This window comes from Sphingomonas sp. (assembly GCF_026460985.1).
Taxonomy (GTDB): Bacteria; Pseudomonadota; Alphaproteobacteria; order Sphingomonadales; family Sphingomonadaceae; genus Sphingomonas.
Map to the genome: position 1 here is coordinate 1 of NZ_JAPKNM010000100.1, position 49,612 is coordinate 49,612.

55 protein-coding genes are annotated in these 49,612 nt (G+C 68.4%); 33 read left to right on the forward strand and 22 right to left on the reverse strand.

Features of this window, described 5'->3' with window-relative positions; translation table 11 throughout:
* From MT490_RS16415 to MT490_RS16425, 3 genes are all read right to left on the reverse strand, one after another.
* A partial coding sequence (locus MT490_RS16415; protein WP_297390139.1) for an OB-fold nucleic acid binding domain-containing protein occupies positions 1-505 on the reverse strand: 505 nt, incomplete at its 3' end.
* A gap of 85 nt (positions 506-590) precedes the next feature.
* On the reverse strand, positions 591-2,126 hold the full coding sequence (locus MT490_RS16420) for an FAD-binding oxidoreductase (RefSeq protein ID WP_297390142.1): 1,536 nt from the start codon (positions 2,124-2,126) through the stop codon (positions 591-593).
* Positions 2,126-2,452 (reverse strand): hypothetical protein, encoded by a 327-nt coding sequence (locus tag MT490_RS16425; RefSeq protein WP_297390145.1) that lies wholly within the window; start codon positions 2,450-2,452, stop codon positions 2,126-2,128. The genes MT490_RS16420 and MT490_RS16425 overlap by 1 nt, the downstream gene beginning before the upstream one ends.
* 271 nt (positions 2,453-2,723) lie before the next feature.
* Between MT490_RS16425 and rnd the strand changes: the two genes are divergently transcribed.
* Together rnd and MT490_RS16435 are read left to right on the forward strand one after the other, a co-directional pair.
* Positions 2,724-3,899 (forward strand): ribonuclease D, encoded by a 1,176-nt coding sequence (gene rnd, locus MT490_RS16430; RefSeq protein ID WP_297390148.1) that lies wholly within the window; start codon positions 2,724-2,726, stop codon positions 3,897-3,899.
* Positions 3,896-4,186: an I78 family peptidase inhibitor gene (locus MT490_RS16435; protein ID WP_297390150.1), complete on the forward strand. Its 291-nt coding sequence runs from the start codon at positions 3,896-3,898 to the stop codon at positions 4,184-4,186. The genes rnd and MT490_RS16435 overlap by 4 nt, the downstream gene beginning before the upstream one ends.
* 7 nt (positions 4,187-4,193) lie before the next feature.
* On the opposite strand, the gene MT490_RS16440 is transcribed toward MT490_RS16435, so the two are convergent.
* Genes MT490_RS16440 through MT490_RS16455 form a run of 4 tightly spaced genes read right to left on the reverse strand, consistent with a single transcriptional unit; the run spans position 4,194 to position 9,747 of the window.
* Positions 4,194-5,687 carry a Ppx/GppA family phosphatase gene (locus MT490_RS16440; RefSeq protein WP_297390154.1) on the reverse strand — a complete coding sequence of 498 codons (1,494 nt, stop codon included), beginning with the start codon at positions 5,685-5,687 and terminating at the stop codon, positions 4,194-4,196.
* A 4-nt stretch (positions 5,688-5,691) separates the two neighbouring features.
* Positions 5,692-7,833 (reverse strand): RNA degradosome polyphosphate kinase, encoded by a 2,142-nt coding sequence (locus MT490_RS16445; protein ID WP_297390156.1) that lies wholly within the window; start codon positions 7,831-7,833, stop codon positions 5,692-5,694.
* A 46-nt stretch (positions 7,834-7,879) separates the two neighbouring features.
* On the reverse strand, positions 7,880-8,485 hold the full coding sequence (locus MT490_RS16450) for a chromosomal replication initiator DnaA (protein WP_297390158.1): 606 nt from the start codon (positions 8,483-8,485) through the stop codon (positions 7,880-7,882).
* The gene (locus MT490_RS16455; RefSeq protein ID WP_297390162.1) at positions 8,482-9,747 is read right to left on the reverse strand and encodes a heavy-metal-associated domain-containing protein; all 1,266 of its coding nucleotides are present in this window, start codon (positions 9,745-9,747) and stop codon (positions 8,482-8,484) included. Before MT490_RS16455 ends, MT490_RS16450 begins: the two co-directional genes overlap by 4 nt.
* Before the next feature lie 188 nt (positions 9,748-9,935).
* Between MT490_RS16455 and purM the strand changes: the two genes are divergently transcribed.
* The 15 genes from purM to MT490_RS16530 all read left to right on the forward strand — a co-directional run bounded on the left by purM (position 9,936) and on the right by MT490_RS16530 (position 22,589).
* Positions 9,936-11,030 (forward strand): phosphoribosylformylglycinamidine cyclo-ligase, encoded by a 1,095-nt coding sequence (gene purM, locus MT490_RS16460; protein WP_297390164.1) that lies wholly within the window; start codon positions 9,936-9,938, stop codon positions 11,028-11,030.
* The gene (purN, locus tag MT490_RS16465; RefSeq protein WP_297390167.1) at positions 11,023-11,592 is read left to right on the forward strand and encodes a phosphoribosylglycinamide formyltransferase; all 570 of its coding nucleotides are present in this window, start codon (positions 11,023-11,025) and stop codon (positions 11,590-11,592) included. Before purM ends, purN begins: the two co-directional genes overlap by 8 nt.
* Positions 11,577-11,945 (forward strand): MmcQ/YjbR family DNA-binding protein, encoded by a 369-nt coding sequence (locus tag MT490_RS16470; protein WP_297390168.1) that lies wholly within the window; start codon positions 11,577-11,579, stop codon positions 11,943-11,945. Before purN ends, MT490_RS16470 begins: the two co-directional genes overlap by 16 nt.
* A gap of 76 nt (positions 11,946-12,021) precedes the next feature.
* Positions 12,022-12,219, forward strand: a complete 198-nt coding sequence (locus tag MT490_RS16475; protein ID WP_297390171.1) for a hypothetical protein — start codon at positions 12,022-12,024, stop codon at positions 12,217-12,219.
* 42 nt (positions 12,220-12,261) lie between these two features.
* Positions 12,262-12,957 (forward strand): endonuclease/exonuclease/phosphatase family protein, encoded by a 696-nt coding sequence (locus tag MT490_RS16480; protein ID WP_297390173.1) that lies wholly within the window; start codon positions 12,262-12,264, stop codon positions 12,955-12,957.
* Complete coding sequence (locus tag MT490_RS16485; protein ID WP_297390176.1) at positions 12,957-15,245, forward strand: patatin-like protein; 2,289 nt, start codon at positions 12,957-12,959, stop codon at positions 15,243-15,245. The genes MT490_RS16480 and MT490_RS16485 overlap by 1 nt, the downstream gene beginning before the upstream one ends.
* A 198-nt stretch (positions 15,246-15,443) precedes the next feature.
* Positions 15,444-15,767, forward strand: a complete 324-nt coding sequence (locus MT490_RS16490) for a LapA family protein (RefSeq protein WP_297390178.1) — start codon at positions 15,444-15,446, stop codon at positions 15,765-15,767.
* Positions 15,764-16,438 (forward strand): orotidine-5'-phosphate decarboxylase, encoded by a 675-nt coding sequence (pyrF, locus tag MT490_RS16495; protein ID WP_297390180.1) that lies wholly within the window; start codon positions 15,764-15,766, stop codon positions 16,436-16,438. Before MT490_RS16490 ends, pyrF begins: the two co-directional genes overlap by 4 nt.
* 5 nt (positions 16,439-16,443) lie before the next feature.
* Positions 16,444-16,950, forward strand: coding sequence for a GNAT family N-acetyltransferase (locus MT490_RS16500; protein ID WP_297390183.1), 507 nt, complete (start codon positions 16,444-16,446; stop codon positions 16,948-16,950).
* 17 nt (positions 16,951-16,967) lie between these two features.
* Positions 16,968-17,606: a phosphoribosylanthranilate isomerase gene (locus MT490_RS16505; RefSeq protein WP_297390185.1), complete on the forward strand. Its 639-nt coding sequence runs from the start codon at positions 16,968-16,970 to the stop codon at positions 17,604-17,606.
* A gap of 84 nt (positions 17,607-17,690) precedes the next feature.
* Positions 17,691-18,935, forward strand: a complete 1,245-nt coding sequence (gene trpB, locus MT490_RS16510) for a tryptophan synthase subunit beta (protein WP_297390187.1) — start codon at positions 17,691-17,693, stop codon at positions 18,933-18,935.
* Positions 18,932-19,738 (forward strand): tryptophan synthase subunit alpha, encoded by an 807-nt coding sequence (gene trpA / locus MT490_RS16515; protein WP_297390190.1) that lies wholly within the window; start codon positions 18,932-18,934, stop codon positions 19,736-19,738. Before trpB ends, trpA begins: the two co-directional genes overlap by 4 nt.
* Positions 19,735-20,595 carry an acetyl-CoA carboxylase, carboxyltransferase subunit beta gene (gene accD, locus MT490_RS16520; protein WP_297390192.1) on the forward strand — a complete coding sequence of 287 codons (861 nt, stop codon included), beginning with the start codon at positions 19,735-19,737 and terminating at the stop codon, positions 20,593-20,595. Before trpA ends, accD begins: the two co-directional genes overlap by 4 nt.
* Before the next feature lie 168 nt (positions 20,596-20,763).
* Positions 20,764-22,077, forward strand: a complete 1,314-nt coding sequence (locus MT490_RS16525) for a folylpolyglutamate synthase/dihydrofolate synthase family protein (RefSeq protein WP_297390194.1) — start codon at positions 20,764-20,766, stop codon at positions 22,075-22,077.
* Positions 22,078-22,148: 71 nt separating this feature from the next.
* The gene (locus tag MT490_RS16530; protein ID WP_297390198.1) at positions 22,149-22,589 is read left to right on the forward strand and encodes a DUF6628 family protein; all 441 of its coding nucleotides are present in this window, start codon (positions 22,149-22,151) and stop codon (positions 22,587-22,589) included.
* 182 nt (positions 22,590-22,771) lie between these two features.
* Here MT490_RS16530 and MT490_RS16535 read toward each other — a convergent pair whose 3' ends face one another.
* The 3 genes from MT490_RS16535 to MT490_RS16545 are packed head-to-tail and all read right to left on the reverse strand — an operon-like array spanning position 22,772 to position 25,676.
* Complete coding sequence (locus MT490_RS16535) at positions 22,772-23,272, reverse strand: DUF2939 domain-containing protein (protein WP_297390201.1); 501 nt, start codon at positions 23,270-23,272, stop codon at positions 22,772-22,774.
* A complete protein-coding gene (locus tag MT490_RS16540; protein ID WP_297390204.1) occupies positions 23,269-24,030 on the reverse strand; it encodes a tetratricopeptide repeat protein in 762 nt (253 codons plus the stop codon). Before MT490_RS16540 ends, MT490_RS16535 begins: the two co-directional genes overlap by 4 nt.
* Positions 24,030-25,676, reverse strand: a complete 1,647-nt coding sequence (locus tag MT490_RS16545) for an MFS transporter (RefSeq protein ID WP_363321761.1) — start codon at positions 25,674-25,676, stop codon at positions 24,030-24,032. Before MT490_RS16545 ends, MT490_RS16540 begins: the two co-directional genes overlap by 1 nt.
* Before the next feature lie 56 nt (positions 25,677-25,732).
* On the opposite strand from MT490_RS16545, the gene MT490_RS16550 reads away from it, so the two are divergent.
* The 3 genes from MT490_RS16550 to MT490_RS16560 all read left to right on the forward strand — a co-directional run bounded on the left by MT490_RS16550 (position 25,733) and on the right by MT490_RS16560 (position 27,287).
* Positions 25,733-26,872, forward strand: a complete 1,140-nt coding sequence (locus MT490_RS16550) for an SRPBCC family protein (protein ID WP_297390207.1) — start codon at positions 25,733-25,735, stop codon at positions 26,870-26,872.
* Positions 26,873-26,934: 62 nt separating this feature from the next.
* Complete coding sequence (locus MT490_RS16555; RefSeq protein WP_297390210.1) at positions 26,935-27,069, forward strand: hypothetical protein; 135 nt, start codon at positions 26,935-26,937, stop codon at positions 27,067-27,069.
* Between the two features lie 74 nt (positions 27,070-27,143).
* Positions 27,144-27,287 (forward strand): hypothetical protein, encoded by a 144-nt coding sequence (locus tag MT490_RS16560; protein ID WP_297390214.1) that lies wholly within the window; start codon positions 27,144-27,146, stop codon positions 27,285-27,287.
* 9 nt (positions 27,288-27,296) lie between these two features.
* Here the strand turns inward: MT490_RS16560 and MT490_RS16565 are convergent, their stop codons facing one another.
* The gene (locus MT490_RS16565) at positions 27,297-27,725 is read right to left on the reverse strand and encodes a response regulator (RefSeq protein ID WP_297390287.1); all 429 of its coding nucleotides are present in this window, start codon (positions 27,723-27,725) and stop codon (positions 27,297-27,299) included.
* Between the two features lie 117 nt (positions 27,726-27,842).
* Here MT490_RS16565 and MT490_RS16570 point away from each other — a divergent pair, with 117 nt between their 5' ends.
* Positions 27,843-28,991 (forward strand): pseudouridine synthase, encoded by a 1,149-nt coding sequence (locus MT490_RS16570; protein ID WP_297390217.1) that lies wholly within the window; start codon positions 27,843-27,845, stop codon positions 28,989-28,991.
* Positions 28,991-29,530, forward strand: coding sequence for a 16S rRNA (guanine(966)-N(2))-methyltransferase RsmD (gene rsmD, locus MT490_RS16575; RefSeq protein ID WP_297390220.1), 540 nt, complete (start codon positions 28,991-28,993; stop codon positions 29,528-29,530). The genes MT490_RS16570 and rsmD overlap by 1 nt, the downstream gene beginning before the upstream one ends.
* A 9-nt stretch (positions 29,531-29,539) precedes the next feature.
* On the opposite strand, the gene MT490_RS16580 is transcribed toward rsmD, so the two are convergent.
* A complete protein-coding gene (locus MT490_RS16580; RefSeq protein ID WP_297390223.1) occupies positions 29,540-30,811 on the reverse strand; it encodes an MFS transporter in 1,272 nt (423 codons plus the stop codon).
* A 132-nt stretch (positions 30,812-30,943) separates the two neighbouring features.
* Here MT490_RS16580 and MT490_RS16585 point away from each other — a divergent pair, with 132 nt between their 5' ends.
* Positions 30,944-31,129 (forward strand): hypothetical protein, encoded by a 186-nt coding sequence (locus tag MT490_RS16585; protein ID WP_297390226.1) that lies wholly within the window; start codon positions 30,944-30,946, stop codon positions 31,127-31,129.
* A 58-nt stretch (positions 31,130-31,187) separates the two neighbouring features.
* Here MT490_RS16585 and MT490_RS16590 read toward each other — a convergent pair whose 3' ends face one another.
* Together MT490_RS16590 and MT490_RS16595 are read right to left on the reverse strand one after the other, a co-directional pair.
* Positions 31,188-32,828, reverse strand: coding sequence for an inorganic phosphate transporter (locus MT490_RS16590; protein ID WP_297390229.1), 1,641 nt, complete (start codon positions 32,826-32,828; stop codon positions 31,188-31,190).
* 63 nt (positions 32,829-32,891) lie between these two features.
* Positions 32,892-33,074: a hypothetical protein gene (locus tag MT490_RS16595; protein ID WP_297390232.1), complete on the reverse strand. Its 183-nt coding sequence runs from the start codon at positions 33,072-33,074 to the stop codon at positions 32,892-32,894.
* Positions 33,075-33,146: 72 nt separating this feature from the next.
* Between MT490_RS16595 and MT490_RS16600 the strand changes: the two genes are divergently transcribed.
* Entirely contained in the window at positions 33,147-35,483 is a 2,337-nt protein-coding gene (locus tag MT490_RS16600) for a UvrD-helicase domain-containing protein (RefSeq protein WP_297390234.1), read from the forward strand.
* Positions 35,484-35,501: 18 nt separating this feature from the next.
* Here MT490_RS16600 and MT490_RS16605 read toward each other — a convergent pair whose 3' ends face one another.
* Entirely contained in the window at positions 35,502-36,254 is a 753-nt protein-coding gene (locus MT490_RS16605; protein ID WP_297390238.1) for a hypothetical protein, read from the reverse strand.
* 160 nt (positions 36,255-36,414) lie between these two features.
* On the opposite strand from MT490_RS16605, the gene MT490_RS16610 reads away from it, so the two are divergent.
* The 4 genes from MT490_RS16610 (at position 36,415) to MT490_RS16625 (ending at position 37,953) form a co-directional block, all read left to right on the forward strand.
* Positions 36,415-36,660 (forward strand): type II toxin-antitoxin system CcdA family antitoxin, encoded by a 246-nt coding sequence (locus tag MT490_RS16610; RefSeq protein ID WP_297390240.1) that lies wholly within the window; start codon positions 36,415-36,417, stop codon positions 36,658-36,660.
* Between the two features lie 5 nt (positions 36,661-36,665).
* Entirely contained in the window at positions 36,666-36,965 is a 300-nt protein-coding gene (locus tag MT490_RS16615) for a CcdB family protein (protein WP_297390242.1), read from the forward strand.
* A 56-nt stretch (positions 36,966-37,021) separates the two neighbouring features.
* Entirely contained in the window at positions 37,022-37,411 is a 390-nt protein-coding gene (locus tag MT490_RS16620; RefSeq protein WP_297390245.1) for an STAS/SEC14 domain-containing protein, read from the forward strand.
* Between the two features lie 77 nt (positions 37,412-37,488).
* A complete protein-coding gene (locus MT490_RS16625; protein WP_297390248.1) occupies positions 37,489-37,953 on the forward strand; it encodes a hypothetical protein in 465 nt (154 codons plus the stop codon).
* Between the two features lie 42 nt (positions 37,954-37,995).
* Here the strand turns inward: MT490_RS16625 and MT490_RS16630 are convergent, their stop codons facing one another.
* Positions 37,996-38,916, reverse strand: coding sequence for an L-lactate dehydrogenase (locus MT490_RS16630; RefSeq protein WP_297390251.1), 921 nt, complete (start codon positions 38,914-38,916; stop codon positions 37,996-37,998).
* A gap of 153 nt (positions 38,917-39,069) precedes the next feature.
* On the opposite strand from MT490_RS16630, the gene MT490_RS16635 reads away from it, so the two are divergent.
* Positions 39,070-39,594: a glycine zipper 2TM domain-containing protein gene (locus MT490_RS16635; protein ID WP_297390254.1), complete on the forward strand. Its 525-nt coding sequence runs from the start codon at positions 39,070-39,072 to the stop codon at positions 39,592-39,594.
* 44 nt (positions 39,595-39,638) lie between these two features.
* Here the strand turns inward: MT490_RS16635 and MT490_RS16640 are convergent, their stop codons facing one another.
* On the reverse strand, positions 39,639-39,986 hold the full coding sequence (locus MT490_RS16640) for a hypothetical protein (protein ID WP_297390257.1): 348 nt from the start codon (positions 39,984-39,986) through the stop codon (positions 39,639-39,641).
* 174 nt (positions 39,987-40,160) lie between these two features.
* Here MT490_RS16640 and MT490_RS16645 point away from each other — a divergent pair, with 174 nt between their 5' ends.
* The 4 genes from MT490_RS16645 to MT490_RS16660 all read left to right on the forward strand — a co-directional run bounded on the left by MT490_RS16645 (position 40,161) and on the right by MT490_RS16660 (position 44,583).
* Complete coding sequence (locus MT490_RS16645; RefSeq protein ID WP_297390260.1) at positions 40,161-40,670, forward strand: hypothetical protein; 510 nt, start codon at positions 40,161-40,163, stop codon at positions 40,668-40,670.
* Between the two features lie 69 nt (positions 40,671-40,739).
* Positions 40,740-42,062: an MFS transporter gene (locus MT490_RS16650; RefSeq protein ID WP_297390262.1), complete on the forward strand. Its 1,323-nt coding sequence runs from the start codon at positions 40,740-40,742 to the stop codon at positions 42,060-42,062.
* Positions 42,059-42,979, forward strand: coding sequence for a cysteine synthase A (cysK, locus tag MT490_RS16655; RefSeq protein WP_297390266.1), 921 nt, complete (start codon positions 42,059-42,061; stop codon positions 42,977-42,979). Before MT490_RS16650 ends, cysK begins: the two co-directional genes overlap by 4 nt.
* Positions 42,980-43,164: 185 nt before the next feature.
* Positions 43,165-44,583, forward strand: coding sequence for a cell wall hydrolase (locus MT490_RS16660; RefSeq protein WP_297390268.1), 1,419 nt, complete (start codon positions 43,165-43,167; stop codon positions 44,581-44,583).
* A gap of 147 nt (positions 44,584-44,730) precedes the next feature.
* Here the strand turns inward: MT490_RS16660 and MT490_RS16665 are convergent, their stop codons facing one another.
* The 5 genes from MT490_RS16665 to MT490_RS16685 form a co-directional block, all read right to left on the reverse strand.
* Positions 44,731-46,152: a PH domain-containing protein gene (locus MT490_RS16665; protein WP_297390271.1), complete on the reverse strand. Its 1,422-nt coding sequence runs from the start codon at positions 46,150-46,152 to the stop codon at positions 44,731-44,733.
* On the reverse strand, positions 46,149-46,625 hold the full coding sequence (locus MT490_RS16670) for a PH domain-containing protein (RefSeq protein WP_297390273.1): 477 nt from the start codon (positions 46,623-46,625) through the stop codon (positions 46,149-46,151). Before MT490_RS16670 ends, MT490_RS16665 begins: the two co-directional genes overlap by 4 nt.
* Before the next feature lie 41 nt (positions 46,626-46,666).
* Positions 46,667-48,469, reverse strand: coding sequence for an acyl-CoA dehydrogenase C-terminal domain-containing protein (locus MT490_RS16675; protein ID WP_297390276.1), 1,803 nt, complete (start codon positions 48,467-48,469; stop codon positions 46,667-46,669).
* 10 nt (positions 48,470-48,479) lie between these two features.
* Complete coding sequence (locus MT490_RS16680) at positions 48,480-48,905, reverse strand: MerR family DNA-binding transcriptional regulator (protein WP_297390278.1); 426 nt, start codon at positions 48,903-48,905, stop codon at positions 48,480-48,482.
* A 31-nt stretch (positions 48,906-48,936) separates the two neighbouring features.
* Positions 48,937-49,612: DNA polymerase III subunit delta' (locus tag MT490_RS16685; protein WP_297390281.1), on the reverse strand; the 676-nt coding region annotated here is incomplete at its 5' end.

A 49,612-nucleotide genomic window follows, 5' to 3' on the forward strand; every position in this document is an offset into this window, starting at 1 on the left:
GGATCGGCGTCTGGAACTCGGTGAAGCCCTGATCGATCATCCGGCGGCGCAGCGACGCGATGACGTTCGAGCGGAGCAGGATGTTCTTGTGGAGCCGCTCGCGGCGCAGGTCGAGGAAGCGATAGCGCAGGCGGATGTCCTCGGGATATTCGGCCTCGCCGAACACCGGGAGCGGCAGCTCCTGCGCGGGGCTCTGGACGGTCACCTCGGCGGCGCGGACCTCGATCTCGCCGGTCGGTAGGTTCGGGTTCACGACGCTGGCGTCGCGCGCGATGACCTTGCCTGTCACGGTCACGACCGATTCACTGCGCAACGATTCGATCACTGCGAAGGCCGGGCCGCTGACGTCGGTGACGATCTGGGTGATGCCGTAGTGGTCGCGCAGGTCGATGAAGACCAGGTCGCCATGGTCGCGCTTGCGGTGCACCCAGCCCGAGAGGCGGACTTCCTCACCGACATTGGCGGCGCGGAGCTGGGCGCAGGTATGCGAGCGGTAGGCGTGCATGATTTTCAACTTTTGCGTGAGGGATCGACAGTCGCGTGCGCTTCTCGTCAGCGCAGGCGCTTTGTCAAGCTTCGCGCCGCCGGGCTCAGATGGTCAGGCCGAGATGATCGAGCGTGGCGCAGGCGAACAGCCGCCGATGCGCGAACTGGGGCAGCAGCTGGTCACGCACCGCCTTCCAGCGGACGAGATCGTCGCCGAAGTCGTGCGCGACGCGCGCGGCATCGAGCTTGTTGAACTTGCCCCAATGGCGCGTGAACGGGATATGCTTCGCTTCGAGCGTCTCGAGCATGGTGACGAAGGCGCGCTCGGTGCCGCTGCCGCCCGGCCCGTCGCAATCGATTCCCGCGACATGCTCCCAGCGCGCCGGCGAGAGCAGCCCCGGCCCGCCCTTGAGGAAGCGCAGCGTCATCACGGTCGATCCGCCGGCGCCGCTGAAGCCCTTGCGCATGACGTCGAACACTTCCGGAAGCCTCGAGCGCTCGCAGAACACCGATCCGGTGAACAGTTCGGCGAGCGGCCGGTGCGTCTCGGTGGTCTCGCCCCAGGTTCCGTAGACCTTGGGATCGCTGGCGGACGTCCCCTTCCCCACCCCCAGCTTCATGATCGTCTGCAGGATCCACCCGCGCGCCCAGGGGAAATTGCGCAGCAGCCAGCCGAGCATCGAGAAGGCGTCATAGGCCGCGCCAAGCTGGGCGTGCGTCGCTGCCGGATAGCCTTGGTGCCAATCCTCTCGAAACAGCAGCCGCACCACCGCCTTGCGCTTGAACGGCGCGATCGGGTTGGTGATCACCATCACGAAATAGGGCTCCTCGTCGACGCCGTGCTTGGCGGCGAAGGCGCGGAACTCGCCGCGCGCCAGCTTGCCGAGATCCTCCTCGCTGAAATCGACCACCTGGAAAATCGGCCGCACGAGGTAGCGCGGCACGGTCTCGATCACCATCGCGGTGACCACGCCCAGCGAGCCCATCGCGACCTGCGCGGCGGCGAATGCCGCGTCGTCGCGCAGTGGCGTCGAGCCCGTGGCGGCGATGAAAGCGTCGCGCATCAGCCCGGCTGCGGGCTCGATCCAGTGGATGCCGTCGGGCGTGACGATCTGGACGGCGCGAACATGGTCCTGGATGCCGCCCGCTTCGATCACCGAGCCGTGCGTGCCGGTCGCACAGGCCCCCGCCAGCGTCTGGCCGTTGCTCGCGCCGGTCGAACGCAGGCTGCGCTGTATGTCGCATTCGAGTCGGTCGTTGATCTCGTCGATCTGCGTGCCGGCTTCCACGAGGAGCAGCGCCCCGGGATCGATCGTTGCAGTGGGCGCGAGATGCTCCGCGGCGATCCGGAAGCAGCGGTTGAAGCGCCGCGTATTGAGCATCCAGCCCTGCTGGACGATCTGGATGTTCGAAGGCGACCAGGCGCCGCCGACGGGCCGCACAGGGACCTGCTCCGCGAGTGCCTTGCGCAGCCAAAGCTGGACCGCCAGTGCTCCTTCCGCGAGGTCCTCGCGGCCGGTGGGCGCGCCGGCGCTGCGCAGCGCCCAGCGCTTGCGCAAATGCGCGCAGTCGGTCCGGTGATAGTTCCACCAGACATCGTCCTTGCCGACCTCGTTGATCGGGATCTCGATGATCGGCATCACGCGTCTCCCAGCGGATGCTGGCCGGCATTGCCGCGCCACGAGACGCTGACGCGCCGCACGAAGCCGAAGGTGACGATCGACAGCAGCATCTGCGCGCGCGTCGCGTAGAGGCGTATGTCGGCGAAGCCTTCCCCCGCCACTTCGGCCTTGAAGCTGCGGCTGCTCTCGCTTGCGAAGCCCCAGCCGAGGATGGTGATCACCACGGTCTGGTCATCGAGCGGGCGCGGGTTTTCAATCGACAGGTAATAATCGGCCGTGCCGGCGAGAAACTGTCCCACGACGACGAGCGCCGCGGCAATAGCGATGACGCACGCGATAGACATGGATCGGCCCTCCCCTCGAACGATATGCTCGCACCTGAGTCAGAACCTTGCTGATATTCGGGCGTCAGCGGCGCCCCACCTTGATATCAGCAAGCGGCGTCTTTGTCATCGTGAACCGATGGACCCGCACGCTCCAATCTTCGCTTTAAATCCAATGTTCTGGCTTCGCTTTGCCGAAGATGCGATCGGGAATGCAGAAAAACGCACCGATATTCGCACGAGGCCGCACGCCCTCTTTGTCAACGCGCTCTGGTGGCGCTATGGGCCCCCGATGCATATCCATGGCCTGATCGAGGACTCCGCCGCCCTCGCCAATCTCTGCTCCCGCTTCGCGAACAAGCCGTACATCTGCGTGGACACCGAGTTCATGCGCGAGAACAGCTATTGGCCCGAGCTCTGCCTGATCCAGATCGCCGACGACGAGGAAGCCGCGGCGATCGATCCGATGGGTGGAATCGACATGCAGCCCTTGCTCGACCTGCTCGTCGACAATGAGGACGTGCTCAAGGTCTTCCACGCCGGCGGCCAGGACATCGAGATCGTCTACAACCTCACCGGCAAGACGCCCCACCCGCTGTTCGACACCCAAGTCGCGGCGATGGCGCTCGGCCAGGGCGAACAGATCGGCTATTCTAACCTCGTCGACACCTATCTCGGCATCACCGTCGACAAGGGCGCGCGTTTCACCGACTGGAGCCGCCGCCCGCTCGACAAGCGCCAGATCGATTACGCGATCTGCGACGTCACCTATCTCTCGCAGATATTCCCCAAGATGCTCGACAAGCTGCGCAAGACCGGGCGCGGCGCCTGGCTCGACCAGGAGATGGAGCGGCTCGCCGATCCCGAGAACTACCGCAACGATCCCGATCAGGCATGGCAGCGCGTCCGCGTCTCCAGCCGCAAGCCCGAGGTGCTCGGGCGCCTGAAGGCGCTGGGGCGGTGGCGCGAGCTCGAGGCGCAGGGCAAGGACCTGCCGCGCGGCCGCATCATCAAGGACGAGACGCTTGCCGACCTCGCCGGCAACCCGCCGCGCAAGCAGGCCGATCTCGCCCGGGTCCGCGGCCTCTCCCCAGCCTGGGGCGGCAACGATATCGGCGGGCGACTGATGGCGGCGATCGAGGGCGCCAAGCCGATGTCCGCCGCCGAGCTGCCCCCGCGCGACGATCGCAAGCCTGCGCTGGGCAAGGACGGCGCGCTCGTCGCCGACCTGCTCAAGCTGCTGCTCAAGATCCGCGCCAAGGAGATCAACGTCGCCGCGCGGCTGCTCGCCCGCTCGGACGATCTCGAAGCCCTCGCGGCCGGCGTGCGCGAGGATCTTTCGATCCTCGAGGGCTGGCGCTTCGAGCAGTTCGGCCGCGACGCGCTGCAGTTGGTCGAGGGTCAGCTTGGGTTCACCGTCCGAAATGGTAAGCTCAAGATGACCCGAACCGAGGAGCCGTCGTCATGATCCGCCTCGCTTTTCCGCTAGCCTTGCTCGCCACCGGCGGGTGCCAGCAGCCTTCCGCGCCCGAACCCACGCCGCCCCCACCGGGCAAGTGCGTCGCCGACGGCCTAGCCGGCCTGACCGGCAAGACCAAAAGCGAAGCCGTGACCAAGGAGGCGCTGCGGCTGTCCGGCGCCAAGACGATCCGCTGGATCGCGCCGGGGATGGCGGTGACGATGGACTATCGCGAGGACCGGCTGAACCTCGACACCGACGAAAAGGGCAAGATCGTCCGCGCGCATTGCGGGTGAGCCGCCGCTAGACTTCCAGCACCGGCTCCCTGCCGAACGCTACCGCCAACGCCTTGTGGCGCTTCTCGACCGCCTCGCCGTAGAGCGCCTCGTCGTGCGGCTGGAGCGAGAGCGCCAGCGTTCCGTCCTCGAGCGCCACGTGCGAGCGCCGGAGCGGTGCCGCAACGCCGCCGCTCAGCCGCTGCCCGAGCCGGATCGCGAGCCCCCAGCGCCGCGCATGCGCCAGCGCTTCGGCATCCGCGAGGCTCTCCAGCGGCTCGGGGCAGCCGAGCCCGCCGCCGAGTGCAGTGTACAGCGCCTGGGCGAGCACCGCCCGTCCCGCCGAGTCGATCGCCACCCAATTGCCGTGCAGCGCGATCTCCATGCCGCGCTCAGCGCGGAACTCCGGGTTGGCACGCCAGCCGACATCGGCGAGCAGGCAGGCGGTGTGGCGCAGCCGGGCAAGCTCGGGCGCGTCGTTGAACAGGGGGGCGATCCAGGCGTCGATCACGTCGCCATGCTCGGGGAAGCGGCCCGAGCGTTCGCCCTCGTCGCGCGCCGCGGCGATGAGCGGGTCCTCGCGCCGCTGCTCGGCGCTGAGCCGCTGGTAGAGCAACCCTTCGCGCAGCCCATAGGCCGAGACCACGCCGCCGCTGCTCCCTAGATGCTTGAGCACGCTGAGCAGCAGCGCGGTCGCATCGGGCAGCGTCGGGATGCGCGCGCCCGAAATGTCCGGGATCGCCTTCAACTCGGCGCGGGGCATATCGGCGAGGAGCCGCTGGAGCTCGCCGATATGATCGAGTGGGATCGGATATTGCTGCACCACCGGCAGCGGATAGCCGGTGCGGTGCATGTCGAGCCGCGCGAGCGCGCGCCAGGAGCCGCCGACCAGATAGAGCGGTAGTCCTTTGCCGCGCCCGCTCCAGCCCGATTCGGCGAACAGCTTTGCCACGCGCCGGTCGAGCGCCCCCTTGCCCTCGGCACGGATCACGCCGAGCCGCAGCACGCCGAGCGGGAAGGACACGCGATCGGTGACCGTGCCCGCGACGACGCGCACCAGTTCCAGGCTGCCGCCGCCCAGGTCGCCGACGACGCCGTCCGCCTCGGGAATGCCCGAAAGCACGCCCAGGCCCGAAGCGGTCGCCTCCTCCATGCCGGAGAGCAGCTCGACCTCGAGCCCGAGCGCTTCGGCCGCGCGGATCAGCTCGCCGCCATTGGACGCGTCGCGCACCGCCGCGGTCGCCACAGTGCGGAGTTCGGTGACCCGCATCTCGCGCGCGAGCGCGCCGAACCGCGCCAGCGCCGAACGCGCCCGTGCCAGCCCGGCCTTGTCGATCGCGCCTGTCTCGCTCAGCGAGCGCCCCAGCCCCGCCATCACCTTTTCGTTGAACAGCACCGCGGGCAGCCGCGCCGCGCCCTCATAGACCACGAGACGCACCGAGTTCGATCCGATGTCGATGATCGCGGTGCGCGCCTTGGCCGGCGCGGCCCGTTGCTCCGACTTGCGGAGGAGCGTCGCCATGGGCTCAGCTCTCCTTCTTCGGCGCGCGCCGCCGCTTGAGCGACAGCTTGGGTACCGGCTTGCGCTTGGCGAGCGCGGCGCCGCGCCCGGAAAGCGACGGGTTGGTCATGAAATAGCGGTGCAGGTTGAACGGTTCGGCCCCGGGCTCGGCGCGGATATAGCGACCGTCGGGCTGGAGTTGCCAGCTCTGCTCGTCATCGAGCAGGTTCGCCACCATCACCTGGTCGAGCACCTGGTCGTGCACCGTCTTGTTGAGGATCGGTAGCATGAACTCGACGCGACGATCGAAGTTGCGCGGCATCCAGTCGGCCGAGGAGATGAACAGCTTGGCGCCGTCGCTCGGCAGCCCCTTGCCGTTGCCGAAGGCCCAGATGCGGCTGTGCTCGAGGAAGCGCCCGACGATCGACTTGACGCGGATATTCTCGGAAAGCCCGGGCACGCCGGGGCGCAGGCAGCAGATGCCGCGAATGATCAGGTCGATCTCCACCCCGGCGGCGCTCGCTTCGTAGAGCTTCTCGATCACCGCCGGATCGACGATCGAGTTCATCTTCGCCCAGATCGCGCCGGGCCGCCCCGCGCTCGCATGGCCGATCTCTGCATCGATCAGCGCTACCAGCTGGTTGCGCAGGTCGCGCGGGCTGATGGCGAGCAGCTCGAGCCCCGCCGGCTCGACATAGCCGGTGACGTAGTTGAAGATCTGCGCCGCATCGCGCCCCACGCGCGGATCGGCGGTGAAGAAGCTGAGGTCGGTGTAGATGCGCGCGGTGATCGGGTGGTAGTTGCCCGTCCCGAAGTGGCAATAGGTGCGATAGGCATTGCCCTCGCGCCGCACGACCATCGATACCTTGGCGTGCGTCTTCCAGTCGATGAAGCCGTAGACGACCTGCACCCCGGCGCGCTCGAGCGCGGTCGCCCAATAGAGGTTCTGCTCTTCGTCGAAGCGTGCCTTCAATTCGACGACAGCGGTCACCGACTTGCCCGCCTCCGCTGCCGCGATCAGCGCGTTGATCACCGCGGGCTGCTTGCCTGCGCGGTAGAGCGTCTGCTTGATCGCGACGACGTCGGGGTCGCTCGCCGCCTGCCCCAGGAAGGATAGCACGACGTCGAACGTCTCGTATGGGTGGTGGACGACGATGTCCTTGGCGCGGATCGCGGCGAAGCAATCGCCGCCATATTCGCGGATCCGCTCCGGGAAGCGCGGCGAATAGGGCGTGAACTTGAGGTCAGGCCGGTCCTCGTCGACCAGCTTCGAAAGATCGCCGATGCCGATGAATCCGCCGGTCTCGGTGAGCAGCGCCTCGGAGCCGCCGAGCTCTTCCTTGAGCACCGCTTCGAGGTCTGGGGCGATGCCCTCTTCCATCTCGAGACGGATCACGCGCCCCCGGCGGCGGCGCTTGATCGCCGAGCGGAAGGTGAGGACGAGATCCTCGGCCTCTTCCTCGATCTCGATGTCGCTGTCGCGCAGCACCCGGAACGCCGCCGATCCGAGTACGTCGTAACCGGGGAAGAGCAGATGCGTGAAGCGCTTGAGCAGCACCTCCACCGCCACGTAGCGCGCCGGATTGCCGGGCAGGCGGACGAAGCGCGGCATCGTCGTCGGCAGCAGCACGAGCTCGCGGATCGGCTCGCGGTCCGATCGCCGGACGAGATCGAAGATCACGCTCGATCCCTGGTTCGGGATGAACGGGAACGGGTGCGCCGGATCGAGCGCCTGCGGGGTGAGGATCGGGAAGATCTGCTCGCGGAAATGGTTCTCGAGCCAGGCCTCGGTCTTGCCTTCGATCTCGCCGGATTCGAGGACGTGGATGCCCACCTCCCCCAATTGAACGCGGATGTCGTGCCACACGCTCTGCTGGCTGTCGGCGAGGATCTCGGCCTCGTCGGAGATCGCGGCGAGCTGCTGGCCGGGGGTGAGACCGTCGGCCGAATGCGCCTCGATGCGCTGGAGCTGCTGGCCCATCAGGCCGGCGACGCGCACCATGAAGAACTCGTCGAAGTTCGAGCCTGAGATCGAGAGGAAGCGCAGCCGCTCGAGCAGCGGATGCGCGGGGTTGCACGCCTCCTCCATCACGCGGCGGTTGAAGGCGAGCCAGCTCAGCTCGCGATTGAAATAACGCTTATCCGGCCCGGCCGGTTGATCGGTCATCGAAACGCCCTCTGCGACCTGTTCTACTGCTGTCTTGGTCATCGCCCTAGGGTTCGTCCGTTTCGGTTATGAGACCATTTGCCGCGAGCACGGCGCGCACCGCCGGGATCGACAACCGGTCGCCCGCTTCCGATTCGAGCGCATCGGCAACGCGCAGGATGGCCACATGGCTGCGCTCGATCCTTTTTGCCAGCCAGGCGACCAGATCGGGCCTGGCATGGAGCAGATGCCGTTCGAAGGCGTGTTCGATCAGCTGTGGCATCAGCACGTCGTCGGGAGGTCCGATCTCGAGCAGCGGAGAAGCGGCCAGCCGCGAGCGCAGGTCGGGCAGCTTGACGTCCCAGGCCGGCGGCGCGGCCTCGGCGACGATCAGCAGCGGGCGGCGTTCCTGCTGCGCCTGGTTCCAGGCGTGGAAGACGTCGGCCTCGCGCGCGCGATCGGCATCGTCGAAGATGCGCCCGCCGCTCTTCGCGGCGAACACCCGCGCGAGCAGGCTGCGGCCCGATTTGCGCGGGCCCGTCAGCAGCGCCGACATCACCGGCCAGGTCGCCCAATGCTCGAGCTGGTGCACCGCGCGCGCGTTCGATTCGCCGACAAGGAACTCCGTCTCGCACGCGTCGGGCAGGCCGAGCGGCAGGCGCAGCTGGCTCATTTTGCCGCCGGACTGCTCGTCGCCTGAGGCGCTGGCGAGGCGGCGGGCGCCCTTGCGCCGCGGCGGATGAGGAGCACGCCCGGCCCCTCCTGCACCTGCCAGCCGCGGCCCTCGAGCGCGGCGCGCAGGCTCGATTGCGATCCGTCATAAGTGACGCGCATCACCGAGATGCCGCCCAGCGCGAGACTGGTGGTCGCCGCCGAGCGTACGCCCGGCACGCCGCGCACCGCCGCCTCGGACGCCGTGAGCGCGGCTGCGCTCGGCGTCTCGACCTGCACGGTGTAGCTCGCGGTCGCCGCGCTGCTGGCGGTGGGCGTCGGCGTGGGCGTCTCCAGGGCTGCGGCCTCCGCGGCGAGCTCCTCGGCGGTCTTGACCCGTGGCGGCCGTGTCGCGAGCAGCGCGTCGGTGCGCAGCAGCCCCGATGCGAGCGCCTTCTGATAGGCCTGGTCGAGCCGCTGGATGCCCGCGTCGAGCAGCGCGTCGAGCGAATCGCCATTGTCGACGCGCAACGCGAAGCTGGTGATGGGGCGGCGGTCGGGCCCATGGTTGGCGGCGAACACCCCGACGATCGGCCCACCCGGATATTCGCGGCGGAGTTGCACCTCGGCGACGAGCACGTCGGAGGCGCCGTACTGGTCGAGCACCGTCCGCCACCAGTTGCGCCCGCGCCGCAGCGTCTGCCCGGCATTGATCAGCATCGCGTCGGGTCCGGTGCCGCGCAGCCGGACATAGTCGATCGTGCTGCCGCCGCTCCTGAAGCGGTTCCACGCGCGCGACCAGGCCGTCTCGCGTTCGAACACTCGGCCGACTCCGCCCGAGAATTCGAGCGGCACCAGCAGCATCGGCGGCGAGCGCGTCACCACGGTCGAGACGCCGAGGATGCCCCCGGCCTTGGCGCGGTCGAACAAGACGCCGAGCCGTGCGATGTAGCGCGTCGGGCCGATCTGCTCGCGCTCGACGACGATTCCCGTCACCAGCGCGTCGAGCGCCGAATCGCCGAGCGTCGATTTCTTGCCCGTGAGCCGTTCGGAGAGCATCTCCCAGCCCTTGCGCTGGGCGAGCCGCCACCCGCCCTGCCGTGCGGCATCGGCATCCTTGCCCTTCACGTCGACCTGGACGCCCGAGACCTCGAAGCTGCCCGAGGCGTCGATCGGCACCGCGCTGGCGCCCCCGCCCTGCCCTTGCGCGACGACTACGCCCGCCCCCGCAAGTGCGAGCGCGCCGGCCAGACCGATGGTGAGCGAAAAGCGGGACAGCTGCATGCGGCCGCCCTTTTGGCGAAGCGGGCGGGGAAATCCAAGTGGCGATTGAGCAATGTCCCTGCCCCGTTCGTGCTGAGCTTGTCGAAGCACCGTTCTTCGCCTTCGTTTCAAGAAAGAACTGCCCTTCGACAGGCTCAGGGCGAACGGGGATGTTTCCGTTTTGGCAAGTCGGCGCTAAGCGGCTGCGCATGAGCGAACCCAAAGGTTACACCTACGCCCAGGCGGGCGTCTCGATCGCGGCCGGAAACGCGCTGGTGCGCGCCATTGGCCCGCTGGCCAAATCCACCCGACGGCCCGGCGCCGATGCCGCGCTCGGCGGCTTTGGCGGGGTGTTCGACCTCAAGGCTGCGGGATTCAGCGATCCGCTGCTCGTCGCCGCCAATGACGGCGTCGGCACCAAGCTCAAGCTTGCGATCGAGCATGATGCGCATGACGGCGTCGGCGTGGATCTCGTCGCGATGTGCGCCAACGATCTGATCGTCCAGGGCGCCGAGCCCTTGTTCTTTCTCGATTATTACGCCAGCGGGAAGCTCGTCCCCGAGACCGCCGAGCGCGTCATCGCCTCGATCGCCGAGGGCTGCCGCCAGGCCGGCTGTGCGCTGATCGGCGGCGAGACCGCCGAGATGCCGGGCATGTATGCCGAAGGCGATTACGACCTCGCCGGCTTCTGCGTCGGCGCGGTCGAGCGCGAGCAGTTGCTCGACGGCAGCGCGATCCGCCCGGGCAACGTGCTGCTCGGCCTCGCCTCGACCGGCGTCCACTCCAACGGCTTCTCGCTCGTCCGCCGACTCGCCGCCGACAAGGGCTGGAAGCTCGACCGGCCGGCGCTGTTCGACCAGGATGTGCGGATGATCGACGCGCTGATGGCGCCGACGCGCATCTATGTCGCGAGCCTGCTCCCCCAGCTCCGCAAGCGCGTGATTCGTGGGCTCGCGCACATCACCGGCGGCGGGCTGCTCGAGAATGTGCCCCGCGTGCTCCCCGAGAATTGCCATGCCCGTATCGACGCCGTCGCCTGGCCGCTGCCGCGACTGATGGCGTTCCTCCAGGCGCAGGGCAATATCGAGCCGGAGGAGATGGCGCGTACCTTCAATTGCGGGATCGGCATGGTCGCCGCGGTGGCGGCGGAGGACGCCGAAAGGGTGGCCGCCGAGCTGACCGCCGCGGGCGAGACCGTATTCCGCATCGGCACGGTCGAGGAAGGCCGGCGCGGCTGCACCGTGTTCGGCCCCGCCGAGACGTGGAGCGCCCGCGCGCCCTGGTCCGCCACGCACAATGACTAGGCGCAAGCTCGGGATCCTCATCTCCGGCCGCGGTTCGAACATGGCCTCGCTGGTCGAGGCCGCCCGCGCCGAAGATTGCCCCTACGAAGTCGCCCTCGTCGCGAGCGACAAGCCCGAGGCGCCGGGCCTCGCCTGGGCGGACACGCAGGGGATCGCCACCTTCGCCCAATCGCCCAAGGGCATGCCCAAGGCCGAGTACGAAGCGAGGATCGACGCCGCGCTCCGCGAAGCCGGCGTCGAGGCGATCGCCCTTGCCGGCTATATGCGCCTCCTCTCGGATGATTTCGTGCACGCCTGGCGGGGCCGGATCGTCAACATCCACCCGTCGCTGCTCCCCAAATACAAGGGCCTCGACACCCACCAGCGCGCGCTCGACGCGGGCGACGCGCTCGCAGGCTGCTCGGTGCACATCGTCACCGAGGAGCTCGACGGCGGCGAACTGCTCGGCCAGGTCGAGGTGCCCGTGCTCCCCGGCGACACCGCCGACAGCCTCGCCACGCGCGTGCTCGCGGAGGAACATCGCCTCTATCCCCGGGTTGTCGCCGAATGGCTGAACCGCTGAGCCCGCTCGACCAGGTCCGCAGCCTCGCGCTCGACCTCCCCGAAGCCGAGGAGCGCCCCAGCCACGGCCAGCCGACCTTCTTCGTCGCCGGCAAGATGTTCGCCCAGTTCCGCCACGACCATCATGGCGACGGCCGCACCATCGTCGCGGTCAAGACCGCCGATGCCGAGGAAGCGCGCATGCTGATCGAGGCGGCGCCGGACAATTATTCGCGCGTCGCCTATTTCCGCGCCGAATGGGTCGGCCTCGCGATCGGCGGCGAGGATGTCGACTGGGCGCATATCGGCGACCGCATCGCACGGAGCTGGGAGCTTGCAGCACCACGCCGCCTGCTCGAGGCCGGCGGGCGCTGACGGAACGGGCGCCCCGCTGCCGAGTTTCTCCCGCACGATCGCGCCAGCGCAACCAGCGCGAAAGGGAGAGTGCCAGATGCCCGAGCCCGCACCGCATCAGCCCGCAGGTGGAGCAGGAATCGCCACCGCCGAGGAAGGCCTGGTCTTGCTCGACGGTCCGAATGGCGTCGCGGTCGCGATGACGCCCGAAGCTGCCGAGCAGACCGGCCGCAGCCTGATCGCCGCCGCCGAGGAAGCCGCCAGCCAGCGCGGCAGCGAGGCGCATCCGAGCTAGCCCCTTGCCCATCCCCCATCGGCCCCGCGATAAGGGGCGCACATGATCAAGGTCGCCAGCTACAATATGCGCAAGTCGATCGGCACCGATCGGCGGCGCAGGCCCGAGCGCACGCTGCAGGTGCTGTGCGAAGTCGATGCCGACGTCATCGCGTTGCAGGAGGCCGACCGCCGCTTCGGCACGCGCGAGGCGGTACTCACCGGGCATTTGCTCGCCGAGCATGGCGACTGGAAGCCGATTCCCTTCGGGATGCGCGCGCGCTCGATGGGCTGGCACGGCAACGCATTGCTCGTCCGCAGGGATGCGCAGGTCCTCGATTGCGAGGCGATCCACTTGCCCGCGCTCGAGCCGCGCGGCGCGGTGATGGCCGATGTCCGCGTGCATGGGCAGATGCTCCGCGTGGTCGGCATGCATCTCGACCTGTCCGGCCTGTGGCGCCGCCGCCAAGCCCATGCGATCATCGCGCACCTCCAGGCGAGCGCGCGCCAATATCCGACGGTGCTGATGGGCGACCTCAACGAATGGACTCCGCAGAGCGGCTGCCTGCGCGATTTCGCCCAGCATTATCAGTTCGCCGCCACCGGCAAGAGCTTCCATGCCCGCCGCCCGATGGCGCGGCTCGACCGGATCATGGTCAGCCGCGATCTCGAGATCCAGGGCGCGGGCGTGCATGAGAGCCTGAACTCGCGCACCGCGTCGGATCATTTGCCCATCTGGGCCGAGGTCCGGCCGGCCTGATGTCCGAGATCCGCGACAAGGAGCTGCGGCTCGCGCTCGTCTGCTATGGCGGCATCAGCCTCGCCGTCTACATGCACGGCATCACCAAGGAGATCTGGCGACTCGCCCGCGCCAGCTGCGCCGCGCGCGAGGGCGAGGAAGGCAATGGCGTCTATCGCCTGCTGCTCGACGAGATCCGTGAGGCTTCGGGGGTCAATTTACGCGTGCTGGTCGACATCCTGTCGGGCGCCAGCGCGGGCGGGATCAACGCGGTGTTCCTCGCGCAGGCCATTTCCACCGGCCAGTCGCTCGATCCACTCACCGATCTGTGGATCGAGCATGCCGATGTCGAGGCGCTGCTCGAGCCGCGCCAGGCGCCGGCGCACCGCTTCGCCAAGATCTGGGCGACGCCGATCGCGTGGATCGTCGCCAATCGCAGCAAGACGATCGACGCGACGGTCGCCCCCGCGGCCCGCGAGGAGGTTCGCCTCAAGCTCGAGCGCTTCGTGCGCTCGCGCTGGTTCGAGCCGCCCTTCGGGGGCAAGCGACTGCTCGGCATGCTGCTCGACGCCTTCGATGCAATGGCGCAGGGGCCGCGCTACAAACGCCTGCTCCCGCATGGCCAGCCGCTCGACCTGTTCGTCACCGTCACCGATTTCCGCGGCCATGCCGAGGAGCTCCGCCTCAATTCGCCGCCGCACGTGATCGAGACCGAGCACCGGCTGGTCTTTCACTTCGCCGATCACGGCGCCGAGGACGCGGCATTTGCCAACCCGGCCGGGCTGGCCTTCGCGGCGCGTGCGACGTCGAGCTTCCCCGGCGCCTTCCCACCTGCGACGGTCGAGGAGATGGATGGCTTCCTCGCCGAACGCGGCACCGCCTGGCCCGATCGCGACGAATTCCTCGAGTGCATGCTGCCCCAGCAATGGTCGGACAATCGCGCCGAGAAGGCGATCCTGATCGACGGCTCGGTGCTCGCCAACGCGCCCTTCCGTCCCGCGATCGACGCCCTTCGCGAACGCCCCGCACGCCGCCAGATCGATCGCCGCTTCGTGTTCATCGATCCCGCGCCGGGAATGCGCTTCGACTTCTACGGTACGCCACAGGAGAAGCCCGGCTTCTTCCAGACGATCATCGGCGCCCTCTCCGAGCTACCCCGCGAGCAGCCGATCCGCGACAATCTCGAAGCGATCTCGGCGCGTTCGGACCGGATCGAGCGCATGCTCGCCATGATCACCGAAATCCGCGCCGAAGTGGAAACGCAAGTCGAGTCGCTGTTCGGCTATACGCTGTGGCTCGACTTCCCGACCTCCAAGCGCCTTTCAGCGTGGCGCCGCCGCGCGCAGGTCGCCGCGGCCGCCAAGGCGGGATACGGCCACACCGCCTACGGGCTTCTCAAGGTCGACGGGGCGATCGACCGGATAACGCGGCTGCTCTACACGATCGGCGATCGCCACGGCCCCGAGCGGCTGCGCGAGATCCGCGAGGCGGTCGCCCACGCGGTCCAGGCGCGCGGCGCCGACCGCTTCGGCGCGACGCTCTCGAACGGCGCGAGCCCGCAGACGCTCGATTTCCTCCGCGCGCACGACCTCGGCTTCCGTATCCGCCGGCTGCGGCTGCTCGCCAGGCGGCTGAGCGAGATCGACCTGCCAAGCTCGCACGCCGAGCTGCCGCCGATGCGCGAGGCGATCTACGAATCGCTCGCCGCCTATCTCGAGCTCAAGCGCACGGACAATTTCGCCGATCTGCGCGGCGCGGTGCGCGACATGACCGACGATGCCGGGCCGATCCTCGACCTGCTCGCCGAGCGCATGCAGCTCCGCGCGCTCGACGGCGAGACCGATGCCCGCCTCTCGGCCGGTTTCAGCGCGCTGTCGAAGGAACTGCGCCGGCCGATGCTGCTCGCGCATCTCGGCTTCCCCTTCTTCGACATCGCCACTTTGCCTCTGCTCCAGGGCGAGGGCATGGACGAGTTCGATCCGATCCGCGTCGATCGCATCTCGCCGGACGACGCCTGCGCGATCCGCTCGGGCGGCGCGGCGGCGACGCTCAAGGGCATCCAGTTCAACAGCTTCGGCGCCTTCTTCAGCCGTGCCTATCGCGAGAACGACTATCTTTGGGGCCGCCTCCACGGTGCCGACCGGCTGATCGACATCGTCCTCTCCACGCTCCGCTTCGAGGACCGGCTCGCCGAGGACCGCGTAGCCGCGATCAAGCGCAGCGCCTTCCACGCGATCCTCGACGAGGAGGAGGCGCGGCTGACGGCGATCCCGGGGCTTTTCGCGGAGCTCCGCGCGGAAATTGGGTAACTCCTTCTCCCCTTGTGGGAGAAGGAAGGGGCCCGCTCGCGAAGCGAGTGGGAAGGATGAGGGGGACATGAGTCCCACTCCCCCTCACCCTTCCGCCGACTAAAGTCGGCTCCCTCCCTCTCCCACAAGGGGAGAGGGAGTTGGCAAACCGATCGCGGTGCGACTATCGTCCTCCCACCCAATTCGGAAAGGAAAGGCATGCGGTTTCTGAAGGTGCTGTTCTGGCTGTTGCTGGGCGGCCTCGTCGCGGCCTTCGTGATCTATAACGGCGACGAGCGCGTCGACATCCGCCTGTGGGGCGGCCTCGTCGCCGATTTCAGCCTGCCGCTGCTGCTGATCATCGTCTTCCTGCTCGGGCTGCTCCCCTCGCTGGTCGCCTATCAGACGCTGCGCTGGCGTTCGCGCCAGCGGCTCGCGGGGCTCGAACGCGCGCTCGCCGATCTCCGCGCCGTCACGCCCGCCCCCGAGGCGACCGTAGCCACCTCCCCTGCCCCGCCGCTGATCGGGGATGCCCAGGCATGAGCTCGCCGATCTACGTCGCGCTCGACACCCCGGACCTCGAGCGCGCACGCGGCATCGCGCAGCGCGTCCACAACCATGTCGGCGGGATCAAGCTCGGGCTCGAATTCTTCATGGCCAATGGCCGCCAGGGCGTGCGCGAGATGGCCGAGATCGGGTTGCCGATCTTCCTCGATCTCAAGTTCCACGACATCCCCAACACCGTCGCCAAGGCGATCCAGGCGTTGCGCCCGCTCGAGCCGTCGATCCTCACCGTCCACGCCGCTGGCGGGCGCTCGATGCTCGAGGATGCCAAGGCCGCCGCGCCGAGCGGCACCAAGGTCGTCGCGGTGACGATGCTCACCAGCCTAGACGATCGCGACCTCGTCTCGATCGGGCTCAGCCCCGACCCGCACGAGCAGGTCGTACGCCTTGCCGAGCTCGCCAGGTCGGCGGGCGTCGACGGGATCGTCTGCTCGGGCGAGGAAGTCGCGGCGGCAAAGAAGGCCTGGCCGCACGGCTTCTTCGTCGTCCCCGGCGTCCGCCCCGCCAACGGCCAGGTCGGCGACCAGAAGCGCGTCGTCACGCCGCGCGCCGCGCTCGACGCCGGCGCCTCGATCCTGGTCGTCGGCCGCCCCATCACCCAGGCCGAGGATCCCGACCTCGCCGCCCGCGAGATCGAAGCAACGCTTTGACGCCGATGCCATTGCTGATTCACCCCGCCTCGCGCGACGATCTGCCGCGCCTCCATCCCGTGATCGAGCGCGCCTATCGCGGCGAGACCGCGCGGCAGGGATGGACGCACGAGGCGGACTTGATCGAGGGCCAGCGCACCAATCTCGATACGCTCCAGGGAATCGTCGACGACGCCGCGCAGCGGCTGCTCGTCGCCGAGCGCGACGGGGAGATCATCGGCTGCGTCCAGGTGAGCGACCGCGGCAACGGCCTCGCCTATCTCGGCCTGCTCTGCGTCGATCCGACATTGCAGGCGGCCGGGCTCGGCAAGCAGCTCGTCGCGGCGGCCGAGACGACCGCGCGCGACACTTTCGGCGCGGACAGGATGGAGATGACCGTCATCGATTCGCGTCGCAAGCTGATCGAGTTCTACGAGCGCCGCGGCTACGCGATCTCCGGCGAGAAGCGCGATTTCCCGATCCCGCTCGATCCGCCCTTGTTCATGGATGTGCTGGTCAAGCCGCTCGCCTGAGGCCTATGGCGTCGCTCATGCCCGTCACAGCCAAGATCTGCGGCCTCTCGACGCCCGATACCCTTGATGCGGCTGTGCGCCACGGCGCCGCGCAGGTCGGCTTCGTGTTCTTCCCGCCCTCGCCGCGCTCGCTCACCTTCGACCAGGCGGCGGGGCTCGCCGGCCGGGTGCCGTCGCACGTGCGCAAGGTCGGCGTGTTCGTCGATCCCGAGGATGGGCTGCTCGACGCGACGATCGCGGCCGCTCGCCTGGACGCCGTGCAGCTCCACAAGACCGCGCCCGATCGCGTCGCCGCGATCCGCGCGCGCACCGGCCGCGAGGTCTGGGCGGCGGTGGCGGTGAAGACGAGCGCCGATCTCTCCGTCGCCGCAAGCTTCGCAGGGGCGGCGGATCGCATCCTCTACGACGCCAAGACGCCCGATTCGGCCGCGCTTCCGGGGGGCATGGGCCTGCGCTTCGATTGGACCCTGCTCCAGGGACACGCCCATCCCTTGCCCTGGGCGCTCTCGGGCGGGCTCGATCCCGCCAATGTCGCCGAGGCGATCCGCGTCACCGGCGCGCGGGCGGTCGACGTCTCCTCGGGCGTCGAGAGCGCACCGGGCGTCAAGGATGTTGCCAAGATCGCCGCATTCCTCCAAGCGGTGGCGCAATGTTGAGGCCCTGCCCTGTCCGCATCGGATTTCGATGGCGTTGATCGCTCGCCCCTAGCCAGCGACCGCCCTCGAACCTCTGAGAGACACATGACCGATACCGTCACCCTGCCCAATTCGCTGCGCAACCTGCCCGACGAGCGCGGGCATTTCGGCCAGTTCGGCGGCCGCTTCGTCGCCGAGACGCTGATGCCGCTGATCCTCGACCTCGAGCGCGAATATCGCGCCGCGAAGGCCGATCCCGCCTTCCAGGCCGAGTTCGACGATCTGCTCGAACATTATGTCGGCCGCCCCAGCCCGCTTTATTATGCCGAGCGGCTGACCGAGGCACTGCGCGAGTCTGCCCCCGAGGGGCACGGCGCGAAGATCTATTTCAAGCGCGAGGAACTCAACCACACCGGCGCGCACAAGATCAACAACTGCATCGGCCAGATCCTGCTCGCGATCCGCATGGGCAAGACCCGGATCATCGCCGAGACCGGCGCGGGCCAGCACGGCGTCGCCACCGCCACGGTTGCTGCAAGGTTCGGCCTGCCCTGCACGATCTTCATGGGCGCCAAGGACGTCGAGCGGCAGAAGCCCAACGTCTTCCGTATGAAGCTGCTCGGCGCCGAGGTCCATCCGGTCACTTCGGGCGCGCAGACGCTCAAGGACGCGATGAACGAGGCGCTGCGCGACTGGGTCGCGAACGTCCACGACACCTTCTACATCATCGGCACTGCCGCGGGCCCGCACCCTTATCCCGAGCTGGTCCGCGACTTCCAGTCGGTGATCGGCACCGAGACCAGGGCGCAGATCCTCAAGGCTGAGGGACGCCTTCCCGACCTGCTGATCGCCGCGGTCGGTGGGGGCTCGAACGCAATCGGGCTGTTCCACCCCTTCCTCGACGATGCGGGCGTCGCGATGATCGGCGTCGAGGCCGCGGGCAAGGGTATCGAGACCGGCGAGCACGCCGCGAGCCTCACCGGCGGCAGCCCCGGCATCCTCCACGGCAACCGCACCTATCTGCTCCAGGACGAGGACGGCCAGATCACCGAGGCGCATTCGATCAGCGCCGGGCTCGACTATCCCGGCATCGGCCCCGAGCATAGCTGGCTCCACGAGAGCGGCCGGGTCGACTATGTACCGATCACCGACGCGAAGGCGCTCGAGGCCTTCCAGCTTTGCTGCAAGCTCGAAGGCATCATCCCCGCGCTCGAAAGCTCGCACGCGCTTGCAGCCGTGCCCGCCAAGGCACGGGAAATGAAGCGCGATCAGATCATCGTGGTCAACGTCTCGGGCCGCGGCGACAAGGACATCTTCACCGTCGCCGATGCACTGGGGGTGGAGTTGTGAGCCGTCTCTCCACAGCTTTCGACGCCGCCCGCGAGCAGGGCCGCGCCGCTTTGGTGACCTTCGTCACCGCGGGCGATCCGTCGCGCGACGCCACCATCGAGATCCTCGACGCCTTGGTCGCCGGCGGCGCCGACGTGATCGAGCTCGGCATGCCCTTCACCGATCCGATGGCCGACGGTCCCGCGATCCAGGCCGCCAATCTACGCAGCCTCGGCGCGGGCACGCGCACCGCCGATGTGCTCGCGATCGCCGGCGAGTTCCGCAACCGGCATCCCGAAGTGCCCCTGGTGCTGATGGGCTATGCCAACACGATGACCCGCCCCGACCCCGCCAAGTTCGCGGCGATGGCGGAGAATGCAGGGGTCGACGGGATCATCTGCGTCGATATCCCGCCCGAAGAAGCCGACACGCTCGCGCCCTTCGGCGAATACGGACTCGACGTCATCCGCCTCGCCACCCCCACCACCGACGCTGCGCGCCTGCCTGCGGTGCTCTCCGGCGCATCGGGCTTCGTCTATTACGTCTCGGTCGCCGGTATCACCGGGCTCCAGCAGGCCGCGCAGGCCTCGATCGAGGACGCCGTCGCGAAGCTCAAGGCCGCCACCGACCTGCCGATCGCGGTCGGCTTCGGCGTTCGTACCCCCGAACAGGCCGCGGCGATCGGCCGTGTCGCCGACGGCGTGGTGGTCGGCTCTGCGATCGTCGATCTGGTCGGCAAGCACGGGCCGGATGCGCCCGCGCATGTCCGCGCCTATATCCAATCCCTCTCGGCGGCGCTGGCCGCACCCAAGGAAGTCGCATGAGCTGGATCAGCCGCGTCCGCAACGCGCTCGCCTATGTCACCACCAAGACGAGCGAGACCCCCGACAATCTCTGGCACAAGTGCAAGGGATGCGGGACGATGGTCTTCTCCAAGGAGCTGGAGGAGAATCTCTTCGTCTGCCCGACCTGCGATCATCACGAGCGCATCGGGCCGGCGCGGCGCTTCGAATATCTGTTCGACGCGGGCAGCTACACCGTGCTGCCCAGCCCCCGGGTCGCCGAGGACCCGCTCAAGTTCCGCGACCAGAAGCCCTATCCCGCGCGCCTCAAGGCCGCGCGCGCCGCGACCGGCGAGCCCGATGCCTTCCTCAACGCGAGCGGCACGATCCTCGGCCGCAAGGCGGTGATCGGGGTCCAGGACTTCGCCTTCATGGGCGGATCGATGGGCCAGGCGGTCGGCGAGGCGTTCATCGCCGGTGTGGAGGCGGCGATCGCGGCCAAGGCGCCGTACATCGTCTTCACCGCCTCGGGCGGCGCGCGCATGCAGGAGGGCATCCTCAGCCTGATGCAGATGCCGCGCACCACCGTCGCGATCGAGATGCTCCACGATGCCGGGCTGCCCTATATCGTCGTGCTCACCGATCCCACCTCGGGCGGCGTGATGGCGGCCTATGCGATGCTCGGCGACGTCCAGATCGCCGAGCCGCGCGCCACGCTCGCCTTCACCGGCCGCCGCGTGATCGAGAATACGATCCGAGAGAAGCTGCCCGACGATTTCCAGACCTCGGAATATTATCGCGACCACGGTCTGGTCGACATGGTCGAGCATCGGAAAGACCTGCGCGAAGTCCTCGGCCGCCTGATCGGCCTGCTCACCGACGCGAAAGCGGCGGCGTGATCTCCAATTCACCCCTCCCTTTCAAGGGAGGGGCAAGGGGTGGGTAAGCGGTGGGCGAGGCTCGATGCCTCGACCGCCGCTCTTTTGGGATGAAGGTGATGAGTCTTTTGAGCGCGCAGACGCGCGCACCCACCCCCATCCCCTCCCTTGAAAGGGAGGGGCTTTGAGTTGCCCGACCACGCCATCTCCGCGAACCCCGCCGTCCAGCGCCAGCTCGACCGCCTGACCGCGCTCTCCCCCGGTGCCGACATCCTCGGCCTCGAGCGTATCACCCGGCTGCTCGATCGCGTCGGCAATCCCCACCTGCGCCTGCCCCCGGTGCTCCACGTCGCCGGCACCAACGGCAAGGGTTCGACCTGCGCCTTCCTGCGCGCCGCGATCGAGGCCGCCGGCCTTTCTGTCCATGTCTATTCGAGCCCGCACCTCGTCCGCTTCAACGAACGCATCCGCCTCGCCGGCAAGCTTATCTCCGACGAAACGCTCGCTCCGCTGCTGGAAGAGGTTCTCGATGCCGGCGGCGATATCGGCGCGAGCTTCTTCGAGGTCACTACTGCCGCCGCCTTCCTCGCCTTCGCGCGCACGTCCGCCCATGCGTGCATCGTCGAAGTGGGCCTGGGCGGCCGGCTCGACGCGACCAACGTCATCCCGGAGCCTGCGGTCACCGCCATCGCGCAGCTCGGCATCGATCATCAGGCGTTCCTGGGCGACACGCTCGCGCAGATCGCCGCCGAGAAGGCCGGAATCGCCAAACCCGGCGTGCCCCTGGTGACCATGGCCTATCCGCGCGGCATCGCCGATATCGTCGATCGCTGCGCCGAGACCGTCGCCGCGCCGGTATTCGCCGAGGGGCAGGCATGGTCGTTCGAGGCGCGCGGCGACGCGCTGCATTACAGCGACGCGGCAGGCGAGCTGACCACGCCCCTCCCCGCGCTTGCCGGTCCCCACCAGCCCGCCAACCTGGCGCTCGCCATCGCGGTCCTGCGCCACCAGCGCGCGCTGGCCATTCCGGACGAGGCCCTCGCCGCCGCAGCGCTGCGGGCTCGCTGGCCCGCCCGCATGCAGCGCCTTTCGCACGGACCGCTCACCGCCTTATTGCCGGCGGGCGCCGAATTGTGGCTCGACGGCGGCCACAATGCCAATGCCGCCGAAGCGGTGAGCCGTGCCGCCGCCCGCGTGGCCGACGGACGCCCGATCGACCTCGTCCTCGGCATGCTCGAGAACAAGGACGCCGAGGCTATGATCGCCCGCTTCGCGCCGATCGCCCGCTCGCTCACCGCCGTGCCGGTTCCTGGCCACCCGCATCACGCGCCGGCGCATCTCGCCGATCTCGCCCAGCGCGCAGGTCTCGCCGGCGACGAAGCGACCGACCTCCCCGCGGCCCTGGCGACCATCCCGCACGAAGGCACGCCGGTCGTGCTGATCCTCGGCTCGCTCTATCTCGCGGGCACCGCGCTCGAAGCGAACGACGAGCTGCCCGACTGAGGCGACTTATTGCGATTGACTTGCAATAGCGAACTGGCAACAATCCCCGCATCGTCCACGCGGGAGTCGTTATGTCCGCCACCAAGACCCTTGCCGCTACCCTGCCCGCGCTCCAGCCCGAGGATGCCGGCGCCCGCCTCCTGCTCTTCGGCATCCGCCAAATGGGGGCGCACGGCCTCAACGACGCCTGCACGGCGCACGCCTTCGTCACGGCGTTCGGCAAGGGTTTCCAGCGCCCCCTGGTGCTGCTCCGCGCGCTGATGGCGGAAATGTCGGCGGCCTCGGCCGGCCCGATCCAGATCGCGCCCTGGTGCTGCGCGCGCATGACTGGCCCCGAGGCGACCCTGCTCGAAGTGATCGGGCGTATCCGCGCCCAGCCGGCGCGCGCGCAGATGCTGCTCGCCGACCTTCTCGGCGTCCGCGACGCGGCGAGCATCGCGTGCACCGCGCATGCGCTCGCCAACGCTTTTGCGGACCTGGCGCTGCCGCTGGACGAGGGGGCGACGGCGTGAGGTGAAGCTATCGGCAGGAAGGGAGTCCGTCATGCTGAACTTGTTTCAGCATCCACTGGGCCGCCAGCAACTGACCTGCCTGTGGAGACATGGACCCTGAAACAAGTTCAGGGTGACGGAAGAACAAAGTGCAGGAACGTCCCCAACCGGGTCGTCAGTAGCGCTGATATCGCCCCCAGCAGCTAGAGCAGCCGCTTCCCGGGCAACCGCACCGCCACCACCCGCCAGGTCAGCCCCTGCAGCGCGAACACCACCTCCGGCCCCGACCCGTTCGCCGATGCCAGCGTGAAGCGGCCCAGCGAATCCCGACGCACGCGCATGTCCTCCGCTTTCACGTCGCCCAGGCTCGGCCGCGCCGCCTTCGCCACCGCCGCGCTCGCGAAGAGGGCGCGCATCCCCTCGGGCGTTATCGCCGCGTCGACCAGCGGATCGGCGAGCCGCTCTGCCAGCGCCGCCCCCAGCCTGTCGAGCTCCGACCCACCGGCGCGGTCCAGCCGGTCGCGCACTTGCGTCTTCAGGTTCGCGCGCACCGCCGGATAGTCGATCCGCGCCGAGATCGCAGTCAGGTCGCGCGCATCCGCGGCCTTCTTGAGCTGGAGCAGCGTCAGATAGGGCGAGCCCCACAGCCATCCTCCCCCCGCCAGCACGAGCAGCACGACAAGCGCGATGATCCAGCGCCTCATTGCCCCAGTCCCTTCGCGCGCAGGCCCGCAAGCGCTTCGCCGGCCCAGCGATACATGCCCGCATCGGCCGCGCGCTGGTGCCGGTTGAGCCGCCGCATCCGTCCCTCGACTTCCTCGAGCACAACCAGCGCCTTGCGTTCCCAGCCCTGCTCGAGCAGCAAGGCCGCGTAGCGGCAGCGCGCTTCCTCGCCGGGCATGCGGGTGACGATGTCGGCATAGAGATCGAGCGCCTCGTGCTTGCGTCCGAGATGATCGAGCACCCGCGCGCGCAGTAGCGCCTGCCGGTCGCGCTCGCTCTGCCCCAGGGGCTCGGGGATCGCGTCGAGCAGCGCCAGCGTCTCCGCGGCCTGCCCCGTTTCGAACAGCGAGAGCGCGAGCTTGCCCTGGCTCCGCACATCGGGCTCGCCGGGCGTCATCGCAATGCTCTCGCGGTAGAGCGGCACCGCCTCGCCATGCCGCCCCAGCGCCGCCAGCGCATCGGCGACGCGCAGCCGGTTCCCCGCGGTGTCGGCGAGCCCCAGCGCGTCGCGTGCCGCGCGCAACTCGCGCTCGGGATCGATCGTCTCGATCGCCTTGGCGCGCGCGGTGCGCACGTGCCGATTGGTGCCGAGCCCCGGCAGCACCTCGACGATCAGATAGGCGATCGCGCTCACCACCGGCAGGAAGATCAGCGCGGTCAGCCAGAGCGGGTTGCGCCCGGTGCGCATCAGATGGACGATGCAGAGCACCTGCAGCCCGATGACGACGAGGAACGGCATCAGGCGCTTGCCTCGGTCGTTACCGCCGGCGCGCGCGGCGCCCCGCGCCACCATTCGGCGAGCACCAGCAGCACGGCCACGCCGCCCAGCCCCGCGGTCAGGAAGAAGATGCTGGCATAGCCGTATATCTCGATCGCCTCCCCCGTCGCGGCACGGCCGAGCGCGCCGACGAGGAAGGTCATCGAGGAGAGCAACGCGTATTGCACCGCGCTATAGTCGCGCGAAGTGATCGACGAAATGTACGCGACGAACGCCGTGCCCGCGAGCCCGCCAGCGATGTTCTCGCCCGAGATCGCGATCATCAGCCGGAGCATCCGCGGCTCTATCCCGCTATGGTCGAGGAAGAGCAGCCGCGCGAAGCCGTCGATCCATGCCCCGCCCAGCGCGAGGTCGGCATAGAGCAGGTTCGATACCGCGGCGACGATACCGCCGGCGAGCAGGGTCGGCATCCGTCCCCAGGCCGCGAGCATCACCCCGCCCAGCGCGACGCCGATGATCGTCATCACCACGCCGAACAGCTTGGAGGCGAAGGCGACCTCGTCGTTGGTATATTGCAGCTCGCCCAGATAGAAGGGGAAGGCGAACGGCGCCCAGATCGAGTCCGCGATCCGATAGAGCAGGATCAGCGCGAGCACGAGGAATGCGCCCCAGCGCAGCCGCTCGACGATCTCGGCGAGCGGCAGGATCAGCGCGCGGTAGCTGTGATTGGCGAAGGCCTGGAGCGCGCCCGGCGTTGGCTCCGCGGCGCCTTGGACTTTGGGCAGCCGGTTGGTCCAGCCCGAGATCAAAGCGGGCAGGATGACGGTGGCGACGATGATCCACGGCCCCCAGGTCTGGGTGAACACGCCGGCCGAGGGGGCGGTCGCACCCGGCGCAGGCGGGGTCAGCGCGGCAACCATGAAGCTGCCGAGCATGAAGATCGCCCAGCCCCAGCAAACCGCCACGATCGCCAGCACGATGCCGCGCTGTTTGCGATCGGGCACCCTGTGCGCGGCGAGCGGCGAGGCTTCGTCGGCGGGGTCGCGCTTCACCTCGGGCGTGAACAGCGTCATCACCAATGCGGCGAGCATCACGAAGCCGAAGCCGACATAGACCGTCGGCCAGCTCAGCCGCGCGGCGAGCACCAGCGCCAGCGCGCCGCCCGCCAGCGCCGCGAAGCGGTTGCCCAGCTGGTAGATCGCCGACAGCAGGTCGACCGTCGCCGCCTCGTCGGCCACTTCGATGCGCCACGCGTCGATCACCACGTCCTGTGTCGCCGAAAGGAAAGCCGCGATCACCGCGATCACCGCGAAGCTGCCGATCGCGGTGACCGGATCGGTCGCCGCGAGCATCCACAGCAGCACGGCAAGCGCAGCCTGGCACAGGACCAGCCACGATCGCCGCCGGCCGAGCCGCGAGAGCAAGGGCAGCCGCGCGCGGTCCACCACCGGCGACCACAGGAACTTGAAGGCGTAGGCGAGCCCGATCCACGAGAGCACGCCGATCGTCGCAAGGCTCACCTTGAGCTCGCCCAGCCACGCATTGAGCGTCCCGATCAGCAGCACGAAGGGGATCCCGGAGGCGAATCCCAGCACCAGCATCGCCGCCGTCTTGCGGTTGCGCACCGCCGCGCGCATCAGCGCCCAACCCTTCAGTTTCTCGCTCACCTTGCACCCTCGCTTCGTTGGGTGGAAACTAGCGAAAACGCCGGAGAAGGATAGCCATGAACGCGCCGACCCAGGGCCAGCTCGCGCTCGCCGCCCAGCTCGCGGGCGGCGGCCGGCGCGGCGAGGGCGCCATCGCTCATGTCGATGCCGTCGCCTATACCAGCGATGCCCGCCACGCGGCCGAGCAGGTGCGGATCTTCGCCCGCGCACCTTTGGTCATCGCGCCCTCGGCGCTGCTGCCCGAACGCAACATGGCGGTGCCGCATGACGGCTTCGGCAAGCCGCTTCTCGTCGCGCGCGACAAGCAGGGCCAGGCGCACGTCTTCCTCAATGTCTGCCGCCATCGCGGCACTCGCCTCGTCGAGGGCTGCGAGGCGGTGCGTACGCCGCGGCTCGTCTGCCCCTATCATGCCTGGAGCTATGCGCTCGACGGCAGCCTGGTCGGCCTGCCCCGCGCCGACACCTTCCCCGGGCTCGACAAGGCCGCGCACGGCCTCCGCCGCCTCCCCACGCACGAGGCCGGCGGGCTGATCTGGTTCAGCTTCAACGAGGGCGCCGATTTCGGCGAGGCGGAGACGCTCGCGCGCGATTTCGAGGCCTTCGACCTCGCCGGCCAATATCTCTTCCGCCGCCGCACGCATGACGTCCGTGCCAATTGGAAGCTGATCATGGACGCCTTTCTCGAAGGCTATCACATCCAGCGCCTCCACGCCGGCACGATCGCCCCCTTCTTCAGGGACGGCGTCTCGACCGCGGACAGCATCGGCCCGCACCAGCGCTCGGCGGTGGGCCGTGAGGCCGCGCTCGCGGCGCTCTCGTCGAACGACTGGGCGACGCTCCGCGCGGCGATCACCTACACCTACCAGATGTTCCCCGGCACGGTGCTCGTCGTCAGCCCCGATTACATCAATCTGATGGTGCTGATGCCGCAGGCCCCCGATCGCGTGCTGGTCGAGGATTTCATGCTCATCCCCGAGCCGCCCGCCACCGACAAGGCGCAGGCGCATTGGGAGAAGAGCTGGGAACTGCTCGACGGCGGGGTCTTCGCGGCCGAGGATTTCCGCGCCTGCGAGCTCGGCCAGCAGGGCCTTGCCTCGGGCGCGATCGACCGGCTCACGCTCGGCACGCTTGAGCTCGGCATCCGCCAGTTCCACGATGCCGTCGAGGCGCGACTGGCCGCTACGCAAGACCCCTGAGGGGCGGCCAGGGGCCGGCGAGCGACGCTATAATGGATCCGAGCCATCGCAGGATCCATGAAATGCCCGCCATTGCAACCAGCCGCACCTTCGCGCCTTATGCCGGCCAGGGCCCCGCCGATCTGGTAACGCGCGTCGCCGTATCTCTGTCCATCCTGTCGTGGCTCGGCGTCGGCATCGCCTTGTTCTGGCGGTGACGTCCTCCGGAAGAACCCCGGCTCGGGGAGTTCCCGGCTCGCGGACACACAGCCCTTCGCATAGGTCGGCCACCATGCTGCACACTCCCATCCCCGATCGCCTCGCCGAGACCGAGGACGAGAAGCGCCTCCCGCCCGCGGCCGGCATCCTCATCGCCATGGCCGCTTCGGCCGCGATGTGGGGCGCGATCTACGCGGCCTTCGCTCTGAGCTTCTGAAGCCCGGGCTCAACGCTCGCCGAACAGGCTGAAGCTGGTCGGCAGCTTCCGCGGCTTCCTGCCGGCCATCATCGCCTCGACGGCGCCGATCGCAGCCAGCAGGTCGCGCTGCGGATAAGGCTTGGAAAGGCAGCCTGCGGCCAGCCTGCGTGCCTCTCCCGGGCAATTGCCCGTCACGAACAGCACCTGCACGCCGCGCTCCGCCGCCGCCTGCGCCACGGCGATGCCGCTGCCGTCCGACAGTTGCACGTCCAGCAGCACCAGGTCGATCGCCGCTTCGCCCTCGATCGCGGCCAGCGCATCGGCGACCGAATCGACTGTCGCGACAATCTCGAATCCCTCGACGATCAGGAAATGCTCGGTATCGAACGCCACCAGCGGCTCGTCCTCGACCAGCAGGACTCGCTCGATCAGCCGCTTCTTCTTGACGAACAACATCACACCGCTTTCATCCGCGGCGAGGCCCCGTGCCCCCGCAAGTCGCTCCTGGCGCGCCAGAATTTTTCATCGCCGCAATGATTTTGCCGCGCGGAGCATAATCGCTATATCGCCGCCGTGCCCCCATCCAAGTCCCCCGAAACGCAGCGCATCGCCAAGCTGCTCGCCCGTGCAGGAATCGCGTCGCGTCGCGAGATCGAGCGCATGATCGCCGAAGGACGCATCGCGCTCGACGGCAAGGTGCTCGATACCCCCGCGACCCTGCTCACCTCGCTCCACGGCGTGACCGTCGACGGCAATCCCGTCGCCGAGCCCGCCCCTGCGCGCCTGTTCCGCTATCACAAGCCCGCCGGCCTGCTCACCACCGAGCGCGATCCCGCGGGACGCGCGACGATCTACGATCGCCTTCCGCAAGGCCTGCCCCGCGTGATGCCCGTGGGCCGGCTCGACCTGAACACCGAGGGGCTCCTCCTCCTCACCACCGACGGCGAGTTGAAGCGCGAGCTCGAACTGCCCGCCACGGGCGTCGAGCGCAGCTATCGCGCCCGCGCTTATGGCCAGGTCAGCCAGCCGCAGCTCGAGGGCCTCATGCTCGGGGTCGAGATCGAGGGCGTCCGCTACGGTCCGATCGACGCCAATATCGAGCGCCGCACCGGCGCCAATGTCTGGATCGAGATGACCCTTACCGAGGGAAAGAACCGCGAGGTCCGCCGCGTCCTCGAGCATCTCGGGCTCGAGGTCAGCCGGTTGATCCGCACGCGCTACGGCCCCTTCTGGCTCGGCGACCTGCCTTCCGGCGACGTCGACGAGATCCGCCAGAACGACTTGACCACCTTCCGCACCGTGCTGTCCAGGCCCGGCGGCGGCAAGGCGGCGTCGAACCTGCAATTCTCGGTGCGTGAGCGCGTGCCGGAGCCGTTGCCCAAAGCGAAGCCCGTGACCGAGCCCGATCGCCGCCTGCGCCGCGCGCCGCCAAAGGCCGCGCCGGCCGAGCCCAAGGGCCCACGCTTCACCCCGCGCGCCACGCCGGCGCCGAAGCGCCCTGCCCCCGCCCCGGCCGAGAGCGAAGGACGCAGGGCCGCACGCGGCACGCTCAAGCCCGTAAACCCAGCCCGCGCCGCTCGTGCCAAGGCGCACCGCGACGCGCAGGGTCCGCGCGAGGGCGATTTCGTCGATCGGCCGCGGGGCCCTCGTCCCGCCAAGGGACCGGCGGGCGGTCGCGGCAAGCCCTCCAGGCCTGCCCGTCCGCCGAGGACGCGCAAGTAATGCGCATCATCGCCGGCGAATGGCGCGGCCGCCCATTGGTCGCGCCCAAGGGCGACACCACGCGTCCCACCGCCGATCGCACCCGCGAGGCCCTGTTCTCGATGCTCGCCAGCCGCCTCGGCAGCTTTGAAGGGCTCGCGGTCGCCGACCTCTTCGCCGGATCGGGCGCACTGGGGCTCGAGGCGCTGTCGCGCGGCGCCGCCTCGTGCCTGTTCGTCGAGCAGGACAAGACCGCGCTCGACGCGCTCAAGGCCAATATCGCCAAGCTGGGGGCCAAGGGCGCCGAAGTCCGCGCCACATCCGCTCTCGCGCTCGGCCCCGCGGTCAAGCCGCTCGACCTGATTCTGATGGACCCGCCCTACGCCACCGGCGCGGGCGCGGTCGCACTCGACAAACTCGGCCGTCTCGGCTGGGCCGGCCCGGCGACCTGGATCAGCATCGAGACCGCGAAGGCGGAGGAGATCGCAGTCGCCGGCTTCGCGATCGACACCAGCCGCGTCCACGGCAAGGCCCGCCTCACGCTGCTGCGGACGGCCTGACCCGTCGAGTCACGCCAGCGCGTTCCTACGCGAAACCAGCGCCAGCCCCACCAGGCTCAGCAGCGCCGCCCCGGCGAGGTAATAGCCGACCCACATCAGCCCGCCCTGCACCACCAGCGCCGCCGCGATCAGTGGTGTGAGCCCGCCGCCGATGATCCCGCCGATGTTGAAGGTCACCGACACGCCGGTATAGCGCACCCGCGCCGGGAACAGGCTCGGCAGCCAGCCGCCGAGCGGCCCGTAGACGAACCCCATCACGAACAGTCCGCCCGCGAGCCAGACGAACAGACTCCCTAGCGCTCCCGCGGTGACGAACAGCCCGATCGTCAGTCCCGCGCCCACAGTCGCGAGGCATCCGATCGCGAGCACCCGCGTGGCACTGCTGCGGTCCGCGAGGCTCGAGGCGATCCAGATCCCCGCGGCCATGAACAGGATCGCCGCCAGCTCGACCGCCAGGAAGGTCTCGCGATCATAGCCGAGCCCCTTGGTCGCATAGCCGATGATGAACACGGTCGAGATGTAGAAGAGCGCGAAGCAGGCGACGGTGCCCACCGTCCCCGCCAGCGTCGGCAGCCAATGGTCGCGGAACAGCTCGCCCACCGGGATACGCGGCGGCGGCGCGCTTTCCTGCGCGGCGACGAAGGCCGGGGTCTCGGTCAGCTTGACGCGCACCCACAGTCCCAGTGCGACCAGCGCGGCGCTGGCGAGGAAGGGCAATCGCCAGCCCCATTCCCGGAACTGGTCGTCGCTGAGCAGTGCCCCCAGCAATAGGAAGAAGCCGTTGGCGAAGATGAACCCCACCGGCGCGCCCAGCGGCGGAAACGCGCCATAGCGATTGGCCCAGCCCGGCGGCGCATTCTCCACCGCGAGCAGCGAGGCCCCGCCCCACTCCCCGCCCAGCCCCAGCCCCTGTCCGAAGCGCAGCAGGCAGAGCAGGGCCGGCGCGACCCAGCCGATCATCGCATAGGTCGGCAGGAAGGCGATCAGCACGGTCGAGATGCCCATCAGCATCAGCGACGCGACCAGCGTCGACTTGCGTCCCATCCGGTCGCCGAAATGCCCGAAGACGAGCCCGCCCAGCGGCCGCGCAAAGAAGGCGACGCTGAAGCTCGCATAGGAAGCGAACTGCGCGAGCGCGGGATCGGTCGCGGGGAAGAACAGCGCCGGGAAGACGAGCGCCGCCGCGGTCGCGTAGATGTAGAAATCGTAGAATTCGACCGACGTGCCGACGAGACTCGCGAACAAGATGCGGCGGTGCGATGCGAGCGGTGTGACGGCCATGTCTTCTCCTTCCGGCCCACCTAGAGCGAAAAGCCCGAGCCTCGCAATCCGAAGCCGCGCCCGTTCATCCGCCCGACAGTTTCGCCGGTGTATCGACTGTCAACCTCGCAGCACCGGATAAGGGAGTCGGCAATGCGTGTATCGTCGGGACGCAGGCTGCTCCTCGCGGCGCTCTTCGCGCTGGCCGCGGGCGTGCTGGTGCATTTCTACAACCCGGTCGATCATATCCGCGCCGATCTCCATGCCGATGCGGGCGGCCTGAAGCTCAGCCTCGAGATCGCCGCGCATGCGGTCGAACGAGTCTGCGAGAAGGCCTAGGTTCACGGGACGTGTTTATCGGGGAGCGAAATCGCCCTCGAGGTTGCCGACTGTAGACTCAGTTCAACCCGTAGGCCTTCACGGCGGTCAGCATCAGCCAGTAGAGCCCGCCCGACAGCGCCATCGCCGCCGGCAGCGTGAGCAGCCACGCCGCGGCGAGCTGGGCGATCGTGCGTCCCTGCAGCCCCTGGCCGTTGGCGACCGATGCGCCCGCAACGCCCGAGGACAGGATGTGCGTGGTCGAGACCGGCAGCCCGAAGCGGTCGGCGCTCAGGATCGTCGCCGCCGCGACCAGCTCGGCGGTGGCGCCCATGCCATAGGTCATGTGCTGCTTGCCGATCCGTTCGCCCACGGTGATCACGATCCGCTTCCAGCCGATCATCGTCCCCAGCCCCAGCGCGATCGCCACCACCACCTTCACCCACAGGGGAATGAAGCGCGTGCCCGCTTCCAGCTTGGCCTGGAATTCCTTGATCGCCTTGGCCTCGGCCTCGCTGAAGACGCCGGGCTTCTTGGTCGCGAGCTTGGTGGTGTCGAGCACCAGATACATGTCGTTGCGGACGTTCGACGTCGCCTCGGCGGGGACCTTGCTCAGCGAGCCATAGCCGGCGACGCGCGCGCTCAGGTCGCGCGACAGGCTCTCCAGCGCGCCGAACACCTCGGGCGTGGTTGCATCGCGCTTCTGGAGCGCGCCGGTCAGCGTTGTGCGCGCCTGGTCGGGCGCCATCTCGATGCCGCCGCTACGCGCATCGAAAGCCGCGGTCGCCACATTCGCCGTCTCGACGAACGCGGGGGTCGCGCTGGTCGGCAGCGTACGGTTGAGCGCATAGGCGGTCGGGGCGCAGCCGATCAGGATCAGCATGATCAGCCCCATGCCCTTCTGGCCGTCGTTCGAGCCGTGGCTGAACGAGACCGCGGTGCAAGTGAAGATCAGCAGCGCGCGCACCCCACGCGGCGGGGCCTTGTCGCCTTCGGGCGCCTTGTAGAGATCGGGCTGGCGGATCACCGCGCGCATCACGAGGAGCAGCAAGAGCGCCGCGAAGAAGCCGATCAATGGCGCCATCCACAGTCCGGTCAGCACCTTCTGCGCCTGGCTCCAGTCGACCCCGGCGGCACCGCCGCGCGACCCAGCCTGAATCAGCTGGTTGGCGAAGCCGACGCCCAGCACCGACCCGATCAGCGTATGGCTCGAGCTGTTGGGCAACCCGACATACCAGGTGGCAAGGTTCCACAGCACCGCCGCGAGCAGCAGTGCGAAGATCATCGCAAAGCCCGACGCGCTCCCCACGTTGAGGATCAGGTCGACCGGCAGCAAGGTGATGATCGAATAGGCCACCGCCCCGCTCGACAGCATTACCCCGAGGAAGTTGAAGAAGCCCGACCAGACGACCGCGAAATGGGCGGGCATCGAATTGGTGTAAATGACGGTCGCGACGGCGTTGGCGGTGTCGTGGAAGCCGTTGACGAACTCGAACCCGAGCGCGATCAGCAGCGCCAGTGCCAGGAAGGCGAACACGCCCAGCGCCAGTTCCTCGCCCACGCCGCGCGTGTCGGCGAGCACGCTCCACCCCGCATAGGCCATCCCGCCGATCAGCAACGCGGCGAAGAGGAACTTTGCGAACGGGTGGGGCTTATAGTCGAATCGCGAGGTCCGCGGCGTTTCGGCCGTCGGTGCCTGGTCCAGTGCGAGCGTGGCCATGTCGCGCCCCTGACCCCGCTTCGTGACAAAGTGATGACACCACCCGCACGAAGCTGTGGATCGCTATTCGAAGCAGGTTGTCCGGGTGACCTTGATCACCTTGCCGCTCGCGTCCTTCTCCTCGTGCCGTCCCGGCTCGCACGGCGGCTTGCGCGGCGTGGTCTGGCTGGTTCGCCACGCCACGAATGCCGCGACGATTGCGATCGCCAGCACGATCCCGAGCCTGAGTTTGCGATTGCGCCACATAAGCCCGCCCTAGCCGCGCAGCATGCCTGAAGCAACTTGCTCCAGCGCCCCGCGTTCCCTACCTGTTCGCCAATGACTCTCCCCGCGCCTTCCCCTGACGACGCCCCCTATCTGCAGGGCCTGAACGAACCCCAGCGCGAGGCCGTGCTCACCACCGAGGGTCCCGTTCTCGTCCTCGCCGGCGCCGGCACCGGCAAGACCGCCGCGCTCACCGCGCGCCTCGCACACCTCCTCTGGACCCGGAAGGCCTACCCTTCCGAGCTCCTCGCCGTCACCTTCACCAACAAGGCTGCCCGCGAGATGCGCGAGCGCGTCGGCCGGCTCGTCGGCGAGGCGGTGGAAGGGATGCCGTGGCTCGGCACCTTCCACGCGATCGGCGCGAAGATGCTCCGCCGCCATGCCGAGCTGGTCGGGCTCCAGTCCAACTTCACCATCCTCGATACCGACGACCAACTCCGCCTGCTCAAGCAGCTCATCGCCGCCGCCGATCTCGACGAGAAAAGATGGCCCGCGCGCCAGCTCGCCGGCCTCATCGACCAGTGGAAGAACAAGGGCCTCACCCCCACCGACATCGACGCCGGCAAGTCCGAGGGTTTCGCCAACGGCAAGGGTCAGGCGCTCTACGCCGCGTACCAGGATCGCCTCCGCACGCTCAACGCCTGCGATTTCGGCGACCTGCTCCTTCACATGCTGGTGATCCTCAAGACCAACCGCGACGTGTTGGCGAGCTATCAGAACCGCTTCCGCTACATCCTTGTCGACGAGTATCAGGATACGAACAGCGTCCAGTATCTCTGGCTCCGCCTGCTCGCGCAGGAGCGCAAGAACATCTGCTGCGTCGGCGACGACGACCAGTCGATCTATTCGTGGCGCGGCGCGCAGGTCGAGAACATCCTCAAGTTCGAGAAGGATTTCCCCGGCGCCAAGGTGATCCGCCTCGAGCAGAATTACCGTTCCACCCCGCACATCCTCGCCGCCGCCTCGGGCGTGATCGCCAATAATGGCGGCCGCCTCGGCAAGACGCTGTGGACCGAGAAGGACCAGGGCGAGAAGGTCAAGGTGCTCGGCATCTGGGACGGCCCCGAGGAAGCGCGCCGCGTCGGCGAGGAGATCGAGGGGCTCCAGCGTGGCGGCATGAGCCTCGACGCCATGGCGATCCTCGTCCGCGCGCAGCACCAGACCCGCGAGTTCGAAGACCGCTTCATCGCGATCGGCCTGCCCTATCGCATCATCGGCGGCTTCCGCTTCTACGAGCGCCAGGAGATCCGCGACGCGCTCGCCTATCTCCGGATCGTTGCCCAGCCCGCCGACGACTTGGCCTTCGAGCGCATCGTCAACGTCCCCAAGCGCGGCCTCGGCGACAAGGCCCTCGCCAAGGTCCACCAGTTCGCCCGCGCGCAGGGCCTGCCGCTCACCACCGCCGGGGCGCGTATCCTCGACACCGACGAGCTCACCCCCCAGGCCCGCCGCAGCCTCGGCAACCTCATCGGCGACATCGCCCGCTGGCGGAGCATGGGCGACACCCTCCCCCATCCCGAGCTCGCCCGCATCATCCTCGACGAGAGCGGCTACACCGCGATGTGGCAGGCCGATCGCACCGCCGAGGCCGCCGGCCGCCTGGAGAACTTGTCGGAACTCGTCCGCGCGATGGAGGAATACGAAAGCCTCACCGCCTTCCTCGAGCATGTCTCCCTCGTGATGGACAATGAGGCGAGCGCCGAGGAGGCTAAGGTCACGATTATGACGATCCACGCCGCCAAGGGCCTCGAGTTCGACACGGTGTATCTGGCGGGCTGGGAGGAAGGCATCTTCCCCTCGCAGCGCGCGCTCGACGAGGGCGGGCTCGCGTCCCTCGAAGAGGAACGCCGCCTCGCTTATGTCGCGATCACCCGCGCCCGGCGCCAGGCGACGATCCTCCACGCCGCCAATCGCCGCATCTACGGCCAATGGACCAGCTCGCTCCCCAGCCGCTTCATCGCCGAGCTGCCCGACGCGCATGTCGAGAGCGAGACCACCATGTCGGGCGGCGAGAGCCTGTGGCGCGCCAACTGGTCCGAGCGCGCCGACCCCTTCGCCGATGTCGGACGAGGCACCGGCCGCGGCCCCGGCTGGCAGCGCGCCGCGGGGGTGGACACCAAGAACCCCGGCGGCAGCTTCACCGCACGAACCTTCTCCCGCGAGGCGCCCCGCGTGCTCGAGAGCCACGCAAGCGCGGTAAGCTTCGGCGCCAAGCCGCGCGGGGATTTGTCGGTGGGGCTGCGTGTCTTCCACCAGAAGTTCGGCTACGGGGTCATCGCCGAGATCGAGGGGAACAAGCTCGAGATCGACTTCGAGGTGGCGGGGCGCAAGCGGGTTATGGATAGTTTTGTGAGTGTGGGAAAGAATGACGATGGCCACTTCTTTTCGTAAGATCGCAGAGGAGTTAGTTCATTGATCTTGCGGAAATTCGTCCTTGGTAGCTTCTAGTTGGGCATCATTTGTTTCGATCCACTTTTCCAAAGCCTCGAAAAGTGGGATCCACACTTCGTTATACTCGTGGTGAAAAGTCATCATGCACATGTCGATTGCCGCGAGATTCCGGTCTGAATAAAGCTCCATCCATCGGTTCGAAAAAGTCGTCTCGTACTCGTCGTAGTTCACCTTTGAATAGCCCATGCAAAGGCCAGCATAGCTCGGGTGAGCACTCTCAGAAAGATCTGCGTACACTTCCATCATGCCGGGATATCGCTTGTCGCACTTCTCTAGTACGGTGAGAATGTTTATGGATCTTGGGCCCTCCCGATCGCCGTTTCGCGAGCCAAGGAGCAATTTCGTCGTTTTGTCGCCGAAGAGATGGAAGTTCAACCTGCCGTCTAGGACCTGCTGCATGAGTTGGTTCAGGTAGACAAGCGTGGCCAGCGTCTCGAACGCGCTGCGAATCAGGATACGCGTGCCAAGTCCATACCCTTGTTCATGCAACGCAAAGGACTGAGCCAGCAGATCTTGCGCCCGCCAACAGACCGCCTCACGAAGCATCATGCTCCTGAATGTGGCTTTCCATTTATGGGCGACCGGATTGCGTGCCAGTAGGCCGCCAACCGGAATGCTCGAAAAGAGCGATTCCTTCCAGATGGCCAAGTTTTGTTCGACGATATCTGCGTCCATGGGCGCCTGACTATCACGAGCGGGTCGCGTGGTCATGGGTGTGGCTCCATCAGGCCGCGCTCCTCGAGCGTACCGAAGCCGCGAGAACATTGAGATCACTCCCTACATCCACATCGACGAGCGGCATTAAGCCGATCGGCCGATGCGTCGTTTCTCCATTCCGCCCAGTCTTGCAATTCGATAAGGAAGGCGTGCTATGAATGCGATCATTCCGCAGCGCCGAAACCGCGAGCCCATCGAGTTGGCGCTCGACCGCGCACTCGTCGATGAAGCAGAGCGCCTCGGCATCGACCTCTCACAAGCCTGCGAGCAAGGCCTTAGCCAAGCCATCGCGCGCGAAGCCACGCCGCGTTGGCAAACCGATAATGCAGAAGCCCTCGCGGCCTCTAACACACATGTCGAGCGGCACGGCTTGCCGCTCGCTGGCGCACGGCTCTTCTAGGCCTGGTGGCGCAGTTCGACGTCCATGCCCGCCGCGGTGCTCCAGGCCTGTTGCTCGACTGCCAGGCCGACCTGTTATCCACTCTCAACACCCGTTTCGTTGTTCCGCTGCTTCCGCGCATAATGGCGCCCAAGCCCGCAGATCGGCTCAACCCGGTGTTCACCGTGGCAGGTGAGGAAGTCGTGATGCTCACCCAGTTCGCTGCCGCGGTCCGCACGAACGAGCTCGGTGAACGCATCACTTCGCTGGCAGATGAACGCTATGCGATCACCAATGCGTTGGACTTGCTGATCAGCGGCATCTGAATGGCAACATCCGTGCACCCGAGCGCGTTCTGAGATCGAACCGGCCGGAGCCTGCCATGCTCACCATCACCCCCCTCTCCCCCCGCGCCGTCGAAATCGTCGCCGAGGGCCGTTTCACCGCCGCCGACGTCGCCCCAGCCCTCACCCGCCTCGCCGCGATCCTCGACGACATGCCGCAGCTCGACATCCTCGCCGATGTCCGCGGCTCGCCCTCGATCGCGCTCTCGGCGATTACCGAGGAGCTCAAGCATCTCCCCCTCGTCTTCCGCATGATCCGCCAGATCGAGCGCGTCGCGATCGTCGCCGACGCGCACTGGGTGCGGGTCGCCTCCAGGATCGAGGGCGCGGTGATCCCCGGCGTGCACTATGAGGTCTATGAGCGCCACGAAGCCGCGCACGCCCGCGAATGGGTGCTGCGCCACACCGACGAGCCCCGCGCCGGCTGAACCGCGCCCGCGCCGTTCAGCCGCTGGCAAGCCCGGCGCGCCATGCTAATAGCCGGCAAATCTCGGGGGAGCACAATATGATCCGCGCCACGCCTCTCATCCTTGCCGCGCTTTCTGCGGCGGCGCCCGCCGTCGCGCAGACCCAGCCGGTTCAGGCGCTACCCACCGTCGAGAGCCTCCAGCGCGATTTCGACGCGTTCTTCGCCCAGCCGCACGACGGGATCACCGTCACCCACGCGCGCGACGACATGAAGAAGACCTCGCTGCTCGTCCGTACCGTCGGCGCCAGCAAGACCGTCCGCCGCTGCGAAACCGAATTCGCGACGCCCACCGAAAAGATCAACGCCAACGCCAGATCGGAACGCAGCTGGCGCGTCGCCTGGGGAAGCATCGCCGAGGTCCGCCGCGAGGACGCGTTCAGGCTCGAGCTCGTGTCGAAGAAGCCCGACGGCGTCCGCACGATCCTCGAATTCCCGGACGCTCGGCTCGCGGAAGACTTTGCGCAGGCCATGGATTTCCTGCGCCTGAATTGCTCCGGCTGATCGAGAGCGCGCTCGTCGTCTCCACTTGCCGCCGCGCAAGACTCATCCCAGGCCCCGCCCCGCCTCGCGCAACACTTCGGCCGAAGCCCGCAGCCCCGCCACTTCGCCTGCGTCCAGCTCGGGCACCAGCACGCGCTCGATCCCGCCCGCGCGGAGCACGCAGGGCAGGCTGAGATAGATGCCCTCAATCCCGAACTCGCCGGTGAGAAGGGTCGATACCGGCAGCACGGCATGCTCGTCGCGGACCAGTGCCTCGCAGATCCGCACGATCGCCGTCGCCACGCCGAACGAGGTATATCCCTTGCCCGAGACGATCCGATACGCGGCCTCGCGCACGTCGCGCGTCACTGCCTCGCGGTCGATCGCGGCCTGCGCATAGTCCTCGAGCCGCATGCCGCCGATCCGCACTCCCGAAAAGGCCACCATCTCGCTGTCGCCATGCTCGCCCAGCACCTGCGCGTGGATCGCCCCCGGCGCCACTGCGAGCCGGGCCGCCAGTGCCTGTCGCAGCCGGCTCGAATCGAGCAACGTCCCGGTGCCGATCACCCGTGCGCTCGGCAATCCCGAGCGGCGCAGCGCGACATGCGCCATCAGATCGACCGGGTTCGACGCCACGACGATGATCCCGCCGAACCCCGCCGCCATCAGCGCGTCGACGCAGCTCCCCACGATCGCGGCGCTCCGCCCGGTGACCGAGAGCCGCGTCTCGTCGCCATGCGTCGCCGCGCCGGCGGTGATCACCGCGATGCCCGCGCGCGCGGCATCGGCATAGTCCCCCGCCCAGATCCGTGCGGGCCGCGCCAGCGCATTGGCGTCCTCCAGGTCGGCCGCCTCGGCGCGCGTCCGCTCCTCGTCGCGATCGATCAGCACGATCTCGCGGAACAGTGCGCGCAGCATCAGCGCATAAGCGGCGGTGGCGCCGACATGGCCTGCCCCGATGACGGCGATGCGATGCGGATCCATGGCTGGAACTCCCTATGTACGCGAGCCGCCTTGTAGCACGGCGCCGCGTCGCCGCCGATCGCACGCCGAAGGGTCGTTCAGCCGCGCTTCACCGGCATTGCCGGAACGTTCTCGGGTACCGATCTTGAAGGTATCCAAGGAGGAGAGCATTTCATGAAGACCATCACCGGCCTCGCGGCCCTCGCCATGGCGCTCGTCGCCGCGAGCCCTGCCGCGGCGCAGACCAGCACGCGCTACAGCAGCGGCTCCTATCAGGACGAGGAAGCGCGCTTCGACGCCGCCCAGCGCCGCTTCGACAACGAGTATGAGCAGTTCCAGGCGGCGGTCGAGCGCTATCGCCGCTATCGCGCGTCGCGCTCATCTTATGACGATCGGCCCGATCCCCGCTATGACGATGACGCCGATTACGATGCGTCGCGCTACTATCGCTCGGGCAATTATCAGGAGCGCGTGCTCCGCGACGACGAGCGCGTCTATCGCGGTGAGGACGGCCGCTATTATTGCAAGCGCAGCGACGGCACCACCGGCCTGATCGTCGGTGCCGCGGCAGGCGGGCTGTTCGGCAATGTCATCGCCGGCCGCCGCTCGAGCACCGTGGGTACCCTGCTCGGCGCGATCGCCGGTGGCGCCGCGGGTGCATCGATCGAGCGCAGCCAGCAGCAGGTCCGCTGCCGCTGAGACCGCGAAGGGAGCGTCGCCGGGTCAGGACCTGAGCGGCGCTCTCAGCCGGCGGGGGTTTCCACGGCGATCAGCGTTGCCGCCGCGAACCGCTCGTCCTTGGGATCGAACACCGGGCTGGGCGTGAAGGTCCGTTCGAGCATGGCGAGCTCGCCGAGCCCGTCCAGCTTGAACAGCCCGACCTTCTCCTCGCGCGGCGGCTGGCCATCGCGCTCGATGGTGACGGCGCCGATATAGGCATCGCCATGCCGCGCGAAGGCGACGTGCGGCGCGAGCACGACGCGCCCGCCATTATAGGTCGCGGTGATGCAGCGGTTGCTGACGATCGCTTCGAACAACACCGGCAGGGCGGCGGAGGGCGCGGATGGGGTCTCGGGTTCGCTGGGAGCCATGCTGTCCAATATATGACCTATGCCGCAACGCAGCAAGACCAAGCCAGGCCGCGGAGGCGGAAGGAGGCGCGGCGCCCACTTCCGTACCAACACCATTACGTCCTTCCCCGGAGCCGCGGATTTACGCGCGATCAGCTACATCCGGGGCAAAGGGGACCGAGGAGTAGCCCCCTGATGTCCGTCGATCGTTTGCTTGCCCAACATTGCCGCATCCTCGCCAATGTGGACGCGGCCGAGCGTTTCGCCGCGGGGCCGCCGCCGCCGCACGGCGTCAGCATGGCCGACAAGCGCTGGGCCTTCACGCGCGACCTGCTGCTCCATTTCGCGCAGATGGAATCGACCGTCTACGGTCCGATGATGACTGACCGCCGCGCCCATGCCCAGGAGGCTGCGGCGCTGGCGAGCGTCGAGACCGCGCGGTTGACCGCCGAATTTCGCGAGCATGTCGCCCGCTGGCAGGGGCCGCATCCCGCGGATCAGTGGGAGGCCTATCGCCGCGCGCTTTCCCGGCTGCTGCTGCGGGTCCGCGCACGGATCGAGGCCGAGGCGATCGAGATCGTTCCGCTGCTCCCGGTGCAATCGAGCGGGGGGCGCAGTGGCCCGACTCGCGAAAGCTATGCCGCCGAGGCCTGGGAGATCCGCGGGGTCCTGTTCGACGGAGTGACGCTGCCGGCGCGCGCCTGAGCGTCGACATTCTCCTCTCGCCGGCATTCGCCCGTTGCGATGCCGCCGCCGACGCGCCAAGAGCGCGGCATGCCGATCCACCCTTTCGCCATCGCCAATTTCCGCGCTTACTGGGTGGCCCGCTTCGCGGCGACGCTCGGCCAGATGGCGATGGTGATCGTGATCGGCTGGCAGGTCTACGACATCGCCCGTGAGACCATGACGATCAAGGAGGCGGCGTTCCAGCTCGGGCTGATCGGCGTCGCCCAGTTCTTGCCGCTGCTCGCGCTCTCGCTCTTCGCCGGCTGGCTCGCCGACCGGATCGACCGCCGCTGGATCGCGCGCGCAGCATTGGGGCTCGAGGCGTTGTGCGGGCTGGTCCTCGGTTGGCTGACCTGGACCGATACGATCACCCTCCCCGCCTTGTTCGGCATCGCGGCCCTGCTCGGCGTGGCGCGCGCCTTCGCCAGCCCCGCGCTCGGCGCGCTCGCACCCAACCTCGTGCCCAAGGAGAGCCTGCCCACCGCGATCGCGCTCAGCTCGACCTCGTGGCAGATCGGCACCGTGATCGGCCCGGCGATGGGCGGCTATCTCTATGCCGCGGGCCCCTCGGTGCCATACTTCGTCGCGGCGGGACTGTTCTCGCTCGCGCTCGTCATGATGCTGCTCATCTCCCCGGTGCCGCGCACAAGCGTCAAGTTCACCGGCAGCCCCTGGGCGCAGATGATCGACGGCCTCCATTATGTCCGCCGCAACCGCCTCGTGCTCGGGGCGATCTCGCTCGACCTGTTCGCCGTCCTGCTCGGCGGCGCCACCGCGATGCTCCCGGTCTATGCGCGCGACATCCTCCAGGTCGGCTCGGAGGGCCTCGGCCATCTCCGCGCCGCGCCCGCGCTCGGGGCGGTGATGATCGGCCTGTTCTTCTCGTGGCGCCCGCTCAAGACCGAGGTCGGCAAGAAGATGCTGGTCGCCGTGGCGGTCTTCGGCCTCGCCACCGTGGTGTTCGGCGCCGCCGCGCCGGTCCTGGTACGGCTGCTCGGCCCCTCGGCGATCGGCCACGACTTCGCGCCCGCCGTTTTGCTCTCGCTCGCGGCGCTCTTCGTGCTCGGCGCGGCCGACATGGTCTCGGTCTATGTCCGCCAGTCGCTGATCCAGCTCTACACGCCCGATCAGATGCGCGGCCGGGTCGGCGCGGTGTCGACTTTGTTCATCTCGGGCTCGAACGAGCTGGGCGAGGCCGAATCGGGCTTCCTCGCCGCGCTGATCGGCCCCCTGGCCGCGGTAATCGGCGGCGGGATCGGCGCGGTGCTTGTCACCCTGCTATGGGCCAAGCTATTCCCCGAGCTCAGGCGGGCTCGCACCTTCGATCCTCCGGCCAATCTCGAAGTGCCTCCCAAGGAGATGACGACATGAAGGCGAACACGATCCTCGAGACGATCGGCAACACGCCGCACATCCGCGTGCAGAAGCTGTTCCCCGGCGCCGAGGTGTGGATCAAGTCCGAGCGCTCCAATCCGGGCGGCTCGATCAAGGACCGCATCGCGCTGGCGATGGTCGAGGCGGCCGAGAAGTCGGGCGACCTCCAGCCCGGCGGCACGATCGTCGAACCGACCAGCGGCAATACCGGCGTCGGCCTCGCGATGGTCGCCGCGGTCAAGGGCTACAAGCTCATCCTCGTCATGCCCGAGAGCATGAGCCTCGAGCGCCGCCGGCTGATGCTGGCCTATGGCGCCACCTTCGATCTCACCCCGCGCGAGAAGGGCATGAAGGGCTCGATCGAGCGCGCGATGGAGATCGTCGAATCGACTCCGGGCGCCTGGATGCCGCAGCAGTTCGAAAACCCTGCGAATGTCGACGTCCATGTCCGTACCACTGCACAGGAAATCCTGAATGATTTCGCAGACAGCCCGCTCGACGTGATCATCACCGGCGTCGGCACCGGCGGCCACATCACCGGGGTCGCCGAGACGCTCAAGAAGAGCTGGCCGAACCTCAAGGTCTTCGCGGTCGAGCCCGAGCTCTCGCCGGTCATCTCGGGCGGCACCCCGGGCCCGCACCCGATCCAGGGCATCGGCGCCGGCTTCATCCCGAAGAACTTCCACGGCGACGCGATCGACGGCGTGATCAAGGTCGATGCCGGCGCCGCCAAGGAGATGGCCCGCCGCGCCGCGCGCGAGGAAGGCACGCTCGTCGGCATCTCGTCGGGCGCCACGCTCGCCGCGATCCAGCAGAAGCTGCCCGACCTGCCCGAGGGTGCGCGCGTGCTCGGCTTCAACTACGATACCGGCGAGCGTTACCTGAGCGTGCCGGAGTTCCTGCCCGAGAGCTGATCGCTCCGGAAACGCTCGGCTGGACGGGCCATTGCGGCGTTTCGGCGGCGCAATGGTTCCAAAATGGCGCCTTCTGCGTTATGGGCGGCGACCCCGCTTCCGGAGCCGTTTTTTGACCCTACGCCCTCGCCTCATCTCCATGACCCGGCGCGCCCACGCGCGACGGGGCTGAGCGGCAGCGCGCGATGCTCATGCAATCCCAGGAGGCTGCGCTCGCGTCTGCGCGGGCGTCCCGGCCGTCGGCCTCGCTCTATCTCCGCATCCTGCTCGCCTTGCTGGCGCTGGCGGCGATCGGCATTCCCCTGTGGATCGTCTCCACCGCCCCGCGCGTCGTGGTGTATAATCGCACGCCGGTGGTGATCTCCAAGCGCGTAGTGCCGAAGCAGGAACTGCCGCCCGTCGAGCCGATCAAGCTCCAGCAAGTGGCTCCCGAGGACGCCCGCGAGATCAACGCCGCCATTCCCTTCTCGACGCTGCCCAACCCCGCGGCGCGCGCCTTCCGTCTTTCGGGCGCTGCCGACAGCCAGGTGCGCGCGGTCGATTGCCTCGCCGCCGCGGTCTATTACGAAGCCGGCGACGATGCGGTAGGCCAGCGCGCGGTCGCCCAGGTCGTGATCAACCGCATGCGCCACCCGGCCTTTCCCAAGACGATCTGCGGCGTCGTCTTCCAGGGATCGGAGCGCAGCACCGGCTGCCAGTTCACCTTCACCTGCGACGGCGCGATGCTGCGCTATTCGCCCGGCGCGGCGGCCTGGCAGCGCGCGCGCGACGTCGCCCGCATGGCGCTGGCCGGCTCGGTCTACCGCCCCGTCGGCCACGCCACCCACTACCATACCGACTGGGTCGTTCCCTATTGGAGCGCGAGCCTCGAGAAGATCACCGCGGTCGACACGCATCTCTTCTTCCGCTGGGCGGGCTGGTGGGGCACCCCGCCCGCGTTCAACCGCGGCTATGCCGGGGTCGAGCCCAACATTCCGCTGATGGCGCGGCTCTCGTCGGTGCATCAGGGCGATGCGAACACCCTGCTCGATGCCGCGCTGCAGGGCGACGGCTCGATCATCGACCCCGCGACGATACCCGACAGCGCGGTGCCCAAGGCCGCGGGCGCGGGGCTCGACGCCAACCATTTCCTCGTCACGCTCGATCGCAAGATGAACCCCGACGCCTTCGCGGCGCTCGCGATCAAGACGTGCGGCGAGCGGCTCTACTGCAAGTTCATGGCGTGGACCGACCCGAAGCAGACCCCGGTCAAGCTCCCCGCCACGCCGGCCCAGACCGCGGCATTGTCGTTCAGCTATCTCCGCGATCAGGCGCAGGGTTATGCCAAGGCGCTGTGGAACTGCCAGCAGTTCAAGCGTCCCAGCCCGCTCCAGTGCATGCGCGTCCAGCCGCCCATCGTCCCCGTCGCGCTGCCCGGCTCGGCGCCGGTCGCCGCACCCGCCCCGGATACCAAGGCAGTGGCCGGACCGGCGCCGCTCACCGGCGTGCGCCGCAGGACCGAGTCCGCGCCGGTCACGATCAGGCCGCCGGTGAACTTCACGCTGGCAGCCCCCAAGCCGACCCCCGCGCCGACCCCGATCCCCACGCTCACGCCCACCAATTAGGTCAAATCCTCCCCCGCCAGGGGGAGGTGGCACGCGCAGCGTGACGGAGGGGGCGGAAGCACTGCGCCCTATTGGAGAGTGCGCTGCTTACCTCCCCCTCCGTCAGCCTTCGGCTGACACCTCCCCCTGGCGGGGAAGGATTGAATGTTAAGCGCGCGCCACAAGCTCGCGCGCCAGCTCCGCCGCAATCGGTGCGGCGACATCGGCGATGTCGGGCCGATGCCAGCCCCTCGCGCCCGCGGTGTCGATCGCAACCGTGGCCAGTCCCAGCCGCCGTTGCAGCCAGCTTCGCCGCACCGAGATCGTCTGGATCGCGGGATAGGGCACGATCCAGTCGCGCCGGGAGAGCACGCCGCGCGTCACTTGCGCGCTGGTCTCGCGCAGCCCGTAAAGATGCCGGCGCCGCTGCAACAGCGCTAGCCCGACGGGCACGGGCACCAGCAGGAGCCCCAGGCAGAGCAGCGGCAAGAACGCTCCGGCGACCGCGAAGACCGCCAGCACCGGCAGTCCGTGCCGCAGCGCGGCGCGCAGCACATGCCCGCGCGACACGGGCGCCAGCGCGTCCGCTTCGAACCGCGGCAATCCCGCCGCGGCGATCACGCGCTCGACCTCCTCGTCGCGTGCGAAGGGCGCCATCTCCTGCCGCCCCGAGCTGTCGTCGCTCCCGCCCAGGGTCTGGAACTCGAGGCTCCGCCAGCCCAGGCGCCCGCTGATCGCTCCCCTGCGCACCAATGCGAGCTGGATGCGCGCTTTGACGATGACGACCTCGCTGCGCGTCAGCAGCCCGCGAATGCGCCGGAACCGCTCCTCCCGCTCGTCGAGCCGGAAGCCATATTCCCTGGCCAGTGTCCGGACGAGGCCCGCGACCACCCCGAGCGCCAGCGCCAAAGTCAGCACCGTCAGCGCGGTCGTCAGGTTCAGGTGGCTGCGCACCTCGCGCCCCGCGATCCCGACGAGCTCCTGCCAGTCGAAGTCGATGACGTCATCGATCGCCTGAAGCCCCGCGAAGATTGCGGCGAGCCACACCAGCGAGAAGTTGAACAGCCCGTAGAGCAGCACCCGCCCGAGCGACATCGCGAACAGCCGCCGTCCGGCCTCGGCGTCGACCGGCGCCTCGCCGCTCGCCACCGCCGGCACGCGGCGCAGCGCCAGCCGGAGCCGATGCGCTTCGTTCAGCGTCACGCTGTCGAGCGTCGCCTCGTCCTTGTCACCGCCGCCGGTCTCGATCCGCACCAGCGCCAGCCCGAACAGGCGCGCCAGGGGCTTCTGCTCGATCGACACGTCCTGCACGCGCTCGAGCGGGATCGAACGGCGGCTGCGGTGGAGCACGCCGCCTTCGATCACGAACTCGTCGTCGGTCAGCCGATAGGTCGCGTGCCACCAGCCTAACCAGGTGAAGAACGCCATCGCCGCGATCCCGACGAGCGTCAGCAGCACGACCTTGACGATGCCGAACTCGCCGCCGAACGCGAGCAAGACGGGCAGGCCGAGGAGCGTCGACGGCGCCGACTTGAGCAGCCCGATCGCGATCGTCGCGGGATGGACCCGGCGCGTCTCGCCGTCGCTCACGCCGCGCTGCCGATCCGCGTGCGGATGGCGTCGCGGATCTCCTCGGCGGTGGCGCGCGTAATGCCCGGCAGGACCACCACCGTCTGGTCGGTCCCGGCGGTGTGCAGCATCAGCCGCGCCACGCCGAAGCCGCGCTCGAAGGGCCCCTGCGCGACGTCGATATGCTGGACGCGCACCACCGGCACGATCGTGTGCACCCGGGTCCACCAGCCGTGCGCGACATGGAGCTCGCTTCCGGTGAACGCATAGCCCCAGTGCCGCCACCGCCGCGGCGGCGCGATGACCGCCAGCCAGATGCCGATCAGCAGCGCCGCGCCGGCGATCGCCCCGCGCACGGGCAGTCTGTCCGCGAACACGACCTCGGCGATGATCGCGGGCACGATCAGCGCGAACGCCATCACCGCGCCTCGCGCGTGCATGACGTTCAACTGGCCGCGTTCGATGGGCTGCAGGGGCACGATGGTCAGGGACATTCCCCGACCATGCTATGTCGCCGCGTGCCGCTCAAGCGGGTTCACGCCGCGCGGAACATCTCCGGATCGAGCGCCATCACCGTGTCGCTGCCGCTCTCCACCTTGCGGCGGAGTGCACCCGCGTCGGGCAGGAAGCGCTCGGCATAGAAGCGCGCGGTGACCAATTTGGCCTCGAGGAACTTGGCGTTGTCGCCGCCCTCGGCCAGCCCGTCCACGGCCGCCTTGGCCATGCGCAGCCACATCAGCCCCAGGGCGACGGTGCCGGTGAGCTGCATGTAGGGATAGGCGCCCGCGCCGACATGGTTGGGGTTCTGGAAGCCGTTGGCCGCGAGCCACATCGTCGCGCCCTGGAGATGCCCGAGCGCCTTTTCCAGCGCCTCGGCAAAGCCCTTGAGCTTCTCGTCGCCCTTGGCAGCGGCCACTTCCTCGCCCACCAGCTTGAAGAAGGCCTGCACCGCGCGGCCGCCATTCTGCGCGAGCTTGCGGCCGACCAGGTCCATCGCCTGCACGCCGTTGGTGCCTTCGTAGATCATCGAGATGCGCGCATCGCGGACATACTGCTCCATGCCCCATTCGGCGATGTAGCCGTGCCCGCCATAGACCTGCTGGCTGTCGGTCGCGACCTTGTAGCCGATATCGGTGCCGACGCCCTTGATCACCGGGGTAAGCAGCCCGATCAGATCGGCTGCGAGCTGGCGCTCTTCCTCGGTTGCCGCGGCATGCTCGAGATCGACCTGGAGCGCGCCCCACAGGCAGAGCGCGCGCAAGCCCTCGGTCTGCGCCTTGGCCTCCATCAGCATGCGGCGCACGTCGGGATGGACGAAGAGCGTGTCGGCCTTCTCGCCGGGCTCCGCAGGCCCGGTCAGCGCGCGGCCCTGGCGTCGATCGTGCGCGTACTGGACCGCGTTCTGATAGGCGGTCTCGCCCACGCCGAGGCCCTGGAGCCCGACGCCGAGGCGCGCAGCGTTCATCATGATGAACATCGCGGCGAGGCCCTTCATCTCCTCGCCGACCAGCCAGCCCTTGGCGCCGTCATAGTTCATCACGCAGGTCGAGTTGGCGTGGATGCCCATCTTGTGCTCGATCGAGCCGCAGCTGACCGCGTTGCGCTCGCCCAGCGAACCGTCGTCGCCCACCATGAACTTGGGCACCACGAACAGCGAGATTCCCTTGCTGCTCTCCGGCGCGCCGGGGGTCTTGGCGAGGACCAAGTGGATGATGTTGCTCGTCAGGTCGTGCTCGCCCGACGAGATGAAGATCTTGGTGCCGGTGATCGACCAGCTTCCGTCGGCATTGGGCTCGGCGCGGGTGCGGATCAGGCCCAGGTCGGTGCCGCTGTGCGGCTCGGTGAGGTTCATCGTGCCGCCCCACTCGCCCGACACCATCCTGGGCACGTACTTGGCCTTCTGCTCCTCCGAGCCCTTGACCAGCAACGCCGCGATCGCGCCATGGGTGAGGCCGGGATACATGGCGAAGGCCATGTTGGCGGAGATCATATATTCCTGGAACGCGGTCGAGACGACGTGCGGCATCTCCTGCCCGCCGAACTCGGCAGGGGCGCTCAGCGTGCCCCAGCCGCTCTCGACGAACGCCTTGTACGCTTCCTTGAAGCCGTCTGGCGTGGTCACGCTGCCGTCGTCATGGCGCGTGCAGCCCTCCTGATCGCCCGAATGGTTGAGCGGGAACAGCACGTCGGCGACGAACTGGCCACCCTGGTCGAGCACGGCCTCGACCACGTCGGGAGTCGCGTTCTGGAAGCCCGGCAGGTTGGCGTAGCGATCGAGCCCGATCACCGAATCCAGGATGAAGCGCGTGTCGCGCACCGGCGGCGTATATTGCGGCATTTCAGGTTCCTCAGTGGCTGTCGCTGCTTTGGAGCAGCTCGACGAATTGCTGGAGCTCGGCGATATGCGCGTCGATGTCGCGCTTCTGGTTTTCGAGCAGCTCGATGCGGTCGCGGCAGCGTTCGAGCGTCACTTGCTTCTGCACGCGGCGGCCCTCGCCGACATCGTAGAGATCGATCATCTCCTTGATCTCGGCGAGGCTGAAGCCGACGCGCTTGCCGCGCAGGATCCAGGCGAGCCGGGCGCGATCGGCGTGCGAATAGATGCGCTGCGTGCCGCGCCGCTCGGGCGCGATCAGCCCTTCGTCCTCGTAGAAGCGCAACGCGCGCGGCGTGACGGCAAATTCCGCGCACAGGTCGGAAATGGAGAAGGCATCCTGCTCGGGACGCGGCTCGATAGGCGCCAGGGCCTCGATCGGAAAGGCAGCAGCGGGCATACCCTTCTGTTACCTTACCTTTACGTGAACGTCAAGTAGTGCGCGTCGACAGGCGGGCGATCAGCCCCGACATCTCGAACACGGTGGCACCGGCGTCGAGCGACAGCCCGGTCGCGGCCCCGGCCAGTTCGCGCGCCGCGGCATAGGCGTCGAGCGCGGTGCGCAGCCCCTCGCCTGATCGCGTCCGCGCGCGCTCGGCGATGAAGCTCGGCGAGCGGTCGAGAAACGCCTCGTAGCGCGGCTGCGCGGCCTTGGCGCCGAGCAGCTTGGCCAGCCGCGACCGGATCGCGTTGGAGGGATCCCCGGTATCGGCGAGCACCGCCATGTCGCTCTCCAGCGCGGCGATATCGAGCCCCGCAAAGCCCAGCGCCCGCCCGATCGACCCCTCCCCCGCCCGGACCAGCGCTTCGATCTCACTCGCGGGAAGATCGAGAAGTTCGACCCGCAACAGCTGCGCCACCTGTTCGTCGCCCAGCGGCTCGAACCGCAGCAACCGGCAGCGTGAGCGGATCGTCGGCAGCAATTGCCCCGGCGCGTGGCTGACCAGCAGGAAGATCGTCCCCGCCGGCGGCTCCTCGAGATTCTTGAGCAGCGCGTTGGCGCCACCGCGTTCGAGATCGTCGATCGAATCGATCACCACGACGCGGCGCTCGCTCAGCGACGGCTTGGTCGCGAACAGCGGCTGCAGGCTGCGCACCTGCGCGATG

Coding starts and splice junctions, on each gene's coding strand:
- MT490_RS16635 (WP_297390254.1), top strand. CDS start 39,070: ATGAAGACCATCACCGGCCTCGCGGCCCTCGCCATGGCGCTCGTCGCC.
- MT490_RS16630 (WP_297390251.1), bottom strand. CDS start 38,916: ATGGATCCGCATCGCATCGCCGTCATCGGGGCAGGCCATGTCGGCGCC.
- MT490_RS16650 (WP_297390262.1), top strand. CDS start 40,740: ATGCCGATCCACCCTTTCGCCATCGCCAATTTCCGCGCTTACTGGGTG.
- MT490_RS16560 (WP_297390214.1), top strand. CDS start 27,144: ATGCTGCACACTCCCATCCCCGATCGCCTCGCCGAGACCGAGGACGAG.
- rsmD (WP_297390220.1), top strand. CDS start 28,991: ATGCGCATCATCGCCGGCGAATGGCGCGGCCGCCCATTGGTCGCGCCC.
- purN (WP_297390167.1), top strand. CDS start 11,023: ATGACTAGGCGCAAGCTCGGGATCCTCATCTCCGGCCGCGGTTCGAAC.
- MT490_RS16600 (WP_297390234.1), top strand. CDS start 33,147: ATGACTCTCCCCGCGCCTTCCCCTGACGACGCCCCCTATCTGCAGGGC.
- MT490_RS16535 (WP_297390201.1), bottom strand. CDS start 23,272: ATGAGGCGCTGGATCATCGCGCTTGTCGTGCTGCTCGTGCTGGCGGGG.
- pyrF (WP_297390180.1), top strand. CDS start 15,764: ATGAGCTCGCCGATCTACGTCGCGCTCGACACCCCGGACCTCGAGCGC.
- trpB (WP_297390187.1), top strand. CDS start 17,691: ATGACCGATACCGTCACCCTGCCCAATTCGCTGCGCAACCTGCCCGAC.
- MT490_RS16540 (WP_297390204.1), bottom strand. CDS start 24,030: ATGCCGTTCCTCGTCGTCATCGGGCTGCAGGTGCTCTGCATCGTCCAT.
- MT490_RS16550 (WP_297390207.1), top strand. CDS start 25,733: ATGAACGCGCCGACCCAGGGCCAGCTCGCGCTCGCCGCCCAGCTCGCG.
- MT490_RS16455 (WP_297390162.1), bottom strand. CDS start 9,747: ATGCAGCTGTCCCGCTTTTCGCTCACCATCGGTCTGGCCGGCGCGCTC.
- MT490_RS16555 (WP_297390210.1), top strand. CDS start 26,935: ATGCCCGCCATTGCAACCAGCCGCACCTTCGCGCCTTATGCCGGCCAG.
- MT490_RS16585 (WP_297390226.1), top strand. CDS start 30,944: ATGCGTGTATCGTCGGGACGCAGGCTGCTCCTCGCGGCGCTCTTCGCG.
- MT490_RS16595 (WP_297390232.1), bottom strand. CDS start 33,074: ATGTGGCGCAATCGCAAACTCAGGCTCGGGATCGTGCTGGCGATCGCA.
- MT490_RS16670 (WP_297390273.1), bottom strand. CDS start 46,625: ATGTCCCTGACCATCGTGCCCCTGCAGCCCATCGAACGCGGCCAGTTG.
- MT490_RS16425 (WP_297390145.1), bottom strand. CDS start 2,452: ATGTCTATCGCGTGCGTCATCGCTATTGCCGCGGCGCTCGTCGTCGTG.
- MT490_RS16580 (WP_297390223.1), bottom strand. CDS start 30,811: ATGGCCGTCACACCGCTCGCATCGCACCGCCGCATCTTGTTCGCGAGT.
- rnd (WP_297390148.1), top strand. CDS start 2,724: ATGCATATCCATGGCCTGATCGAGGACTCCGCCGCCCTCGCCAATCTC.
- accD (WP_297390192.1), top strand. CDS start 19,735: ATGAGCTGGATCAGCCGCGTCCGCAACGCGCTCGCCTATGTCACCACC.
- MT490_RS16475 (WP_297390171.1), top strand. CDS start 12,022: ATGCCCGAGCCCGCACCGCATCAGCCCGCAGGTGGAGCAGGAATCGCC.
- MT490_RS16680 (WP_297390278.1), bottom strand. CDS start 48,905: ATGCCCGCTGCTGCCTTTCCGATCGAGGCCCTGGCGCCTATCGAGCCG.
- MT490_RS16500 (WP_297390183.1), top strand. CDS start 16,444: ATGCCATTGCTGATTCACCCCGCCTCGCGCGACGATCTGCCGCGCCTC.
- MT490_RS16505 (WP_297390185.1), top strand. CDS start 16,968: ATGCCCGTCACAGCCAAGATCTGCGGCCTCTCGACGCCCGATACCCTT.
- MT490_RS16645 (WP_297390260.1), top strand. CDS start 40,161: ATGTCCGTCGATCGTTTGCTTGCCCAACATTGCCGCATCCTCGCCAAT.
- MT490_RS16640 (WP_297390257.1), bottom strand. CDS start 39,986: ATGGCTCCCAGCGAACCCGAGACCCCATCCGCGCCCTCCGCCGCCCTG.
- MT490_RS16490 (WP_297390178.1), top strand. CDS start 15,444: ATGCGGTTTCTGAAGGTGCTGTTCTGGCTGTTGCTGGGCGGCCTCGTC.
- purM (WP_297390164.1), top strand. CDS start 9,936: ATGAGCGAACCCAAAGGTTACACCTACGCCCAGGCGGGCGTCTCGATC.
- MT490_RS16610 (WP_297390240.1), top strand. CDS start 36,415: ATGAATGCGATCATTCCGCAGCGCCGAAACCGCGAGCCCATCGAGTTG.
- MT490_RS16445 (WP_297390156.1), bottom strand. CDS start 7,833: ATGACCGATCAACCGGCCGGGCCGGATAAGCGTTATTTCAATCGCGAG.
- MT490_RS16450 (WP_297390158.1), bottom strand. CDS start 8,485: ATGAGCCAGCTGCGCCTGCCGCTCGGCCTGCCCGACGCGTGCGAGACG.
- MT490_RS16590 (WP_297390229.1), bottom strand. CDS start 32,828: ATGGCCACGCTCGCACTGGACCAGGCACCGACGGCCGAAACGCCGCGG.
- MT490_RS16435 (WP_297390150.1), top strand. CDS start 3,896: ATGATCCGCCTCGCTTTTCCGCTAGCCTTGCTCGCCACCGGCGGGTGC.
- MT490_RS16660 (WP_297390268.1), top strand. CDS start 43,165: ATGCTCATGCAATCCCAGGAGGCTGCGCTCGCGTCTGCGCGGGCGTCC.
- MT490_RS16485 (WP_297390176.1), top strand. CDS start 12,957: ATGTCCGAGATCCGCGACAAGGAGCTGCGGCTCGCGCTCGTCTGCTAT.
- MT490_RS16420 (WP_297390142.1), bottom strand. CDS start 2,126: ATGCCGATCATCGAGATCCCGATCAACGAGGTCGGCAAGGACGATGTC.
- MT490_RS16625 (WP_297390248.1), top strand. CDS start 37,489: ATGATCCGCGCCACGCCTCTCATCCTTGCCGCGCTTTCTGCGGCGGCG.
- MT490_RS16620 (WP_297390245.1), top strand. CDS start 37,022: ATGCTCACCATCACCCCCCTCTCCCCCCGCGCCGTCGAAATCGTCGCC.
- MT490_RS16470 (WP_297390168.1), top strand. CDS start 11,577: ATGGCTGAACCGCTGAGCCCGCTCGACCAGGTCCGCAGCCTCGCGCTC.
- MT490_RS16480 (WP_297390173.1), top strand. CDS start 12,262: ATGATCAAGGTCGCCAGCTACAATATGCGCAAGTCGATCGGCACCGAT.
- cysK (WP_297390266.1), top strand. CDS start 42,059: ATGAAGGCGAACACGATCCTCGAGACGATCGGCAACACGCCGCACATC.
- MT490_RS16440 (WP_297390154.1), bottom strand. CDS start 5,687: ATGGCGACGCTCCTCCGCAAGTCGGAGCAACGGGCCGCGCCGGCCAAG.
- MT490_RS16675 (WP_297390276.1), bottom strand. CDS start 48,469: ATGCCGCAATATACGCCGCCGGTGCGCGACACGCGCTTCATCCTGGAT.
- MT490_RS16530 (WP_297390198.1), top strand. CDS start 22,149: ATGTCCGCCACCAAGACCCTTGCCGCTACCCTGCCCGCGCTCCAGCCC.
- MT490_RS16605 (WP_297390238.1), bottom strand. CDS start 36,254: ATGACCACGCGACCCGCTCGTGATAGTCAGGCGCCCATGGACGCAGAT.
- MT490_RS16565 (WP_297390287.1), bottom strand. CDS start 27,725: ATGTTGTTCGTCAAGAAGAAGCGGCTGATCGAGCGAGTCCTGCTGGTC.